The following is a 57,671-nucleotide window of genomic DNA, read 5'->3' as shown; positions in this document are numbered from 1 at the left end:
TTAAAAATTTTTCCCAAATCATTTGGGAGGGGAGCGAGCGAGATTTTTCGCGTTCAATATGCCACATCATACCAAAAATAGGCAAGGAGATATGTTTATAGGCTTCAATGCTTCCATCTCCTGCGGTTGCTAAAGCGATGAGATCATCGCTTAGGTGGGTGATGGCAAATTGATGGTAGGAATTGACTTCATAGGTTGTGTTATTTTGGGTGAGTGTGATAGGGTGGGCGGGGGTGATGTGATGATTTTTTGCCTGAAGTGTTGCACCAAAAAAATGTGCAATCATTTGCGCGCCCCGGCAGACACCGAGCAAAGGCAATTTATTTGTCAGGCAATAGCGGATGATTTTTGTCTCATAACTATCACGTTTTTGATTGAGGGGATGGGGATTGAGTGTGAATAAATCATTTCCCCCGCTAAAAATCACAGCATTGATTTTGTGGGCATATCTTTCAAACGGGACACTATAGCTTAGAGGCAAAAAATCACGATCGCCAAAAAATTCTCCCCATTCGCAACTGAGGGCTTCTCGGATTTCATAATAGCTTGGATTTTCTTCAAGCCTTTGGGTGATACCTATCATAGGACAAAGACCTGTTGATTGAGAGAATCGATCCGTAGTTTTGTGGCTTTTTTGTATTGGGAAAATCTTTCTTCTCCTACGCCAATAACGGCGGGGAGAGACATTTCAGAGCATCGGATTGCCATATGGGAGTTTGCCCCACCATAGCAGGTGATGAGCCCAGCGATATTTTTGGTAAATAAAAAATCATAACCCGGATCAGCTGAATGAATCAGAATAATCTTGTTTTCTAGCTCTTTGTCATTTTCGCTTGCAGTTAGTGCGACAATGGTTTTTGTTGTGATGAAATTGGGTTGGGTTTTAGAGCTTTCAAAATAAAACACATCGTGGGCATTCAAGATCACAGGAGGTAGTTTGATCGCAGAAGTAATTTCATATTCTTTTTTATTTTTTTCGATGTTTTCTAAAAAAGATTCTTTCATATTGATTTCATAGAGGCTTGATTGGAGCGAAAGGATGGAATGGATATCTAAATGGGCTAAATCTTGCTTGGTGATTTGAAGTTTTTCGCCGAGAGTGGCTATCAAGTCTAAGACGATTGAGAGGGTTTTTGTAAATTTAAATTTCACCATTTCCCTGCCCTCAATCACTATCTTTAAAAAAGCAAAAAGCTCTTCTGCATTGAGATAAAGCCCGTTTTGTTTGAGTAAAATATCCAATTCTTTGGATTTTTTCGCATCGAGCTTGAAAGTTGATTTTTGGCTAGGTTTGGGTGCAATGCAATGATGTGAAAAATATTCCTCAAATGCCTCTTGATAGGAGGGGGAGAGGATATTATAAGTCCCTGCTCGCAAATGACCATACTTGGTGATAAATTTTTCTTTGGTGATTTGATTTTGTGAAAGTCGATAAACATCAGCAGCGAGTTCTTTGCTGACTGTGTTTAAAGAAAGTAAAAAATCTTCTTTTTCATTAGCGGTAAAAAAACCGATTTCAACGAGTGAATTGAGGATTTGCATTGCTACAAATGCCGCTCTTGCCACGCCTGCAAATGGTAATGTTCCAAAACGTTTGCAATCTTCTATCAACCAATAAATCTTATCTATAGTGCCTAGAGAAGATTGCATTAGCGCAGTAGTGCGATTTTGAAGCCGATTGACTTTATCCAAATCTCTGAGATAGAGACCGGTTTTGGTGTCAAGGATATTGTTTGTGAGTTCTAAAAGTGAAAATTCGATTCGTTTGAGTTCATTTTGGTTGAAATCGTGTTCTTTGAGTTTGTGGAGCTTTTGGGGTAGATTGAGATCATAGCAGGATAGAACGATTTCAAATTCTACTTTGTCGTGAAGATGAGGGTTTTTGCATAGCGAATCAAGATAATAATTTACAAGTTTATTAGCGATTGTTTCATCGAGATTTTTGGGAATAAAAGAATTGAAAGAAAGTCGCACATCAATATAAGGGGCGCCTAGAAATGAGTGCATTAAAGGATGGGAGCGCAGATTTCTGTATCCGTAATTGTCTCTTTGATATGCCCAAATATTATCAGTAACGAGTTCTTTATAGAGCGAAATCGCAAGCCTTTTGGGTTTGAGCCCAATGATTTCTGCAGGATTCCAATCAGGCATAACCCCAAAGATAGTCTTATCTCCTAGTATATGCGGGTGTTTTTGTTTAAGCGAATCAATCCTATCGGATAGTGCTTGTAGGGATTTTGTATGCAAGGTATCAAAGAGATTTTGCTTGTTTTGCATAATGAGGGGGCGAACTTGCAGGATATAAAGTTCTAAATCTTTGTCATTTTCTGTTTGGGCAAAAGCGAATTCAATATCTAGGAATTTGTTGTCAAAAATATCTTCAAGCTCTAAGATAGCCTCGATGAGTTTGGCGATGAGCGGGTTTTTTGGCTGGTGGTTTCGATGTAGGATGATATGGGTTAGATCGGATTTTGTGCCCGCAGTAACGCTACTGGTATCCCCGCTATCATCATAATCAATACAAAAATATGGTGCGCCATTGTCTTTATCCACACTGAAAGCAACCCCGCACATTTTGGGGTTTTGAAGCATTGGTTGTGCCAGGATAAGGTGATTATTTTGTCCTGTTGCCCCCCCCCCCATTGATTTTTTGACTGATTCTAGGGCATCTAAAACGCTCTTTTCGTTGGAAGTATCCACGTTGGCTATGCTTAGAAATGCTCCAGCTTGGGAGGACTCTAGCGTGTCTTCATTGGACGCAGAACTTCGGATGATGATTTTTTTGCCAAGTTCTTTGAGTTTGGGGAGAATGGTTTTGATATCTTGAAGAGTATCTGTTTGGATCAAGTACAAAGGAAGAATCTTTGCTTTTTTAATGATAGGTGTTAGGGTAGCTAAATTTTCTCCTTTGGTTTTAAAGCGCAATTTTTTCAAACAGATTCCTTTATATTTTTTTAGTGTGTTTTTTTGGCACTCCAGCATCGGGTGGTGTATTTGATGTCAAATTCGCTGGGTAGCTGGTGTCTGATCTGGTAAGCAATTTTTTCAAACAATTCTGCACCTTTGGGCGTATCGAGATCCCAGTAGGGATTTTTTACACTTTTCCACGCAAGGATATAATTTTCTATGTCTTGATGAAAATAAAAATCCTGTTCCAAATAAATAATATTGTCAAAAAGATCGCGGTGTTGTTCAATGATGGGTCTTTGATCCTCTCTTCTTGTGCCGGTTTGATAATCTGGAACTAAGGAGAGAATAATATCTTGGGCGATTTCTTGGATAGGATCGTTCAAGTCTCTATGATTCCACATACAAGAAAAATACCCTTGAGATTTTAGCACGCGATAGGCTTCTTTGAGGGCAAGGGAACGATCCATTACATTGAAACTACTACCAAAGGTTACCCAATCAAAACTCCCTGATTCCAAAGTGCTTTCAACGCCAATAGCACGAACCCATTCGATGTTTTGGTCTTTTGTTCTTTCTATGCCGATTTCTCTCATCGCATCATTTGGCTCTACTGCGACCACTTCACACCCTCTCTCCAATAACATAATGCTCAAATTCCCTGTTCCTGCACCGATGTCTGCAACACGAATTTGTTTATGCCCCCCCCCCCATTCTACTATTTGCTACAAGATTTATGAGCATATCAATACTTTCTGGAGCGTAGTTTGGGCGGTAGCTGTAATATTTTGCGTGTTTGGTGTAATCCCAATGTTGTTCTACGATTTTTTTCATTTGTTATCCTTTTGTGTTGAATTGATTTTTCTTGCGCTCCAAGCGCGGATTTTATAAGGAATCTCAATAATATCGAGATGAGAAATCTTGGACTCTATCATATCAAGGATTTCTTTCCATCGGGCTTCTCCCGCTTGGGCTTGGATATCATTGACAGATTCCCAAGCTCCCATATAACGAGCCTTGCTCATCATTTCTACATAATCACATTCCATAAAGAAACAATCTTGAAAATCTCCTGTGGAGACAAGTATTTCTTCCCATTTTTTAGTATTTTGCTTTCCAGAACTCACACGATTAAGTTCAGGGACTATTCTTTTGATTTCTTCTTCAATGTCATAAAAAATTGAACCCTCTAGGATATTTCGGGGATTCCAAATAGCGGTAAAATAGCCATCATCTTTGAGAATGCGGGCAAATTCCGGGAGAGATTTTGCAGGATCGGTCCAGTGAAATGAGCTTGCCATAATGACCCAATTTACGGATTTATCAGGCATAGATGTATCTTCACCATTGCCTTTTTTCCAGATGATAGGGGTGTTTTTGGTATATTTTTCTCCTTCAGCTCTCATCGCATCATTTGGCTCAATAGCAGTAATTTTTAGATTGAAGTTTGCAAGCATTTTTGTGAGTTTGCCTGTGCCTGCCCCGACTTCTGCAACTTCAAATTCGTTTCTTTTGATCTGTTTGGGATTGATACATAAAAGAAGTTTTTCTAAAAGCATTGCGCTATAGGCAGGTCTGTTATGGTAATGTTTGGCTACTTCGGTAAAATCACCTTGATTCATCTGTGTCCTTTTTAATTGGATTTGAAAATACATCTATACCGCATTGTTGTAAAAATCTCTGCGTATGGATAAATTCATCTAATAACTCTGGTTTTTCTTTTCTGATAAAAGACAGCTCTTGATGGATTTTGTTGGCTAGTTTGAGGGCAAAATCCTTGTTGCTACAAAGATAATCAATAATGTCATCTTCTGTAAAAGCGTATTTTTGATGTTTGGAGATTTGTTCAAAGACATAAATGAGGTATTCTTTTATGTGGTCATCAGCTTTGTCAATAAGGTCTTTTGGTGGGACTTTTGATATTGGAGATACAAGCAACAAGGGATATTGTGGGTAATTTTCTGGAACAATGTTGTCTTTTAGGATCGCATAGGATTTTGGAATTTTTTGGTAAGCCTGTATGCGGGTATTCATATCGATTTCTTTCCTGCTATGGGCTTGAAGTCTTGAGTGCGTGCAGAGGATAAAATCATATTTTTCATCGCCTGCATTGATACTAAAAGTATGCGGGAAACAACGTGGGAATAAAGAACCTTTGATAACGCTTTCATTATTGTCATTATTTTGGACTGCCCCCCCCCCATTGGCTTCATAGCCAAATCGCTTGGCAAAATCTTGCAGGGTGGAGGGCAAGTTTTTTTCATTAATATCATCCATCCTGATATAAGAAACATCAGTTGCGATATGATTGATGAGTGATCTTGTGGAGGCAAAACAAAACATCAAATGCGAAATATTTTCAATAAGGCTTCGCAACAGGTGGGTGGCATCTGTTTTTGAATTGATTTGTGAGATGGAGTGAAACATCGTAACATTGACATTGCTCTTGATGATAGAGATAGGATCGCGAACCATTTGATAAAGAGGAACTTTTTTCTTAAGTGTTTTTAAGACATTTTTCGCATCGGGATTTAGTGGTGCTTTATCTAGCACCAAACCATCAAAATCACGATAAAAAACAAAAGGTCTAATGACTTCGTGCGTCCATATTTCCGTTGGCTTTGCTTTTATTTTGTCGAGATAATATATCAGTGCTGTCATCCCTAATCCGTGCCCACCAATGAGTATGTAGCGGTAATTTTGGGGATGGGGAAAATAGTTGGTTATACTCAAAGATTTTTTTAGCAATGGAATTTTTGTCCATATAACGCCCCATCGCCTCCCTTTGATGAGTTTTAAGAATGAGTTAAACTTCCTAAAGATAATATTCATCGGTCTTTAATCCTTGAATTTGTGTTGTCGTGGGTATTTTTGAGATTTAAAAATTTAGCGTAGTATATCCAATTTTTTAGGATTTGTGGAGCGACTCTCTCGACATTTGAAACTTCATAATCCAATAGTTTGCTGAATTGATAATACATTTCGGGATCTTTTTGAAAATATATTAAAATATCATCCTCGTTTAATTTTAATTCCTCGTATTTAATGAATATTTTCCCTATATATTTTAAATAATTATCAATTTTTTCTATAATAATATTCATATAATCTTTATTTTTAAGCAATTTTTTACGAATATTTGTTTTATTTTTTCCGATCAAGCATATAGAAATTAATTTTTTTTCAAGATGAGGGCTCGAAAATTTTTCTATCAAAAAAGTAAAATTTTTATGTAGGGTGTTTTCATATGGAAGAATTTTGATAAAAATATCATCAGATATGACTTCATTTTTTGGAAACACAAAATCTTTTTCAATATTGAGCGCCAAAGAATCTGCAATTTTTTTGGAAAAAATTTCATTTGAACTTGGCGGGCGCAGACCTATTGTTTGGCATACTTTTTTCATTGTATTGTAAGCATTTTCGCTGGAGAGTTCTTGCATATCAATATAGATGAGTTCTTGTGTGATTGATTCAAATTGTTTGGGGGAGGTGGTGAATATAAAATGATGGGGCATTTGAGCGTAAGATTGCAAATAAGATTTTAAAACCTCTTGAATTGAAACATTGCCCCCCCCCCCAACAGATTAGAGGCTAAAGTCATATTGACACCGCCACGAATGATAGAGATCGGGTCTCTGACTAGGCAAAATACCGGAACTTTGTGATCAAGTTTTGAGATAAATTTTAGTGTCGCAGGTAGATGAGAAATATCTCTATCACAAACAATGCCATATATTTTTCTCCAACTAAAAAATGCCGTTCTGTCCATAATACATACATCAAATTTTCTCATTGGATATGCCCCGCAAGATTGTAGAAAGTGCCAAAAAGCATTTCTGCCTGTCCCGTGTGAGGCGAGCATTACATATTTGTATCGATGGGGCTTGAGGGTATTGGTCCAAAGTGATAGCTTTCTGCCTAGAATAGCAGCAATTATTCTGTCGTATTCACGAAACTCAAGACATTGGAGAAAGGTTTTATATTTCTTCTGAAGCATTTGGATTATGCGCATTCATTTCTTTCTTTTTAGAGTTTTAAAAAATCTTGATAGTATATCCAGTTTTGCACAATATGCGGGGAATCTTGAGCGATGGGAGCTATTTTTGGTTTCAAAAAAGCCTGAAAGTGATTTTTTAATTCAGGGGAATGTTTGAAAACTTTCAGGATTAACTTTTCTAAACCATCATTTTTGATAAATGCTTCAATCAGAGTATATTTTTCTTCAATTATTTTGATTTTTTCATCAATTTTTCCTTGATTGTTTTCCAAGTCTGCCAGATTATCTTTTGGGTAACCAGCATAAATTTTCAAGCCATTTTCCAAGACATACTTGAGTGCTAATTGTTTGTCTGATATATTATCGGGATTGGTATAAAATGAAATAGTAATGGTTGGTGATGTGGTTTGAATGTGTTTTGTTTGAAGGGGGATGGTTGTAGTGTAGGGAAAAAATATTTTGGGGATATTGATACCAGAATAATTCACATCAAAATCATCGACTTGATTTTCAAAAGGAATGCCTAAAATTTTGGCGACCAAAGACATCGTGTGGAATGTTTTGTCTTTGGTTGTGATGTCTTTAGTATCCATATAATGGATTTGAGTTGCAATATTTAAAAATGGTTTGATGGCATCATAAAAACAAAAGAACGGCAACATTTTGCATTCTTTGATGATTTCTTGTGTTGAAAAATCAAGCATAGAAGAGATTTTTTCTTTGGAACTTGCTAATAATTCTTGATTTTCTAAAATAATTTTGATAGCAGAGGTTTGGATTTTATCCTTTGCCCCCCCCCCCATTGATGTTTTTAGAGTTTTTTAGCATATCGCAGACAAGGGGCAGGATAAATGCGTGCGTGAGTGTTCGTAGCGTGCAGATAGGATCACGGACAATGCAGAATATAGGCACGGGATGTTTGAGTTTGGATAGAATCTTTTGGCGATGAGAATCCATATAGATTTTATCCAGACTGATACCATAGAGATTGTGGCGATGTTTTTTGGCATAGCTTTTGATCAACAACGCTGGGTCTGTTGAACGATAAAGATTATCTATTGGCATAGGATTAGCTTTAATGCGTTCAAAAAATGTTAGCAGGGCAACAAAACCAACGCCGTGCGATCCGACAATAATATAAGAATAATCTTGGGGCATTTTTAGGAATTTTGTCCATTGGGGAAATACAAATGTGTTGTATAAAAAACGATATTCAATATGAAATCTGCTGGGGATTTGGGGCAATAATGGCAACAAGATGCGTTTGAAGATATAGCTAAAATTACGCTTTTGAATGTGTTTTTTGAGATTTGTGAGTCTTTGGTTTAAATAATGCAACATAGGTTTGTGGCGTCCCTGAATATTTTTAGAGTTTTAAAAATTCATCGTAGTATATCCAAATTTTTCCTATAAGCCAGGACACTTGAATGATTTGTTTGAGTCTTTAAAATCTTATGAGCTGGTGTTTTTTGATGTAGTCAAGGATTTGATTTGTTTTGCCATCGAGGTCATCTAATGTGTTGTTTTCGATAACCAAATCTGAGGAGGGCTCATCATAGCGAATATCAATGCCTACGACATCTTTGATTTGCCCTTTGAGTGCATTGGAATAGAGGTTTTTTTGATCCCTTTGAATGAGTGCTTCCATATCGCATTGGATATAAATTTCCAAATAGGAAGAGAGGTTTTTGCGGTTGTGGCGATAGACTTCCTCAAAAAGCGATATGGTTGTTGCGATGACGTGGATACCTTGAGAAGCCAAAAAATGACAAAGTGCTGATCGTTTGAATGCAAATTCTATACGTGATTGCTTATCATATGTTTCATAGCCAAAAAGTTCCCTGAAGCCATCGCCATCAAGATACACAAGATGAGGCAAGGTGGGTTTGAGCTTGGTATAGAGATTTTTTCCGATCGTGCTTTTGCCACTTCCAGCAAGCCCATTTATCCAGATGACAAGACCATTTTTCATTATTAGATTGCCTTTTTAAAGATTGTTTTGCAGTTTTTATAACAATATTGTAGCAATTTATTTAAAATGTTATATACATTCACCCGCTCTTTTGCCACTTATCTCGTGATTACAAAGGATATTGCATTCTTGTGCTAGGGATGTGAAAAACGATCGATATTGCCCACATTTAGGATATCGCTGTTCTTTGGCATTCTAGCTTTTTTAAACCGCTCGGTAGTAGGCAAATCTTTTAGCACCATCACCTTTGTAGGGATTTTATAAGATTGCAAGCGAGATCTACAAAACTCACGGATAAGCTTTTTTAGTCCTATTTTGTCTTTGGGATCTAAAATATCTTCATCAACCACGACTTTTAGCGTTACACTTTGCCCTGTGATAGGATTTTTTTCTCCCACCACCACGCAATCTTTGATCCCTTTTATCTCAAAAATCACCTCTTCGATCTCTTGAGGCAAGACCTTTTCCCCACCCACATTGATGATTTCTTTGGTCCGCCCGATGATTTTTATAAATTCTTGGTTGTCTTTTTGGATCACTTCGACCAGGTCGCCTGTGGCAAAATACCCCTCCTCATCAAAAACCGCATTAGAGGCGTTCAGATACCCCATCGCACGAGTAGGGGAGTGGAGATAGAGCTCCCCATCAATGATTTTGTATGCCATCCCCTCGATTTTGATAGCGTTTTGAAATGATTTTGTTTGGGCGATCCCGACTTCACTCGCCCCAAATGTCTGATGAAATTTGACTTTCACAAAAGCTTTTTTGAGCCTTGAGAGCAGGGTGCTTGGCATTTGTTCAGTGCCATAGGTGATGATTTTTAGCGAGCTAAGATCATAGCGTTTTTGCACCCCAGCCAAAAGCATTAGATTCAATAACGACGGGCTTGCCGGTAGCAAAGAAATCTGGTAGTCTTGGATGGTTTTAGCGAGGGAGTCGATATTTTTTCTATCGTGGATACCCACCCCGCAAGCCCCCATTGCAAGGGTGTTAAAAAGCGTATTGAGCCCACCAATATGATCAAACATCAAAAAAAGCAATATAGTGATAGGTTTGTGCTTTTTGTCCAAATACCCATCAAGTAGCCTATTGAGATGATGCACGATGGCTTTTGGTGTCCCCGTGCTCCCACTTGAAAAAAGAACCAACCCACCCGCAGAAGTATCTTGGAGATCTTGTAATAACGGGTGCTTTGGGGTGTTTTGGGCGTGCGGGGTAAGGGTGTTATTTTGATAGACAAATGCCACTTGGGCGAGTGAAAATTTTTCATCATTGTCGTTCGCTTCGCTCAAAGGCACGAGGATCAAATTTTTTTCGATACCCGCTAGCAACATCGCAATGGAGTTAATATCATAATCCCCCACGATTGCCAAACACGCCCCACTTCGCACACAAGAGAGGCGATCTATTTGGGTTTGGACTTTTTGGAGTAACGTAGCATAGGTGTAGGAGTGGTCTTGATAGATAAGGGCTTGGTTTTGTGGGGGGTTAGCGAAAATTTTTTGCAAATAGGGGTGGGCAAAATCAGGCATTCACCCCTCCTAAAAACAGCGTCTGCCCGGTAATAAAATCGCTTTTTTCATTGATAAAAAATTCAATCACATTAACCACATCTTCAAAACTCCCAAATCGCTTCAGCGCTTGGCTTGCAAGTAGGGCGTCCATTTTTTCTTTGGGGACATTTTTGATTAGATCAGTTGGCACGGGCGTGGGGGCAAGGGCATTGATAGTGATACCAAAGGGGGCGAGTTCTTTGGCAGCGATCTCAGTAAGATTGATAATCGCAGCTTTTGAAGCCGCATAGATCGCCTCACCCTCGAGGCGTAATGCCGTGGCAACCGTGGCGAAATTTACAATCCGATAATGCGGGTGTGGGCGGTGCTTTTTGTTTTTGAGATAGGTAGCGCTCATTATCTTGGCACATTCTCGGATAAATAAAAAGCTCCCAAAAACATTGGTCGAAAAGATATTTTGCACGCTTTTAAATGGGGTGAGGAGCAAGTGATTCATCGAGGCAATCCCGGCATTATTGAGGAGCACATCGATTTGTCCAAATTCCTTTTTGACTGCTTTGACCATCGCAATAACGGCATTTTCATCGCTGACATCTAGTGCAAAATGCCTGTAGTTAGGATGGGTAATATCCCCTTGGGCGCGCGAACACCCACAAACAATATGCCCCTCTTGGAGATAATGCCAAGCAAGCTCCTTGCCGATACCTTTTCGGCTACCTGTGATGACAAAGACTTTTTTCATTGGGCAGGGCTTTTTTGAGAGATTAGCTCTTCGATATACGCACATAAACTTTGCACATCTTTAAATGGTGAGTTCCGCTGGCTCATCGCCTTTTCATCAGCGAGGGTGATGTCAATGCCAAGCTCATCACTGATACTTTCTTCAAGATCAGAAATAAAGCTCACTAACGCCAAAGAATCTAAGCTGCCCCCCCCCCCATAGATTTTTGTGCCCTCATTAGGGGATTTTAATGCGTCATCTTCGAGCTCCTCGCTTAGATTTTGCAGGGATTTGTAGATGAGATTTTGGATTTTTGTTTTCATATTTTACTCCTTGGATTGGGTTTTGTAAAAGGTATAGTTAAAAATAGAGCTACTTTCATAGCCATATCTTAGGTGCATATTTTTAACACGAATGTTGTGGCATACATCTACCCAGAGGTGGACGTATGGGATATTTTTGGCTTTTATTTCTTCATAATATTCCTCCATAAGCGCAATGAGGGCGAAAGGCTCAGCACTAATGTTTAGCAGATAGTTAAAGTGGCTGGTTTTGCCATTGATGGTATAGATACAATAAGCTGTGATGATCCCCGCTGTCCTTTTGACTAGGACTTGGTGGTTTTGGATATAGCTTAGGAGGGTTTGTTTGCTAGGGAGATGGTCAAATTTCACATCAAAATTTGCCCGCAAGCTTGCAAAAATAACGTCCAAATCTTCTTTATTGGCGTGCTGGATTTCATTGGTAGCTTTTTTTATCTTGGATTTGAGGTTTTTGGTATGGATGAGGAGTTTTTCATAACGGGTATGGAAAATAAAATGCTTTTGCAAAACATTTTCTAGCTTTGGATCTAAATCTCCTCTTTGGATGATTTCTAAGCAAAGATTATTGCCATCAAAGTTTTTGAGCGCATTATCTAGGTCGTCCATATCAGAAGAGATAAAATAAAGTTTATTAAAATCTTCATAAGGTGTCGCAAAAATCAAGCTTTTTGCGGTTTGTAGCCCGAACGCTTCATTTTCTATGGGCGTGAAATGATTGGTGGTGAGGTGTTGGTTTGCGTGATCTTTTTTGTATTGTTCTATCTGGGATTGCGTGATGATAGAAAATCTGGAGAGATGGTGTGATTTCACGCAACCCCCTTTTTAGACCATAGACAAAAGGGTCTCGAAATGGAATGATTGGCGGGGTTTGTGGTGTTAGGTTGGTAAGTTTGAGATTGACTGATTTGGAGGGCGAAGCTGGCTAAGCCTTTTGCTATGCCCCCCCCCCTAGAAGCATATAAATATTATCTTTGCTTAAAAGCAATGAGCCTTGAAGTGGCTGGTTGATGGAATATTTTATGATGGAATAATCCTCTTGACCCAAGCGTATCTTTGGCTTTGGCATAATGCCCGGGGCGTCCATACTCCGCAAAAATGCGCTGATTTTTTCTTTTTCCCATTCAATTTTTATATAGCCATTGTTGGGAATATCGCTTGATTTGTGCGGTTTTTGGGATGATTTTGGCATTGGGAATGTAGTGAGGGTATCGCCTAATAAATCATCTTTGATTTCTAAAAATGCCTCCAAACCCAGCCCCATCAAACGTTTGATTAAATCAAGGCTGGTGAGGTTTTTGCTGAGCTGGATTTCTTTTTGGATAATAATATCCCCGCTATCAAGCTCGCCACTGACTAAATGCCAGGTTACACCGGTGGTTTTGTCTTGATTGTAGATACTCCAAATGGGTGCATTCACGCCTTTGTGTAACGGGAGCAGGGCGTTATGGAAGTTGATGATTTTAAGATTGGGTTTTGAGAGGATAGAGGCGGGGAAGATGTAGTGATTATTCGCACTAATGATGAGTGTTTTGTCCTCAATAGAGTCAAAAAATTCACGCAAAAGTAAGCCATCTTGATAGCTTGCGTAGGGGATTTGGTGCTTTTGACAAAATGTTTTTAGCACGCATAAATGATGCGGTTTGTAGGCAATAACTTGGAGTAACTCGCGGTAAGCAAGCAAGCTTTTTGAGACATTGTGTGCGATGGTGGCTTGCCCGATGAGGATGATTTTTTTATACTTCATCGGGACATCTTTCGGGCGGGTTGTGATAGGGGTTTTAAAATGCGTGGATTAAAAGAGAAAAATATTACAAAAGCAATCAAAAAATCAATGAATATTCTGGCTATGCCCCCCCCCCCATTGGTATTAGCAAGCTTGATATAAATGTAGTTTTTCAAGCCATCGGGGGAGAAATTTTCCTTTTGATACATATTGAGCGCCTTTTGATTGAGGGTATCGCACCATAGATGGAGGAATCTTACCTCAAGAGCATTTAATTTTTGATAAAAAAGCCTCCAAATTTCAAGTAGGCTTTGTTTGTCGCCGTGATTGGCGATAAAATTGAGATACGCACTCTTGCCAGCGGGTCTAAAAACCACATAGCTATGGATAATGTTTTGCTCGCGAATGCTCAAAATATGCCCATTTTTGTGGTGATGTTGGAGGGTTTTGAGACTGGGGAGATGGTCAAAATCGGGCTTGAAATCGTGAAATAAGATTTTTTGCAATGTCTTTGGGTGAATGGTGGGGAATCTGCAAGGTCGCATTGGGTTTGAGGGCTTTGGCGTGGGGAGCGGGAGTGTTTTTCTTAGGTGGGTGTAGAGGGCTTGGGGTTGGAGGGTTTCAAAGGATATTTTGGGGGATTCGGGCTGTTTTTGCAGGATTTCTATGCAGAGATTTTTGTCGTGTTCAAGCGCTGTGATGAGGCTTTCAAGTTCTGCTAAATCGTTGCTAAAAAAATACGCCCGCACGCAATGCTTTTCTTCTTTGAGAAGCAAAAGCGTGCTTGGGGTGGATTTGACACGATAGGGGATATTGGTGTAGGTAAAAAGATTCGTATAAAACGGGGCTTTGGATTTGATAGCATTGATTTGGGGGTAGAGTGCTGATAGTTTGGTTTGGCTGAGATATTTCAAAGCTCGCTTTTGCCTCCCTGTGGATTTTTGATCTATTTAGAATTTTATCAGGTTTTGATTGGACTGCGTGCTAGAAAAGTTCAAAATCAATAAAACCATACGCTTTCGTGGGCGGATTATCAAAGTCAAATTCAAAGATTCCTTTCTGTCTTTTCTAGGCTATTTTTTAGGCTCACTCTATCGATTTTGCCATTGGCATTGAGCGGGAGTGTTTCAAAGCGGGCAAACACTTGAGGTAGCATATATTTTGCCAATCTATCTTTGAGGTGTTGCAAAAATCTTGTTTTTGGGATTTCTGCTTGGTTTTCATAACAAAGCGTAATTTGAGAATCAACATAGAGGACGCAGTAGTTGGTGATACCCTCAAAATCCCTGAGTGCGATTTCGATTTCACCAAGTTCGATACGATAGCCATTGTGTTTGATCTGATGATCTTTCCTGCCGACTAGCACGATTTCGCCCCTTTGGTTGTAATAACCCAAATCATTGGTTTGATACACACGATCGGCATATTTTTGGTGCAAAGGGTTTTGGACAAAAGTCGCATTGGTTTTTTCCAAATCGTTGTAATAGCCTAGCGAAAGGCAACTCCCACGGATGATAATCTCGCCAATTTCTCCTTGTGTGCAGACATTAGAGTTTTTTTCATTGATGAGGAGCATTTGGGTGTTCCTGCAAGGCTTGCCAATGGGAATGGGATCGGTATCTTTGAGATGGTTTTCTACGATATAGTAGGCGCAAATATCTGTGATTTCGCTAGGTCCATAGAGATTCCCAAAAGTTGCTTGGGGATAAAATTTTTTCCAATAATTCAAGACTTTTGCACTCATCGCCTCCCCGCCAAAAAATATTTTATCGAGTTTTGCTTGCGTATTTTTTAGCAAATCATAATGAGAAATATTGCTTAAAATCGATGGGACCCAATAGATATAATTGATTCTTTTTTCTTCCAAAAATTTTAGGGCTTCTAGCGGGAAGATAAATGTTTCTTCAGGGATCAATACGAGTTTATTCCCGACGCTAAAAGTGGGGTAAATGTCAAACAATGATTTATCAAAATAAAATGGCGATTGATTCCCAATCACATCATTTACAGACGGGCAAATGCGAGGTTCGCCCAAAATCCATTCGATATAATCAATCACACTCCGATGGGATACTACCACCCCTTTTGGCACGCCTGTTGAACCCGATGTGTTGATGATATAAGCCGGATCGGTATCGATTCGGGAAGCAAAGTTTGTCTTGATTTCACTTGTTTTTTCTAAAAGATTTTCTACCAATAAAATCTTTTCTTTTGGAAAAATCCCCTCAAGCTTAGCCTTATGGGTGCTATCGGTGATGATATATTCAGGGATGATATTTTGTAAAATCGCTTGGAGTCTCTGCGATGGGCTTTTAATATCTAGAGGCATATACACATTCCCAGAAAGCAAAATCCCAGCAATGCTTATGAGTGCTTCAATACTTTTGGGTAAAAAGATAGCGATAGTTTGGGAGGGGATAGTCGGGAGAAGTGATGTCAAAACCTTAGCGGGGGGGGGGGGGCAGATTTAGCTAATGATGTTATGAGATGGGTAGATAAATACGTGCTTTTTGTGTAAAAATCTTTAAAACTCAAAGAATCATTGGCATCTTCAAAGCCGATTTTGTTTGGATAGGTTGTAACAGTGCGTATCAAATATTCGATAGCGTTTTTTGCTTTTTTGGGATTTTTCATCTTGTCTCCATTATTCCGTTATAGGGGTGGGGTTTTCTCTCAAGCTTTTTAGGGCGATCCGATCGATTTTGCCATTGGCATTCAGTGGCATATTTTGCACGCAAATGAGGGTTTGAGGATACATATATTTGGGGATTTTTTCTTTCAAATGGCTAAAAATTTCAGCCTTTGAAATTTCTTTTTTTGCTTCATAAAAAAGCTCAATGGCGGAATTTTTTTCATCATAAAGGACGCAAAGCTCATCAATGCCCTCAAAATCTGCCAATGCCTTTTCGATTTCACCAAGTTCGATACGATAGCCATTGTGTTTGATCTGATGATCTTTCCTGCCGACTAGCACGATTTCGCCCCTTTGGTTGAAATAACCCAAATCGCCTGTTTTGTAGATTTTTTCGGGATAGTGAGAATGCAGAGGGTTTTGGATAAAAGCCACATTGGTTTTTTCCAAATCGTTGTAATAGCCTAGCGAGAGACAGCCCCCACGCACACAGATTTCACCGATAGTCTCTGGCAGAATGATAGGGGATAGATTTTCATCCAACAGCATTACTTCAGCATTGCGACACGAAGTCCCAATCGGCAGGGTTTCATCATCTCTAAAATCACGATTGATGATATAAAATGTGCAATCAACGGTGATTTCGGTCGGCCCATAGAGATTGCCAAATGTTGCTTGGGGGTAAAATTTTTGCCAATAATTAAGGGTTCTAGTCGGCATAGTTTCTCCAGCAAACAAAATGGTCTTGAGGTTGGGGAGAAAAGAGGGGAGCAACTTGTTTTTGGCAATGTTTTTTAACACGCTAGGCACCCAAAATATGTAATTGATCTGTTTTGCGGTGAGATATTCGAGCAAGTCTGCAGGGAAGATAAACTTTTCTTCTGGGATAAGAACGAGTTTAGCTCCGGTGAAAAAACAAAGATAAATATCTAGCACGGAGTTATCAAAATAAAATGGCGATTGATTCCCAATCACATCATTTACAGACGGGCAAATGCGAGGTTCGCCCAAAATCCATTCGATATAATCAATCACACTCCGATGGGATACTACCACCCCTTTTGGCACGCCTGTTGAACCCGATGTATTGATGATATACGCCGGATCGGTATCGATTCGGGAAGCAAAGTTTGTCTTGATTGTCGTAGCTGGTTTTAAAAGATTTTCTACCAATAAAATCTTTTCTTTTGGAAAAATCCCCTCAAGCTTAGCTTTGTGGGTGCTATCGGTAATGATACATTCAGGGATGATATTTTGTAAAATCGCTTGGAGTCTCTGCGATGGGCTTTTAATATCTAGAGGCATATACACATTCCCAGAAAGCAAAATCCCAGCAATGCTTATAAGTGCTTCAATACTTTTGGGTAAAAAGATAGCGATAGTTTGGGAGGGGATAGTCGGGAGAAGTGATGTCAAAACCTTAGCGGGGGGGGGGGACCAATATTGGGATAGTGTATCTATCAAATGGGTGGATAAATACGTGCTTTTTGTGTAAAAATCCCTGAAACTAACTGCTTGGTGTTGGTCTTGTATCCCGATTTTATCTGGGGCGGATTGAAGCGTTTCTTGTAGGTATTCGATGAGATTGATTTTCATTTTTTGCCTATTAAATCTTATTTTTGGGGCGTAATTTAAGCCCATTATAACATAATCCTAGCAGTAGTTTTATCTACCCATCACGCTTCTGCCACCATCAAGGACGATATTTTGCCCATTGATATGGCTAGAAGCTTTTGAACACAAAAACGCTACCAATCCCGCCACATCCTCGCAACTTCCTTGTGCGATATGGGGTGTGTTCAAAGGGCTTTGATCTAAGTAAGCATTGGCTTTTGTGGGGATAGGTCCTAAGAGAATAGAATTTATCTTGACGTTGGGGGTTAATTCATCGCATAAACTCCTTGCCAAAGCATCTAGCCCTGCTTTGGCTGCTGCGTAGATACTACTACCTTTGTATCCCCGCAAGCTAGATATGCTCGAAATCAAAATAATATTTTTAAGCGCATTTTGATTGGATTTTTTTAAAAGCGTGGCGATAATCTCACAACAACTCAATAGATTGACATTGAAACTTACTAAGGCATTGGCATAATCAAAATGTTTCATCGCCCCAAAGCCAACATACCCCGCACAATGGATAAAGGTTTCTATCCCCCTTGTTTGCCTGCCCCCCCCCCATTCTACATTTTTAGCCTCTTTTGAAAGCACAAAAGCTTCCAAAGCCGGCTTGATACTTGCAATATCATTGAGATCAAGTGGTAATGCTTGATGGGGCAGATCACGAGGCAGTGAAAGTAAGATTTTTTCGAGCTTTTTTTCATCTCGAGCGCTCAAAAGGAGTGTATGGTCTTTGCCTAGAGTGTGTGCGATGGCTTTACCGATGTCTGAAGTCCCACCACTAAGGAGTGTGTAATTCATAGCGCAACCTTTTTTTCATAGATATAGGTTTTGTCGAGAAAGTCTCTTGCATAGGGGGCTTTGAGCATAAAATCACTATTTTTGTTTATCGCCTCGCAGATATGTGTGTAGGCAGTTTTTTCATCTACTATTTGGATTTGAGAATTTCCGATTTTTGTTTCTGTGGTTGCATTTTTTAGCAATCGGCTCATCCTATCATCGCCAAAAGGCTCAACATTGGCATATCGCACGGGCAAGATAAAGCTATCTTGATAGGTTTTGTCTCCTAAAATGATATTGCCCTCAAAGGATTTGTCATAGCGATAAGGGACTTCAAGCACCCTTTCAATGTAGTGAGAATATGTAAAACAATCATTCACTTTATTGCCAAAAAAGAGGAATTTGACGTCGTTTTTATGGTGCAGTTTGTCAAACAAACTCCCTTTCCCGCAGGAGTGGTGTGAGATTTCTAGCAAGCTATGGTCTTTGCCAATGAGCGCACAAGACATCAATGGGTCGATAGTCCGTTTGGCATTGGGGAGTTTTCTAAAATATTCGCTAAAAATTCCCATCGGCGATTTGGTCTTGCATAAGTCAAAATCTTCTTTGGCACAAAAGCTAAAACTAAAGGTCGGGACGATGAGATTGGGGATGCCTAGATTTGCAAAAACATCAACAATCTCTGCTAAAAGCTCTTTTTTGGCTATTTGCGGGTTGGGCGCGCCAAAGTTTAGCTCCGAATGGATGAAGAGATATTCGCATTCGTGCGCATTGATCTCAAGCAACGCTTCTAAGAAGCTTTGCTTGGTGATATGTTGGTGATGGTGTGTGAAGAGAATGAGATTTTTATTTTCCATTGGATTCCTTTTTGTCATTAAGTTTTACTCGGTTCAGTTTTTTATAAAAAACTGAACCTGAAGACCACTACAGCAGGCAAAGCCCGCTTTAGGCGTATGGTTATGCTCCTTAAAAGTCGCATAAAACCATCGCCGTGCGAGGCTAAAAAACATAAGCAGTTATGTTTTTTAACGCCTCTCCTTACGAAGTCCGCCCAGATGGGCGGGCGGGTGAAAATCCCCTTAACAACCCCTACCCCCTGACCCGCCCCCTTAGCAGATAGGGTGAAAGAGCGTAGATTGCTTTTTTGGGTAACAATTCCAGACCGCAAATCCTTAGAAAACGGGTTGATGACCTGCGAATGCAGGGAATAACTCGGGCGGGTGGGTCAAATAACTTTAGGAGCGAAAGCGGGCTTTGCCTGCTGTAGTGGTCTTCAGGTTTGCCAAAAAGGCAAACCGAGTAAAAAAATGTCTTTTGTCGTTGCTTGTGTGCTGTGAAAAATCGGAAATAAGGTTGTTGAAGTGCAACCGCCGATTTTTCGCAAGGAGACACAAGCAAACGACTTCCCCTCCCTTGATTGCCGAAAAGAAAAGCGGCGCTTATTCTTTTCGTGGGTTAAGGGAGGGGTTAGGGGTGGGATAATACCCCTTTTCTTTTGCGATAAGAAAGCTTTAAAGCACTAGAAAAGCCAGCAGGCGAAAGCCTCTATCATTTTTGCTCGATTCACTGCGTGAACCTGAAGACCACTTCGGGGAGTGAAACAAGGTTTGGGCGTATTGCTATGCTCCTTTTGTCGCACATTGCAATCGCCGTGTGAGCCTAAAAGAGATAAGCAGTTCTCTCTTTTTAAAACGGCTCTCCTCCTAAAGTAACCATCTTGTCAGCCAAGCTTTGCTTGTCATCAACCCGGTTTTATAGGTTAAAGCCCCCTTAGGCGCAAAATCCCCCATCGATGATGAGTTGCTGGCCCGTTACCCATCTGTTTTGGAGCAAAAACATCACGCCAGAAGCGATGTCTTCAGGTCTCCCCTCACCGAGGGGGTATTTTTTTAGCACATCTTGTTTTTGCTCTTCAGTGTAGATTTTTGTGGTTGTATCCGTGCCAAAAATTGTGCCGGGTAATATCGAATTGACCTGTATATCCGGGGCAACTTCCTTGCATAAAACTTTCATATAAGCATCTATTCCCCCTTTGGTGCAAGCATATAGTCCATCGCCACAAGCACCCTTGATAGCAGAAATGCTAGAAATAAAAATGATATTTTTGAGATATGGTTTTTGGGCTTTTTTAAGCAAAAATTTAACAATACTCATCGCTGAATATATATTGACATTCGCACACTCTAGCATTGATGGGTAATCAAAATGTTTGGCATAAGAGACATAATTGATACCTGCTGAATGAATGAAAGCAAATATTTTTAATTCATTGTTGATGGTTACCATCGTGTTTTCTACATTTTTTATATCACTCAAATCGCATTCAAAAATCTTGTGTTCATTGGGATTGGGAAATGTCTGCAACAATGCCCCCATTTTCCCAACATTACGCACGATAAAAGCGATTTGATAGGATTTTGCCAACGCTTTGGCAATTCCCAAACCAATGCCCGAACTCCCGCCGGTAAGCAAAACAACAGGTTTCATTTGCGTTTGCTCTCAATAAGGGCTATCAGATCGCCCACAGATTTTGCCCCCTTGATGTCTTGGGTGTAGAGATTGACACCATATTCCTTGTCCAAAAATGTGATAAGGGTGATGATACTTAGGCTATCCCAGTCTTCAAAATCGTCTAAAATATCGCTATCACAGAGGCTTTCAACCTCCAAAAGATCTTGTAATTTTTCATAAACTTTTTCCATATGTTCTCCTTTTAATTGAATTGGAATATTTCATTTTCGCCGATGACTTCAGCAGGATTGCCAAAAGCCAAAACATTATCCTTGAGGCGTCTAAAAACAATACTCCCTGCTGAAATCTTGTTGTTATTGCCTACTTTTGCTTTGGGTAATAATGTGATGCGAGTGCCTAAATAGTTGCCATCACCAAGCGAGCTAAAGCCCCCAAAGCCACTAAAAGAACCAATGACGTTGTAATTGCCAATCACGCTATCGTGTCCGATGGCACAACCTGAATTAATGAGATTAGCATTACCAAGTCTGGCATTGTAGGCGAGCGAACTAAAAGGTCCTATCACATTGGCTTCCCCAATATGATCGAGATGAGTAATAAACGCTTTGGGAGAAATCAGATTATAAAACTTCACCCCTCTAGCTTTAAGCAAATGATAAATCTTATATCTTGCTATTACATTCCCAATCGCAATCACAACATAATCATCTTGCTTAAAATCATAATCATCATAATGACCTAAAAATAAATGCTCTAACCCATAAGGATATAAATCATTACTCGTAGATAAAAATCCTTTAAAACCAATGTTTTTATCGATTGCCATTACATCGAGTAAATACTGGTAACACTCACTCCCAAATCCACCCGCACCGATGAAGAGTATGTTTTTCATATCGCCACTCCATTGATGAGATCAGAGGGATAAGAAGCTGGAATTGAGGGTTTGGGATTGCAAAAATAAGCAGGAGAATTTATAGGGGTGAGGCAGACAAAGACTTTATTTGCTATGCCCCCCCCCCATTCGTGAATCTAAAGGCAATATATTTGTCAAGGTGGTTGATTTTTTCTTGCATTTCTTGTTGTGAAGCAAATTCCAAAAACACAATACCGGCTTTATAAAGCCTCGTATCTGCGATTTCATCGCCCTTTTTGTGCCACATCAAGCTATCTATCAAATTTTCTTGGATCGCATTTTCAAAAACGATTGCTTCTAAAATACCCGTTTGCTTGCTCATCACGCATTGGCGTGCAAAAAACTTTCTATGATTTGGCTTAAGTGGCGTGATGGGCGCACCACTGATGGCTTCGATGACAAGCCTAGCATAATCGAGATTGCACGCTATTGAGACAAACTGCATATACAAATCCCCGCCCCCGCGCCTGCACGCCTCGATAATGATGGGCTGAAACTTTCCATTTCCAAGCGGTTTGATGATGGTTTGGGTATGGAATATCCCATCAGCAAGATGGAGTAGACAAGCGATTTTTTCGATGTCTTTGATGAGTTTTTGGATCATCTGAGGGGTGAAAAAGCTTGAAGTCGTCGTGCCTGATACCGCATAGGGGTTGTAGTGATATTGTTCGTTATCATAAAAATAAAATATAACTTTTTGATCTTTTAAAATCGTGCTAAAGCCGTGCTTGCTCCCGGTGATAAACTCTTCCACCACGATTCGTTTTGCCAAAGAAGCTTCAAATGCCTTTTGCACCACATCTTTTATCTGCTCATCATTAGCGTGGGGTTCTAGGGTGGAGATCCCTTTGCCCGCAGCATTATCGACGGGCTTGATGATGATTTTTTGATCCTTAAAATGCGCCTTGATCCCCGCACTTGCTGATTGCAAATCCTCAAAGCCGAGTGCAAAAGGCGTGTCGATTTGGTGTTGTTTGGCAAATTCTCTATAGCGATCTTTGTGATGAAGGATCTCAGCCGTGGCAAAGCTATCAAAATGCCCCACAGCCAGATGTTGGGCTATATACGCACAGGTGAGGGCTGAGACATCATCACACGAGGGGATAAGCAAGTCAATATCTAAGCTTTTGGCAAGTTTTAGCATTGCTTCTTTGTCGGCATAATCTTCCAAAGCAACTTCATCGGCGTGTAGATGACCGAGATCGCTCGGATTATTGCCACTGGTGATGACGTGATAGCCGAGCTTTTGGGCGGATTTGATGGTGGGAATGTCTGAAAACTTCCCTCCAGCAATCAGGAGTTTTTTCATTGGTATCCTTTGTGTTTTGGTTTGGGGACAAAAAACATCACGCTTTCATCGAGCGTTTCAGAGTAATGCCGAAAAAAGATGGTGTAATCATCACGGATTCCCAAAATCAACTCGGGGATTTTGTGAAAATCATCAAAGCGGTGATACACACAGATCGCCAAAGTCGGGTGATAGGAAGTGATGGTTTGTTTCATTCCCAATAATGCGTCCCTCTCTGCACCTTCAATATCCATTTTTATCATTGCCCCCCCCCCATTGAGCACTTTTTGCGAAATCTTCGATTCAGCGATGAGGGCGTCAATGGAGTCGATTGGGAGTGCTTGGGTGCCCTCTTTTGCATAATGGGTGATATGATTGGAAGTGTCTTGTTGCTTGGTTTGGTTTTTGTAAAAGAGGGTTTGCTTTTCTTTGCCTACACCGATAGCGAAAAAATCAATATTTTTATAGGCGTGCAGATATTCTTTGGCGAGATTGATATTTTTTTCACTGGGTTCAAAAATATAGATATGTTCATAATCAGGGGTGCGTTTGATAAACTCTAGTGAGGTCTCGCCTTGATAACCCCCGATGTCAAAAAATACTTTTGGATTAGGCAAAAAATCCTCAAAATACTGCTCGTGCATTCTAAAATCAAAATCTTGCAAAAAGTCCATATCTTGGGTCAGGCGAAAATTGATAATACTGCTAAATTCATTTTTGGATCTTTCATCGGCGAATCGTTCAAAAATATCTTGGTAGTTTTGGCGGTGCTGTTTGAAATCCTCTCTAAAATCGGCAAATGTCTTGCGGATAGGGTCTTGGGTCTCATCGGGGAATTGCACCTCAAGCAAGGGGAGGGCGCTGTGTTTTTGGAAACTAAAATAATCTAAGACATCGAGTTTTTCATTCAAGGCTTTGATGGTTTGGATTACGCTTTTGGTTTTGTTTGTCGTGGCTGCAACGATGACACTGCCACCACAGAGCGACTGGAGATGGTGGCGGGTGATGATTTTAATGCCCTCAAAGGAGGTTTCTTTTGTAAAATCATCTACAAATGCTTCAATGACTAGTCCTTGATTTTTGAGCGCATCAAAAATGCTTTTGGCATAGGCGTTTGTGCCGAGGATATAGCGCTTGGTGCTTGGTTGCAAAAATTTTTTGATAAATGCCAGTGTGGTTTGTTTTGGTTTTTTGTCTGTGATGATATTATTCAAAAGAAGCTCCTTGTTTGATTTTTTCTAAGACATTATCATGATTTGACCGCCCATCATCAAAGGATTCTTCGTTGCACGTAGCACAAGGCGACATTTTTTCAGAAAAGTCAAATAAATGTTGCCTAAATTTGGCAAGTTTTTTGGAGGCAAAAATCTCAAATAATGAATGCTCATTCAGATTGCCCAAGGGCTTATTTTTGGGATCATCAGGGAAAATATTGCAACATAAAAACACATTGCCTAAATAATCGATATTCATCTCCCTAAAAACCTTCGGACAAGGTTGCGTGCGTCCTTGGATACTCAATTCTTTAATCCCCCCCCCCCTGTCATTTCCAAAAGCCCCCCAGTTGGATGTATTGACCAACATCAATAGATTGCCAATCTGTAGGCTTGAGGTGATATTTTTATTTTCATTTATCTGCAATTCTGGGAGCGGGAGGGCTAGCCTGTGATAGAAACGCTCGATTTTGGTTTGGGATTTTTTATCGTTATAGACTTCATTTTTTAGTGTGTGTAAGGTGATATTGATAGAATCAAGCCCGGAATCTGCGAGCCTTTCTAAGGTGGGTTTATCAAGCAAATCGCCGTTGGAATTAAATCGCAAAAACACATCTGGGAGTTTGGATTTGATTTCTGCAATCCTCTTGAAGAGATGAATATCTGAAAGAGGCTCGTTGTAGAGATTGAGCGATATGGTCGAGGCGTAATGGATTTGGGCGAGTTCATCGATGATTTTTGAAAACAATCCATCGGTAATGCTAATTTCTTTGAAATGTTTAGGATTTTTGCTTTTTCTATCAAAAAAGCTTAGCGGGCAGTAACCGCAGGTCCGATTGCAGTAGGCATTGGTTTCAAGATTGATAATACAAACAAATTTTTTGAAGATATGTTGCTTGTCTTCTGGGCTGGGATTGTTATAGCCAAAAAGGGCGCTAAAATATTTATCATCTTTGTGAAATGTGTGGATAAATTTTTCAAAATAAAATCGCCCAGCGGTTTTGTTGAGCGGGATATTTTTGTCTCGTGAAAGCAACTCATAAGGGCGGGATATTTTCATAATATGATTCCTTTTATTAGGCGTTTTTCATCAAAGCCTAGTTGTAAAAATTCTTGATAGATTCTTGGTGTGCCTTGAACGGCGGAAATAAGGATGGGGCAATTGTCTTCGAGGAAGTCTTTGGGGGCCTTGATGGTTTTATTCATTAGTGTTTTGCCAATCATCTCGCTATTAGAATCGATGATTGCAACCGAGGGGATTTTTGAAAAAAAGATGGATTTTTTGAGTAGTATTTGGGTTTGGATGCCACTTCCCCAGATGCAGACTTTTTGGTAGTTTGATGGGGATTCTAGCACGGAATCAAGACCCATTTTTTGGAGGTATTTTTTGATGGTTTCTAGCTCTTCAGGGGAGTTGATAGCGATACGCATCCGCAAAAGTTCATCAAAAAATAGGACTTTTGCCCCGATATTTTGGATCAAGGCGTATAAAATAATGGCGGATTTGATAATGTCTTCTTGCACGCTTGCTTCGTTGAAATTGCAACTGATATGGAAGTTGCATTGCTGGAGGCTGTAGCTTTTTATCTGGCTTACAAAATCTTCTAGCTCCGCTTTGGAGTGATTGTTTGGCATTAAAATGTATTTGATGGTGATATTGCTGGGGTTATTTTTTGCATAGAGTGCAAGATTTTTAAAAACTTTTTGCAAACCATTCGCACCTCTGATCTGCTTGAAATTAGCCTCATTGCCTGCGTCAATGCTTGTGGTGATGGTGGCTTGGTTATTATCGATAAGATTTTGGAGAGTAGGGGAATGTTTGAGGGCGTTGGTGATAACCATTTGTTTGAAAGGGATTTGTGTGGCAACTTTTGTGATGATAGGATCAAAAGATTTTTCAATCGTGGGTTCGCCACCACCCCAAACAATGCTTTTGCAGGAGCTGAATGCGCCATTTTCGATACTTAAATCTATCAAGCCTGCCACATCATAAAGCGGGGCTTTCCCGCCATAGTATTTTTCACTGCAATACACACATCTCATATTGCAAATACTATGGTATTCAAACGAAATTCTTTCAAATTTTAGGCGATCAAGCTTTTCCCATTTTTTAAACTCCAGATGGGGGCAACCATTGCATTCAGAGGCATTGCCGGCATTGATACGGCTAAATAGCTTTTGTTTGGAGGTTAGGATTTGGTTATAAATGGCTTCTTTTGGGGTGTTGGGTGCGATTTTGTGCAAAATCACATCGCCTTTTTTGACCCCACCAACAAAAAACCGCTTGCAACACGCACGAATCTCATCGGGTGCTAAAAAAATCGAATGGTGCAAATCATAGCAACTCCAAGATTTTTCTAGGAGATCTTGCAGGGCGTTTTGGAATGTTTCTTTTTGATTATTTTTGAAGCTATTGACAAAGAGATTGAAAATTTTAAAATACTTTGTCTCAATAGGGAATTTTTGAGGGAATTTTTGCGATGGGATTTGTTGCTTATAGATGGCAACTTTTTTATAGAGGTATTCATAAAGTGCCATTTTGTCTTTGGCAAACGCGTTGATGTCTCTAATCTTGATGGCAAAAACCCCTACAATGCCTTTGACATAGGATTCTAAAAGTTCTTTTTTGTGGTAAATATCTTGATAAATCCTATCATAAGCATTGAAAAATCCATCGATATGTCGGGTGTCAATGGAATTGACAATGGAATGTTTGCGATTGGATTTGGTATAGAGTTTTTTCTCAATGACAAGCCTATGGTTTGCGTGATAATAGGCTTGAAACATAAAATACACATCTTCGTGAAAAAACTGCGTGAATAAAATATTATTTTGGAGTAAAAAATTTTTCCTAAATGCGGTAAAAATCGCTGAGCCATCCATTTGCAAGGAAATATAATCTTTTATCAGGGATAATCGAGGTTTTTTTAGGCTAAGCATATCTTTTCTCATATCTTCTCTCATATATTTGCCCCCCCCCCCAGCAGTATTTTGTGCATAATCAAAATCATAACTAATGAGGTCTGTGAGAGGATTTTCTTGGATTTGTTTTTGGACCTCTATGAATAGGTTGTTTTTGAGGCTATCATCAGAATCCAAAAAGATTATCCAATCTTTTGAAGCGTTTTTTATCCCAAGATTTCTAGCGATCCCGGGTCCAAGATTTTGCGGGTTGCTATAGAGATGGATTTTTTCGGGGTGATTTTGCTTGAGCTTTGTGGCAAGACGATAGCTTGTATCACTAGAGCCATCATCAACCAAGATGATTTCATAATCAAACTTTCCAAGCTGATTTAAAACGCTCTGAACGCTTTGGGGTAAAAAATCTTGTGCATTATAAAAAGGGATAATGACAGAAAAACTCATTTTTGCCCCCTTTTTCTCATTGGCACAGGGTCGATGGCTTCAAATTTTTGGCTTTGAGAAGACTTGGCGACAGCTTCGAGAAAGGCAAGCTCTTTTATCGCACTAGTGATCCCAAATACATAGTCTGAAGTCCATTTTTTTTCGTGATAAAACTGCTCTAAAGCATTGGCGATGTCGTTGTAATAATTGCCAAACGCTTCGATGAATCCGGCAGGATGACCGGCTTTGAAGCGGTTGTATCGGGGGAGTTTTGCGGTGTTGGTATCTAGGGGGGAGGCTCTGTCTTTGATGATTTTTTCACCATTTTGGGTGTTGATAAGGAGTTCTTCTGGATGGTTTTGTATCCAAGTTGCACTCATTTTTTGCCCATATACGCTGACTTTTAGCCCATTTCGGTGTCCGAGTGCGGATTTTGAATACCACATATTAACGATGAGATTTTCTTGGAAACAAGCCAATATATTCACATCATCGATGATATGGCTAAAATGCCCGTTGCTTTTTGAGGTCGCCACCACTTGGGTAGGGGATTGATGGGTCAAAAAACTGACAATATTTTGGCAATGAACACCCAAATCGAGCGAAATGATAGGTAACGTGCCATCTTGCATTCTCCATTTTTGTGGATGAGGTTTTTTGTCTTGCTCTAAGCGCAAAAAACCTTCTTGGGGCATTTCGATCTGGATATTGTGGATAATGCCAAAATCCCCTTTTGTAATCATCGCGCGGAGTTCTCGTAACATCGCATAACCGGTGTAGTTGTAAGTGATGGCTAAAAATCCTTGCGTTTGCTTGAGGATTTCTTGGATTTCTAACGCTTCTTGTAGGTCCATACAGAGTGTTTTTTCACAAATGACATTATGACCTAATTGGAGCGCTTTGGAGACAATTTGTTTGTGTGAGGGCGTGGGTGTGAGGATACAAACCGCATCGATTTTGTTTTTTTCCATTTCGAGCAAGGTTTGCCAATCTTGGTGCAGTCGGAGGTCGTTTTCACCCCAAAGCTCGGCGGTTTGTGCGTTGATGGATGGGTCTTTGCTGAAGCAAGCGCTTTTGAGTTTGAAGCGGTGATCCATTTGAGAGGCTATAAAATGCGTATAACCGATCGCTGAGTTTAGCCCCCCACCAATAAAGGCTAGTTCAAAAACTTTCTTACTCACGCGACATTCTTTGTGATGGGGGTGGCAATCAATGGGGATTGCACTGAATTTGTGGGGTAGAGAGATAAGAGATATGGAGGATAAAAATGCCACAAAGATGTGTGGCTAATCGTTAGCCTGCCCCCCCCCCCAGCACTTTCTTTGATGAGCATACAAATATCTTGGATTGTCTGGCAAGTCATAAGTTGGTTGATAGTGATAGAGGCGTGATAATATTTTTGTGCAAATGCGATCAGGGCGACCATACAAAGGCTATCCCATTCTTGAAAGTCATCTAATTTTGATTGGGGGGTTACATTTTCACTATCAAGAAGATCTTGGATTTTATCTAGCAGGGCTTGCATTTTGTTCCTTTAGGGTGATGATTTGGAGGTGAGGGATTTTTTCTAAATCCATCACAATACCTGCAAGTGTCAATCCCACACCAAAGCCCCCAAAGCAGACTTTTAGGGATTTTTCGGTGTTGGTAGCGAGATTGAAGCAAATAGTAAGGGGGATGGTGATCCCGCTCCCATTGCCAAAATTTTGCACGATATTGTTAGGCATTTTTTCACGAGGGACTTGCAGTTTGTCTGCGAGCTTTTCAAGCATAAATTTATTAGGCTGGTGGAAGAGAAAAAAATCAATGGCTTCTTTGGCGATTTTGCTCTCTTTGAGGAGAGAATCCACCATTATGGGGACATATTCTTGCACGAAGCTAAAGACTGAAGCCCCTTGCATTACAAGATTGTTGAGATTTCTGATATTGCCATCTTCATCTTCAAAATCTTTTGCTGTTTCATCGGTGCTAGGGAACTTGAATCCTCCAGCAGGGATATGGATAGCGAGGGCATTTTCTCCAAAGGTTTGGTTGAAACAAAAGATTTCACTTTTGATATGGGAGCGTTCCACGATGGTAATACTCCCGCCATCACCGACGAGCGGGTAGCTATTGCGGTCTTTTGGATTGACTTTATGGCTCAAGACATCGGTATTGGCGATGGCTACTTTTTGGATACGGGGGTTTTCTAGCATAAAAAATGCTTGAAAAAGCCCGTGGATAAAGCCCGCACAGCCTTGATTAAGATCGAAGCATAATATATCTTTTTTCAGCCCGACTTCCTGTTGGATAATCGTCGAGGTTTGTGGGACAAGATAATCAGGGGATTGCGTGATATAAATCAAAACATCAATCGTGTCTTTTTCTACGATATTTTGCGAAAAAAGATGTTGGAATCCTGCAATGATAAAATCAGATGCCAAAGTGTTTGGGGAGGCAATCCTATGCTTTTCATACCCCATCAGTTCTTTGAGGATTTTTGATTTTTTTGGCGGGAAATTGTAGTTATTGATTTCATCATCAAAAAAACTTTCATTTTCTGGCAGGATGGTGATGATGGAGGAGATTTTTTTTCCAAAAAAATTGAAATTCATCGCTTGCTTTCCTCTATGAGCGTTTGGATATCTGTGAGGGTGTTGAAATACCTCGGGGTGATTTTGCTCCCATCTATGGAAATGCCAAATGCTTTATCAAGTGCAGCGACGAGCGAAATGATGTCAAAAGAATCAAATATCCCATCATTGATAAATTCGATCTGTGGCTCTAGCTCAATATCAGGTCGCAACTCAGAAATGATTTGCTTGATTTTTTCTTCGATATTTTCAACTTTACTTTCGGTGGGGTGTGTCATTTATGCTCCTTGTTGGGAATGATGGAATGGCTGGAATGGCTGGATTTTCGCCGATGATTTCAGCAGGGTTGCCAAGGGCGATGGTGTTTGCTTTGAGTTTTTTGCTTACTACGGAGTTTGCCGATATGGTGCAGTTGTCTGCGATGATGGTTTTGGGAGTGAGCGTGGCTTTGTGGGCTAAAAAATTGCAATCCCCAATGCTTGCACCCCCGCCAAATGAGGCATAGGAGCTGATAAAATTATAATTTCCCACTTGGCAGTCGTGTCCAACGAGGGCATAAGGACCGATGATGTTTGCATTGCCGATAATGGTATTTAACCCTAGCGAACTAAAAGGTCCTATCACATTGGCTTCCCCAATATGATCGAGATGAGTAATAAACGCTTTGGGAGAAATCAGATTATAAAACTTCACCCCTCTAGCTTTAAGCAAATGATAAATCTTATATCTTGCTATTACATTCCCAATCGCAATCACAACATAATCATCTTGCTTAAAATCATAATCATCATAATGACCTAAAAATAAATGCTCTAACCCATAAGGATATAAATCATTACTCGTAGATAAAAATCCTTTAAAACCAATGTTTTTATCGATTGCCATTACATCGAGTAAATACTGGTAACACTCACTCCCAAATCCACCCGCACCGATGAAGAGTATGTTTTTCATATGGCAAGCCTAAGGTCGATAGGGTGTGTGAAGTGTGAGGCAAGAGAGGGATTGAGGCAGGGGCTATCTAATGCCCCCCCCCCCATTGAATTATTAGCGATTAGTTGCAAAGAGACATAGATTTTATTTTGGTTTTCATCGATAAAATAAGCATTATGATAAGGCGGGTGGCTCAAGGCTTTGAGATAATCAATCGCTTGTGCGAATGTGAGCGTTTTAGTAAGGTCAATTTTACAAAGATTTTCAAAATCTTTTTTGGAGTTATAGTTGCCTTTGGCGGGGGTTTTTGTGCTGAAATTTTTCTCTAGTATGTTGGGGAGATTTTTTTCCAACAGAGCGATTTCGCCTTCTTGGATCTTTTGATACAAACTCAAGGATGTATCGCTGGTTTGCGGGATGATTTGGATCTGATCGATGATATTGCCATTATCGATTTGATGATCCATAATATGGAGTGTTGCGCCTGTGGGTAGTTTGTTGATCAGAGAAAAAATATGCGGGAAAATGCCTTTATTGTAGGGATTGAAACCGGGGTGGAGATTGATACATTGCACATTTTTTACAAGCATTTCAGGGAAAATTTGCCTGCTATGGAGAGAAAATCCCAAATCAAAATCAAGCAAATCTTCATAAGAATTTTTGAGTTCTTTTGCATAAATAGAGGGGAAATTTTCGAGAATAGCACTTGATTTGGGCGAGCAAAAATATTTGACATCTAAATCATAGCGATCAAAAATCTTTGTGGCATTTTGGAGGATAAAAAGATTATCACTAAAAACAAATAGTTTTATTTTGTGTGTTGGCGATGGGTTTTTGGATCTTGGAGAAAAGTGCGCAGTTTTCATCAGGCGACTTTCTCCAAAAAACCAACATCGCAAACCGGGGCAATTTGCGTGAGGCTATCAAAGGGTTTTGTTAAGCCCCCCCCCCCATCTACAGGCGCTTTTTCGGAGTTTGTGAAAGTTGTTTGGAAAGCTTTTTTTAGCTCTAAAAGTTCCTTGCTCCGTTCAGCGATTCTTCTGGCTGGAATACCAAAGTATATTCCCCACGGGCGGGTTTTTCGATTTACTAGGCTCATCGCCCCCACGCTCACGCCTGTAGCAAGACCTCCTCCGGGCAAGATGACTGAATTGCAACCTAAAAGCGAATGTTGTGCTAAAACAATGGGTTTGGAGGTGATTTGGCGGTATTGCATAGGCACACAAGGTCCTACCAAAGCCTCGCCAGTAAAATCATCGCTTGAGCCCAAAATCTTGCACTGGATACTCACACAAGAAAAATCCTCCAAAATAATACCCGCTTCCTTGCTCATTAACACACTGCCTGTGCTGATATGGACAAAATTGCCAATATTGATATGCCCCGATAAGATCACAAAATCATCAATACGCACATTGCTTGCTATGGAAATATTTTTAGCATCATAAATGCTGGCTTTTTTGCTCAAGAGGACATTTTTTCCTAGGGATTTTAAGCCTAGATTTTGGAGTTCTTCTTGGGTATAAAAACTATTGCGTGCCAAAGACAATGCCTTATTTTTGGATTGGAATTAGAGCATTTTACCTTAAAATATCTAAAATTATCGCACGATTCTATGGCTTGAATGGGAATATTTTTTTGATGAGTTTTATAATTTTTAGCTTCTTTAGAATCCTGATAAGCAGGGTTTTAGCAAATCTTTCTCTGGTTTGTAGCAAAGAAGTCATTAACTTGTAATCAAAATCGTAGTTTTTAAAAAAATATTCATTTTTTCTGCGATTGGCTTGCTTGGGTGTTTGTGAAAAAATATTATCAAGAAATGCGAGCATTTCTGCTTGTTTTTTTGGCACAAACGTAGGGTCTGCAAAGACAGGTTGGGAAAGCATTTGTTTAAATAAATTTTCATCTTTATCAATAGCAATGACTTGCTCGAGGAGATCATTCAAGGTTTTGAAGTTATGGGCATTGATAAACGCTTTTTGATTCAGCCCCCCCCCCCGTAGCAATTGTCTCATCTCCCCAGTAAATCGGGATCGTTCCTGCTCCAAAAGCTTGAATAATTTTTTCGGTTGTGTAGCCGTGTGTAGAGGAGTTTTCAAAGGCAATGGAGAATTTGTAATCCTTACAAAATGTATATTTGGAAGTTGCAAAATCACCCCCAACAATCGGCAATGCCCCGCCGATATTGTTGCGATAGCTACCCGCGCTATCGACTTTTTTGTATTGAGAAAGCAAGTCAAAAAATTCCTCACGTAATTTCGAGCCATTAGAATGTGAATAGATATAGTTGCAAAATTTCGTTTTGTTTTCTTTGGCGGGTGTTTCGTGCTTGTGCAATGCCCTTTCGAGGTCCTTTTCATACAGAAAATAAAGCGGGTAGCGTAAATATCTGTCTTCAAAGTCAATATGATAAAAACCGATCGCATAATCGCAGGCATTGAAATCCGGGCAGATATTTTCACCCGTATAAAAAATCTTGACACAATCATATTGGGCGTGTTTGCAGCCAAAGACCGAATAAAGGAGATAATCGGGGTTTTCATCTTCAATGACATTGTATTTTTTGCGTAGCATTCTGACAAAATAATTTTGATCAAAGTCTTCGTTGCTCCACCAGTCGGTGATTTTTAGCTTGATGGTGGGTTTTGTTATGGAGGGTTTCATTTGAGTATCCTAATGATTTTATCTTGTGTTGTTTGATCTAGCCCTACATATATTGGCAAGCATAAAATCCTGCTACAAATATCCTCTGAAATCGGGCAGGTTACATTGGTGTGATGGTGTTTGAGGGTATTGAGGCTGGGGTAAAAATATCGCCGTGGAAAAATATCGGCTTCATTGAGCTTAAGCAGGGCTTTTTGCAACGCAGATTCTTCCTCAAAGAGGATAGGGAAATAATGGTGATTGTTGTTGTCTGCTTGGAGACTTTGGAGTGCAAAATCATCTTTGAGGTGCTGGTGATAATACTCCCAGATTTTTTGCCTTTCTTGGGTTATGAAATCCAAATCTTCAAGCACGCACAATCCCATAGCTGCGTGAAATTCACTATTTTTGGCATTGATACCTAAGGCACTAGGCAAAGAGTTTTCAAGCCCAAAATTGATCATTTTTTTTGCCTCAGCGATCATTGCCTCATCTTTTGCTATCACAAGCCCGCCTTCAATGGTATGAAAGAGTTTGGTTGCGTGGAAACTTAGCGTAGAAAAATCGCCATATTCAAAAATACTTTTGCCCTCGTATTTCACCCCAAAAGCGTGCGCACCATCATAAATGACTTTAAGGTTGTGTTTTTTGGCAATGGTTTGCAATGCTTTGACATCGCAAGCATTCCCAAAAACGTGAACAGGCAAGATCGCTTTGGTTTCGGTGGTGAGTAGGGGGAGGATTTTGTTGGTATCGATACAAAAACTTTTTGGGTCAATGTCGCAAAATACAGGGTTTAATCCCTCCCATAAGAGCGTGTTTGTCGTAGCGACAAATGAAAATGGTGTCGTGATGATCTTATCGTCTTTTTTTAGTCCTGCGAGCTTGTAAGCGATTTGGAGTGCAATCGTGCCGTTGCTTACAAACAATAGATTGGGGACTCCTAGAAATTCTTGCAATTTTTCTTCCAAAGCACAAGCGAGCGGACCAAAATTTGTGAGGTGATTGTTTTGCCAAATCTGATCTAAATATTTGTGATATTTTTTGATGTCAGGGAGATAGGGTTTATTCACATTGATGGGCATTGTAGACCTTTTATAAAAATTCGCTATTGGTAATATCAAGGCTCAAGCGATCAAGCGTGCGATTGAAGCTATCATTTCGGCACAAAATGGGGCATTCAGCGCAATTGATGGATTCATAAACTTCACGGATTCTTGAACCCCGCCAGATTTCCTCCATTGTTTGTTCGCGCAAATCGCCCAAAAAGTGCTTCTCACTTTGCCTAAAATGCAAGCAAGCCCAGACTTTGAAATCAGCTGAAACCACCGTGGAGAAAAACATCCCGTGGCATTTGCTATAACCCCTATCGCTCACATCGCTCATTTCTTTGTATTTTTGATAACTCGCAACGATTTTGAAATGCTCATCTTCGTATTTTTCACGCAGATCTTTCAAGATTGGCAAAATATCGAGGGTGTTGCCCGTGAAAGGTCTGAATTGTGCGAAATCTGCCCCTCCACCCTTGACTAATTGCACAAAAGGTTCCATATCGCATTGGGTGAGTTCTGAGGTGAGGAAGCCCACGCCAAAGCTGGTTTTGGAATTTAGCTCTTTTTTGATGCGGGCAAACAATGCGATATTTTCAAGTGTTTTTTCAAAATGGTGGGGCTTCATCCCGTGTATTTTTTGATACATTTCAGGACTGCCAGCGTCTAAGGATATGCGGAAATATTCCAAATTGTTTGCAATCGTGATGGCTTTGGATTCATCTAAGCTCATCCCGTGCGAGTTTAGCCCGATATTGATACCGGCTTTTTTCAATAGGGAAATAGCGTATTGAAAATGCGGGCTAATGGTCGGCTCGCCACCACCTGAGAGGATCACGCCTTTGCAATCAAGGCTTTTGAGACCAGCTACGACGGCTTCGACTTGTTCTTTGGAGAGCTCGGCATTATTTTCATTATGCCCGCAACAGCCCGGACAGCGATGGTTGCATTTGTTGGTAAGATCAAGCTCAGCGACAACTAAGGTTTTGTGAAAATTGAGAAAATGATCGATTTTTTCGGGGTAGCGCAATATTTTTTCATCAGAATTAAAATTATTAATTTTCATAAAAATCTCCTAAGTTTAAAAATCATTTTTAGTGGATTGTTTGGGTTTCTAAAAGCATTTTGAGATAGCCTCCATAGCTACTTTTTTGCAATTGTTCCGATCTCTGGGCGATTTCATCCGCACCGATCCATCGATTGTTGTAAGCGATTTCTTCTAGGCAGGCGATTTTGTAGCCTTGGCGGTGTTCGAGTGTTTGCACAAAACTGCTCGCTTCGATCAAGCTATCGTGTGTGCCAGTATCTAGCCAGGCAAATCCCCTGCCTAGAAGCTGGACTTTGAGCCTTTTTTCTTGCATATAGGCGATATTCACATCGGTGATTTCTAGCTCGCCTCGCCCGCTGGGCCGGAGGCTTTTGGCAAAGCTAATCGCTGTATTATCATAAAAATAAAGCCCCGTAACTGCGAATTTGCTTTTAGGCTTTGTGGGTTTTTCTTCTAGGCTTAGCACTTCGCCTTGTTGGTTGAATGAGACAACACCAAATCGCTCAGGGTCTTTGACAGGGTAGGCAAAAATCGTAGCTTGGGCGTTTTTGGCATTATTTTGGGCTTCTATTAACATCGGATAAAAGCCCTGCCCATAAAAAATATTATCCCCAAGGATGAGGGCAATATCATCATTGCCGATAAAATTTTCTGCCAAGATAAGCCCTTGAGCAAGCCCATCAGGAGATTGTTGGACGCAGTATTGGATACCCATACCCAGCCAACTGCCATCACCAAAAATTTCTTTAAAAAATGGCAGATCTTTGGGCGTGGAGATGATGAGAACTTCTCGGATTTTGGCAAGCATTAGCACCGAGAGGGGGTAATAAATCATCGGTTTGTCATAGATGGGGAGGAGCTGCTTGGATAGGGCGAGGGTAGTCGGATAGAGTCTCGTGCCACTCCCACCTGCTAAAATGATACCTTTCAAGCGATTCTCCAGAATGTAGTTTCTCGTATTTTAACGGAAAATCTTTGATATTCATCTTAATAGGTTTTTTAGCTTGCGGTATAACTTTTGGTAAAAATCACGTGTGAAGATGAAGTGAGGATTTTTACATACATAGGATTTGAGCCGATAGGGCAAGCGACTTTTGATGTAGAGATCAATGATGGTTTTTGGGAGTTGTTCAAAAAATTCTTGTGCAAAAGCTGTGTGGCATAGGTAGGTAAACCATAGGCTAGATTTTGGCTCACCAGGGTAGCGCCAGGGCTTTTTGTCCCCGATATAATGGAGCTGTATGGGGTGAAGTCTCGCTTGTGTGATTTCTTCTTGTGAGTAAAATTTTGGCGTGAATTTTTCCCAATTTTGCCCATAATGTTTCCAATACCCGTGCCCGATCATATGGCGGAGGCTGAGGGCTTGGATACGGGGGTAGCAGATGATATTAAGCACATCTTGTTCGGCTAGGACAAGTTTTTTGGCGTTATTATGGAGATAGTCAAGGAATTTTTGTTCGATATTATCTTGGCGCATTTGTTTGAGATTGGCAATGAAATACCCCCCGCCTATGCCACGCTTGATAGCTTCAAATTCTGCTGGAGAAAAGTTTTTATACCCTGTTTTCCAGCCCACAAGAGGGAAAATATTATCGGGGTCATTGGATTTTATCCCTGCAAGATAGGCATTTGTATCTGGCTCAAATGCCAAAAAACTTTCGCTCACATCGTCTAAAAACACCACATCCACATCGCTAACGATGATTTTGTCGTATTGGGGGAAAACGCTTGGAATGATGAGTTTGTAGAAAAATTCTTTTGAAAAATGGGATTTTAAGGGGAGTGCCTCCCAAATATCATTAAAACGATTTTGTGTAGGGATAAATTCTAGTTTTGCGTGCGGGAATGGGGCGATAGTTTGGTGGAGTTTTTCGATTTGATCGGCAGTGAGGTCATTGTGGAGGACATAGAGTTTGTATTGGATCTGCCCCCCCCCCCATAGAGATAGGTTTGGTGTTTTTTAGCAATGAATAAAATGCCACACTCGCCGGGATGGCATAATTTTTGTCAAAGCAAAACATTAGCGGGATGATTTGTATTTCTGGATTGTTTGTTTCTTGTGCCAAAGGAAACCTTTGTGTGAAAATTTTGGGGTGATTATATAAAAATTCCTAGCAAAATCAAGCAAGAAAGAGACTGTATATTTGATTTGATTTTGCAAAGGCAAAAGTGAATCTCTTGAGCGCTCTGCAAGATGGTAAAGTCTTGCTTCGCTTCTAAATACTAGAGATTTTTAATTTCACAACTCGCCCGATTTTTTTTGAGGGCGGGGCGGGTGAAATTTTGAGCGGGTTTTTGTTGCTAGGCTTATGCGAATTGAAATTTTTAAGCACTTAGGAGAGCTTAGCCCCGCTTTTACTCTCCTGCCTAACTAGCCAGTGGCGCAACCTATTGCTAACAGGGATTTGTGCGTGTGGATAATTATCACTCCACTTCCGCATCGATGACATCATCATCTTTTTTATTACTTGCCCCGGGATTTGGATTTTGGGCATTGTTTTCTTTGGCATACATCGCTTCAGCAAGCTTGTGGCTTGCCTCTGTGAGGGCTTTGGTCTTCGACTCAATCGCCTCTTTTGAGGCATTTTCATCCTTGAGGGTTGTTTTGAGCTCATCAAGGGCATTTTGGATTTTTTCCACCTCGCTGGCTTCAAGCTTGTCTTTGAGTTCGCCGAGGCTTTTTTCGGTTTGATACACCAATGAATCAGCTTGATTCCTCACTTCGATGATTTCTTTTCGCTTGGAATCCTCTTCTTTGTGGAGTTCTGCATCTTTTACCATTTTTTCTATTTCTGAATCACTCAAACCGCTCGAGCCTGAAATCTTGATTTCTTGCGACTTCCCGCTGGCTTTGTCTTTGGCTGATACGGTCAAGATCCCGTTAGCGTCAATATCAAATGTTACTTCGATCTGTGGCACGCCTCTAGGGGCAGCTGGGATGCCTGTGAGATCAAATCTACCCAAAGATTTGTTGTCTTTGGCAAGCTCTCTTTCGCCCTGCAATACGTGGATAGACACGGCGGGCTGGTTGTCTTCAGCAGTGGAGAAAACCTGTGCTTTTTTGGCAGGAATGGTTGTGCCTCGCTCGATGACTTTAGTCATCACGCCCCCAAGTGTCTCAATCCCCAAGCTTAGCGGGGTAACATCTAGGAGCAAGACATCTTTAACATCGCCTTTAAGCACGCCCCCTTGAATCGCTGCACCAATCGCAACGACTTCATCAGGATTGACAGATTTATTGAGTTCTTTGCCGATAAATTCCTTGACCCTTTCTTGGGCTTTGGGGATTCGTGTCGAGCCTCCTACCATCACGACTTCAGAAATATCGCTTTTGCTTAGCCCGGCATCTTTGATGACAAAATCGATTTTTTTGATGGTCTCATCGATGAGATCATCAATGAGGCTTTCAAATTTGGCACGGCTGAGCTTTTTGACTAAGTGTTTCGGGCCACTCGCATCCGCGGTGATAAAGGGGAGATTGATTTCGCTCTCTTGTGCAGAACTCAATTCTTTTTTGGCATTTTCAGCAGCATCTTTGAGGCGCTGGAGTGCCATCACATCGGATTTGATGTCGATGCCGGTTTCGTCTTTGAACTCTTTGGTTGCCCAATCAATAATGCGATTGTCAAAGTCATCCCCGCCCAAAAACGCATCCCCACCGGTTGCTAGGACTTCCACGACATTATCACCTGTTTCAAGCACGGTAACATCAAATGTCCCCCCGCCAAGGTCATAAACCATAATTTTTTCGGATTCTTTTTTATCAAGCCCATAGGCAAGTGCCGCAGATGTTGGCTCATTGATGATACGCAAAACATTAAGCCCAGCGATGGTGCCAGCTTCTTTGGTCGCTTTTCTCTGGCTGTCGTTAAAATACGCTGGAACGGTGATAACGGCTTCTGTTACTTCCTCGCCCAGGTAGGCTTCGGCATCTTCTTTGAGTTTCATCAGGATTTTTGCTGAGATTTCCTGGGGGGTATAGAGCTTATCAGCAATCTCGATCGCACACGCCCCATTGCGATCTACGATCTTGTAAGGCAGGCGTTTTTCTGCCTCTTTTGCCTTGTCTTCATTAAACATCAATCCCATAATTCTTTTGATCGAATAGATGGTTTTTTGGGGGTTGGTGATGGCTTGTCGCTTCGCACTTTCCCCGACTAAAATCTCGCCTTTATCTGTGAAAGCCACGATAGAAGGTGTGGTATTTTTGCCCTCTTTGTTGGCGATGATTCTTGCTTCGTTGCCCTCATAGACTGCCATTGCAGAGTTTGTTGTTCCTAAGTCAATTCCAATTACTTTTGCCATTGTTTATCCTTTGTGTTGAGATTAATTATTTTTTGCGATGCTAACCATTGCGGGTCTTAGCATTCTTTCTTTATACTTGTAGCCTTTTTGCAAGATTTGCACGATCTCCCCATCTTGCTTTGTTTCGCAGGGGACTTGCATAATCGCATCGTGAAAATTGGGATCAAAATCGTTCGCACAATCAATACATTCAATGCCGTGCTTAGATAAAACCTTGTGTAGGTTTTCGATGGTGAGTTCCAAGCCTTTGATAACCGCTTCATTTGAATGCGTATCTTTCGCACTTTCCAATGCTTTTTCAAGGGTATCGATAATGGGTAATAAATCCTTGGCTATCTTTTCATAAGCGTATTCAAGCGCTTGGTATTTGTCGCGTTCCAAGCGTTTTTTGGTATTTTCAAAATCCGCATAAACACGCACATAATTTTCGTGAAGCTCGTGATATTTTTTTTCATAATTTTCCCCGCCATTTTCTTGATGGTTTTCTTGAATTTCTTGCGATGGATTTTCGTCTTTGGCGACGTTGGGTGAATCATTAGCCGGAATTTCTTCTTGAGTGGCGTTTTCTTTTTCGTTTTCCATTGGTGCTCCTTTGTGTAATTTATGAGGCGATTTTTTCATAAAAACTGATGTAATCCCTATCCAATGCCCCCATACAAAACATTTTGCAAGGCATTTTGGTATCCTTTTTTTCTAGCTCAATATCTTGGATGATGGCGATATTGCCTTTTGGGATGGTTGTATCAAAATAGATCCCTTTATCGAGCCTATCAAAAATCCTGCCACTAATGATTTCAAAAAATAATTTTTGAAATTCTTTGTGTTGCAATAAAAAGCCTAAAAACTCAATGCCAAAATAAGATAATTGTGCATTTTCTGTGATAGCCTCGAGTTTTTTTACAAGGGTTGTCGCACAGACTTGTTGGGCGATTTTCTTGATATCGCCTATGCCCAAGCCAACGAGTTCGTTTGCAAATCTTTGCATAGCCTGATTGAAAGGCAAAATGATTTGATCGGTTGTAAAATCCAAAATCAAAAACCTATCGTTGTGGTTGATGACTTCTTGGAGTGCTTGCGGGGCATTTTCTTTGATAATGCCAAAAATACTATTTTCCTCGCAAGCTTTTTGAAACTTTTGGATATTGATTTCTAAGATCGTATCTTTGGCATTGAGTTTATTGCGCCAATAATTTTTGAGCGCTAGGTGGGTGGGAACTCTCCCGCTACTGATATGGGGCTGCATTAAAACGCCTTCTTCAGAAAGGAGTTTGAAATAATTGCGAATTGTTGCGGATGAAATCTTGATACTCAAGGACATTTTTAGGGCTTCTGAACCAATGGGTTCTTGAGAATGGATGTATTTTTGAATGATTTTGTCTAAAAGCAAATCTTTTTTGCGATGTATCATCTGGAAATACCTTATTTGATTTCTAAAAAACTGCTGTCATTATACCAAAAAAAGTAAATACAATTAGCATTCATATAAAAATATTGCTAAAAAATACAAATCTTTAGTCTTATGATATAAGATATTATAAATCAATACACTAAATAAACTTTATATAATTGCTGATATTAGGGCATTGTTTGTATATGTTTTTGCTTGGTTGTCATTATGTTTTACTTGATTCAGTTTTTAAAAATCGAATCTGAAGACCACTTCGGGTGAGTGAATCGCCTTGCACACCCCCTTAACAGGTCAGATGATGGGGCGTAGATTACTGGGTTTGAGAGCAGTTTGAGACTTGAAAACCTTAGAAAATGGGTTGATGACCAGCAAAGCTGGGAATAACCCAATAACTTTAGGAGCGAAGCGAGGCTTTGCCTTGCGTAGCGGTTTTCAGATTCACGCAAGTGAATCGAGTAAAAAATAATGATTCTTTTCCATAGCTGTATCGCTAATGGTTATTTCTTATACTCGCTAGAAAGGGATCAGGGGGGCTAGCCGTCTGCTATGCCCTTGCGGGCATATACGCATCGGCGTGCGAGGCTAGCGAAGCCAAGCAGTTGGCTTCACTTTTACGCCTCTCCTTTCGAAGACCGCCCTTAATGGGTGGGCGGGTCAAAAAGACCCCTTAAAAACAATGGGCGGGCGGGTAAAACCCCCTGACACGCCCCCAATGCAATGCAGGATTAAAAAGCGTAGCGGGCTGGGTTTGGAAGTGGTTTAAAATTGAAAACCTTAGAAACTTATCTCGAACGCACAGCCTAAGGCTTGGGTGTGAGATGGTTGCTTTAGGAACGTAGCAGATTTTTACTCTGCGGAATGATCTTCAGATTCGCCTTAAAAGGCGAATCGAGTAAAACATAATAAACTAAAACCTATTTCCTTGTTTTCCCAGCGATGATGAAACGCAAAGCATTGAGCTTGATAAATCCTGCGGCATCTTTTTGGTCATAAACGCTGTCTTCTTCAAAGGTGCTATAAGCTTGGTTAAATAACGAGTTTTTCGACTCTCTGCCAGTGATGATGGTATTGCCTTTATAAAGCTTGAGATAAACCTTGCCCGTAACGTTTTCTTGTGTTTTGTCGATGAGGGCTTGGAGAGCTTTTCTCTCGGGCGAAAACCAATAGCCATTATAAATCAATGTAGCGTATTTTGGCATTAATTCATCTTTGAGATGGGCTTCCTCGCGGTCTAGGCAAAGCGATTCGATCGCACGATGGGCTTTGAGCAAAATCGTCCCGCCGGGGGTTTCATAGCACCCCCGTGATTTCATACCGACGTAGCGGTTTTCGACCAAATCCAGCCTGCCAATGCCGTGTTTGCCACCAAGTCGGTTGAGCTCAGCGAGGAGATTTGCGGGGCTGAGTGGTTTTTCGTTGATACTTACTGGATCGCCATTTTTGAACTCAATGCTGATGTCTTCAGGGGTATCAGGGGCATTCATCGGCGAAACGCTCCATCGCCACATATCTTCTTGGGGAGCGATGGCAGGGTCTTCGAGGATTTGCCCCTCATAAGAGATATGCAATAAGTTCGCATCCATTGAGTAAGGGGATTTTTTGCCGTTTTTTTCGATAGGAATGCCTGCATTTTCGGCGTAATCAAGGAGTTTTTCTCTCGAATTAAGCTCCCATTCTCGCCAAGGGGCGATGATTTTGATGTCGGGATTGAGTGCGTAAGCTCCGAGTTCAAATCGCACCTGATCATTGCCCTTGCCTGTAGCGCCGTGAGAGATGGCGTCTGCACCCATTTTTTGGGCGATTTCGACCAATCTTTTGGCGATGAGTGGGCGGGCGATACTTGTGCCTAAGAGGTATTCGCCTTCATAGATGGTATTTGCTCGAAACATTGGGAATACGTAGTCAGAGACAAATTCTTCACGCAAGTCTTCAATGAAAATATTTTCGGGCTTGATACCGAGTTTTTGGGCTTTTTCTCTAGCGGGTGCGACCTCCTCGCCTTGCCCGATATCAGCGGTAAAGGTGATGACCTCGCAACCATAATAATCCTGAAGCCACTTGAGGATCACGCTTGTATCCAACCCGCCCGAATAAGCCAAAACTACTTTTTTGATATTTTTGTTTGCCATTTTTGCCTCGCTATGAGAGATATTGTGAAATGGTGGCATTCTATCGAAACTTTTATAAATTTATCCCTATAGGGCTTGATGGGAGGGGTTGAGTGAGTTGCGGTAGCTGGGAATAAAACGGGTGGGTGGGCGAAAAAATTCCCTTCAAACTCATTGGGCGGGCGGGTGAAACCCCTGACCCGCTCCCCGAGTAATTCCAGATGAAAAAGCGTGGCGGGCTGGGTTTGAAAGTGGATAGGATTTAAAACCTTAGAAACTTTACCCACCCGCCCCAAGTTGATGATATGCGAAGCACGGAATAACCCTATCCTTTAGGATGAGAAGCGTTAAGTCAAAGCCAACTGCTTGGCTTTGATAGCTTCGCGTGAGCGATTGCCATATGCACCGCTAGGTGTATGGGAATACGGGACTAGGGAATGTGCGGTGTGAGTGGTCTTCAAATTCAGTTTAAAAACTGAATCGAGTCCGCATAATGAAAACCTTAGAAATCTATCTCGAACGCACAAGCGTAGCTTGGCTGACGAGATGATTACTTTAGGAACAGGAGGAGCGTTAAGGTTAAGCCAACTGCTTGGCTTAACTAGCTCCGCACGGCGATTCGTTGTGCGACTACAAGGAGCACAGCAGTCCGCCCAAACCTTAAATTATTCCCCGTGAGTGGTCTTCAGGTTTAATTTTTTCTCTGAAAAATTAAACCGAGTAAAACATAGATAAACGGGTCTTCAGATTCGCCTTAAAAGGCGAATCGAGTTTAAAATAATGTTTTTTCTAAAACTCTTTTCTAGGATCGCCTGAACCATACATAATCTGTGTTTTTGGATCGATGAGTATCGCATTGACATCGCCCATCACAGGTTTTGTAACGATTTGATAACCCATTTTTTTGAGATTATCTTTGACATCTGCTGTCATCCCGTATTTTTCGATTCTGATTTCATCTGGCAACCATTGCATATGGAATCTTGGGGCTTCTACAGCTTCAGAAATATCCATTTGGTGGTCGATAACATTGCTGATGACTTGCAAAACCGTCGTAATAATCCTCGCTCCTCCCGGACTGCCTACTACCATAAAGAGCTTGCCATCTTTGAGGACAATCGTAGGCGACATCGAGCTGAGCGGTCTTTTGTTGGGTTCGATAGCATTCGCATCGCCTCCGATGAGACCATAGAGATTGGGTGTGCCGGGTTTGATGGAAAAGTCATCCATTTCGTTGTTGAGCAAAAAGCCCGCACCATCGATAGCTGCTGTGCTTCCATAAGAAGCGTTGATGGTATAGGTTACGCTCACAGCATTTCCCCATTTGTCCGCAACAGAATAATGTGTCGTATTGTCTCCCTCGTGGATTTGCCCTAGTCCAGGTTTGATTTTGGAGCTTGGGGTTGCTTTGTTTGGGAGTATATTTTTATAAATCTTTTTGGCATAAGCTTTGTCGATAAGCTGGGAAACAGGAACTTTTGTAAAATCAGGATCGCCCATAAAAACCGATCTATCCGCATAAGCTTGTCTCATCGCCTCTGCCATAATGTGAATGGTCTTGCTAGAGCCAAAGCCAAGTGCCTTGATGTCAGCATTTTCCATTACATTGAGGATTTCGATGATATGGGTGCCTCCCGAGCTTGGTGGTGCCATTGAGACGATTTCAAAGCCACGATAGTTGCCAATCACGGGCTTTCTCCAGATGACATTGTAGTTGGCTAAATCTTCTTTGGTGATAATACCGCCGTTTTTTGCCATATCTTTGGCGATAAGATCAGCAATTTTGCCGTGATAGAAAGCTTTTGGTCCTTCTTTTTGGATGAGTTCTAGTGTCTTAGCCAAATCTTTTTGGACAAACAAATCGCCCTCGCTATAAGTTTCGCCGTCTTTTTTGAGGAAATATTTTCTACTGGAGGCGAATTTTTCGAAGTCTTTTTTGGCTTCTGCCATTGTTTCGCCTTGTCTTTGCGAGATAACAAAACCTTTTTTGGCAAGTTCGATAGCTGGGGCGATGAGCTCAGAAAGTTTTTTTGTGCCATATTTTTCAAGCATCGCACTCATCCCAGCGACAGTGCCAGGAACACCAGCGGCAAGATAGCCAATCGTGCTTGCTTCTGGGATAACATTACCTTTTTTGTCAAGATACATATCTCTAGTGGCTTTGAGTGGGGCTTTTTCTCTAAAATCAAGCGTGATGTTTTCGCCATTTGCGAGATGGATCACAGCAAACCCACCCCCGCCAATATTGCCTGCTGCTGGATGGACAACCGCAAGGGCATATCCCACAGCAACGGCTGCATCGATGGCATTACCGCCTTTGTTAAGAACATCTTTACCGATTTTGTTTGCCAGCTCATTGCTCGAGAGGGCAAGCCCGGTGGTCGTGTCTTTTATCGGCGGGTAGCTCGCAGCCCCCAAACCTTGAAATCCCAATAAAAACGTAAATACCAATAATAAAACCAAATTTTTTTTCATTTTTTCTCCTTAAAAACAAAATGTGTGAAAGCCTAGATTGTAACAGCAAGCGATGATTTTATGCAAGAAAACGATGAAAATTTTTTCTTGTTGTTTCTATTTCGGACTTTTGGGCAAAAACCAATTATGTCTCAAATATTTTCAAATCTCTAGGTGTTTTTACTCAAGATAAAGCCACATTCAAGGTGATGGGTGTAGGGAAACTGGTCAAAAACGGCACAACGCTTGATCTGATGGGTTTTTAGCAAGGTAGCAAGATCGCTTTTTAGGCTTTGGGGATTGCAAGAAATATAAATAATATGCTCAAATCTCTGGATAAATTCGAGCATTTCCGCATCACCTATCCCGCTCCTTGGGGGATCCAAAAGGATATGCGAGAAGTTAAAATCTTTGAGATTGATTTCTTTTAGGCGGAAGAAAGGGCGCGCAAAATTCAAAGCTTCAATGGTTTCTTTTCCGCTAAGCCTTGCTGGTGTGATGTTGTCTATAGCGTTATTTTTGGCATTTTCTTTGAGTGTAGTGATGGCAGATTTTACGATTTCTGTGGCAAAAACCTTATGGAAGCGTTTGGCTAGCGGGATAGTGAAATTCCCACTCCCACAATACATCTCAAGCAAATCGCCTTGTGGGCGCAAGGGGAGATTTGAAAGCACAAATTCTATCATCTGGGTATTAGCATAGGGATTTGGCTGGGAAAATCTCCCCTCATCTTGGATATAGAAAATATCTTGATTGTGGATTTTCAAAACCTCAGTGATATGGCTTTGGGTGAGGATAATTTTTTCTTTTTTGCTCCTGCCAATGATATGGCATTGGAGTTTTTGGGACAAATCTAGTGCTTTTTGTTGCCATTTTTCATCGAGTTTTTTGTGATAAATCAGCGTGATGAGGCTCTCTTTCGCCAAGCTCCCTAAAATTTTGATACCATAGAGTTTGTGTTCTAAAATTTCCTCTTTGCTAGCGATTTGCAGGCATTTTAAAAGCTTTTCTTCTAGCCCATCTAAAAGAATCGGGCAAGAAGATATTTTGACACGCACATTTTGCCCATAGGGATTCATTGATAGATAAAGCTTCCCATCTTCCCTGTGGATACGAAACTCAGCCCTGGCTCTAAAATGCTCGCTTGGCGAGGGGAAAACCTCAAAATCATTTCGATCAAAAAGCTTTTTGAATGCTTCGATTTTGGTTTCTAGCTGGCTAGCATACCCCAAATCCAGCTGGCAACCCCCACAAAGTGCGAAATTTTCACAAATCATTGCTCCCTTTCGTTGTTTGATTTTTGTATTTTATCACGCCTATTTTAGCACGCTAGAACGGAAGCAAAATTTATGGCGGTTTTGATTTGTGTTATGGTTAAAAATAATATAAAATATCATATTACAACAATTTTTTAAAAAGGCGTATTGATGGCTCTTGCTTTGGCATTGAAATATCGTCCGACGCAGTTTAGCGACCTCATCGGGCAAGAGAGTGTTTCTCAAACCCTATCGATGGCACTCGATCATTCTCGGATTTCGCACGCTTATCTTTTTAGCGGGCTTCGTGGGAGTGGCAAGACGAGTTCAGCACGGATTTTCTCCCGTGCGCTTCAATGCGAAAAAGGTCCTACAAGCACGCCGTGCGGGGAATGTGATAACTGCAAATCCGCACTACAGGGGCGACATCTTGACATCATTGAGATGGATGCGGCTTCTAGCAGGAAGATCGATGATATTAGGGATTTGATCGAACAAACCAAATACTATCCGAGCTATGGGCGTTATAAGATTTTTATCATTGATGAAGTCCATATGCTGACGAAAGAGGCTTTTAACGCCCTTTTGAAGACGCTTGAAGAACCGCCTAGCTATGTAAAATTTATCTTAGCGACCACCGACCCGCTCAAACTCCCCGCGACCATATTGAGTAGGACACAGCATTTTAGGTTCAAAAAAATCCCCCACAGGGCGGTTGTAACGCATATTGCCAATATTTTGGACAAAGAAAATGTAAAATATGAACCGGAGGCACTTGAGATTATCGCAAGGAGTGGTTCAGGGAGCTTGCGAGATACGCTCACGATTGCTGATCAAGCGATTAGTTTTTGTAACCAACACATCACGACTGCCAAGGTTACTGAAATGCTTGGCGTGGTTGATCCTCAAACGCTTCGAGAGTTTTTTAATGCGATTTTCCAGCACCAACACGCCCATAATGAGGCTTCAGGGCATAATGATAAGCTTGAAGAAATCCTAGCAATGCTCCAAGATTACGAATGCGAGATGATTGTTGATGAAATGACGCTTTTTTTAAAAGATGCTCTGCATTCTAGGGACAAGGATTTTCCCATCGTGCTTGTGGATAGATTTTTGCGGATTTTATCTGAGAGTAAAAATTTGCTACATATGAATGCTGAGGGAGGGTTTGTTTTATTGCTTTTGAGTCTCAAAATGCAAGAAGCGATGAAGGTCAGAGATATTGATTCGATGATTGCCACGCTTGAATCCAGTCTTGCTATTTCTCAAAATGCACTGCCCAAGACCCCAATGCCTAGCCCCCAAACACAGCTTCAAACACATTCTAGTAATGAACCCCAAAAAGACACGCCAAACGAGCAAATATCGCCAACAAGATTGCCAAAAATAGACAGGACCGATTTGTTTGCTGTGTTGCTTGATAAAATCTATGATCGTAGCCAAAATCTTGGGGAAATTTTTGAAAAAAATATTACTTTTGTGTCTTTTGAGGATTCTGTTTTGTGCTGGAAATCTCGTGCAGATGGGGAAGAACGCACGATATTAGCCCAAAACTATGCCCATATCAAGATGATGGTCCAAGAAATCTATGGGGTAAGCACCAAAATCAAATCTATCCAAGATGAAACCCCTCCCCCAAAACCATCAAATAGTGAGCCATTAAATCCCTCACCATCAAATAGTGCGCCATCAATTCCGCCTTTGCCACAAACACCACCAAATCCAGAAATCTTGCCTAAAGAGCTAGCCTCACAGCCCCAGAATGCCCCATCAAAAGCCCCACAGAGCGAGCAAGCTCAAGACACGCAGCCCGGACCTGAATCCACCCCTGAACCTGCTCTTGAGCCTACAAAACCGCCCCAAGAAAGATTTTTGGAAGAAAATAAAGAACTCATCAACAATATCAAAATCCATCTAGGAGCGACGGAAATGATTGTTTTGGAGAAAAAAAATCTGTGAAAACAACGCCCATCAAACAAAAATCTGTGAAAGAAATTTGTGCCAATCTTGACAATATCTCGCTGGTAACAACTCATCTCAAGGCAATCGCTGAGGGGTCGGGCAATAAGAAGTCCCATAATATTTTTTTATTGCGAGGGGATCTAGCAAGTGGCAAAACAACGCTGGTGCGTGCTTATCACGAGTTGGTGCGTTCATCAAATGATGGTGCAAATAACACCAGCGAGGCGGTAACTTCCCCGACATTTAGCCTAATGCACCAATATGGCGATATTTATCATTATGATCTTTATAACAAAAACTTGCAGGATTTGCTTGCTTTAGGGCTTATCGAATGGCTAGAAAATCCAGGCACGCATTTTGTAGAATGGGGAGATGAGCGCTTGGAAGCCTTGCTTGATGATCTTGGGTGCGCTGTTTGTGTTGTTACAATCGAGAAATACAAAGACGAACGAATTTATAGGATTTTAAATGGATAAACTAAAAGCGCAAAATCTCAGCAAACAAATCAAAAAAACAAAAATTGTCCACGATGTTTCTATCGAGGTTTCAAGTGGCGAGGTAGTGGGGCTTTTGGGGCCAAATGGTGCGGGGAAAACTACAACATTTTATATGATTTGTGGGTTGCTCCAGCCCAGCGGGGGAAAGGTATTTCTCAATGAAATCGATCTTTCGGGTTACCCATTGCATAAGCGTTCCAATATGGGGATTGGGTATTTGCCCCAAGAATCAAGCATTTTTAAGGATCTTAGCGTTGAGGACAATCTCGCTTTGGCAGCCCAAACGTCTTTTAGAAACGCCAAAGAAGCCCAAAACAAAATCGAGCAAATGCTTGAAGCCTTTAATATCGCTCCCATTAGACATCGCAAGGGAATATCACTTAGCGGTGGGGAGAGGCGACGTGTAGAGATTGCGCGCGCACTCATCAAAGATCCCAAATTTATCTTGCTTGATGAGCCCTTTGCTGGGGTCGATCCCATCGCTGTGATTGATATTCAAAAGATTATTTCCCAGCTGGTGTCGCTAAATATTGGCGTGCTGATTACTGATCATAATGTCAGAGAGACGCTTTCAGTTTGCGATCGTGCCTATGTCATCAAAAATGGGGCGTTATTAGCAAGTGGGAATAGCGAGCAGATTTATGCCAATCCTTTGGTGCGCAAATATTATCTAGGTGAAAATTTCAAGGTATGAAGCAAAGCCCAATGCAAGGTATAATAAAGGTCTCATAATGGCACAAGGGGCAAAACTACGGCAAAATCTGGGTGTTAAAAATAAGCTTTCTACGACACTCAAAGGCTGGTTGCCGATCTTGCAAAGCAATGTTTTTGAGATGGAAGAAACCATCAATGAATACGCCAAAGAAAACCCCTATATCAGTGTTACAAGCTCGATAGCACAGGATTTTAGTTCCAAACTCAAAAAACCTTACCCAAATTCTCCTGTAAAAAATTCCATCAGTGACAAAATAGAATCGCTAAGTATCTATGAAAAAAGCCTGTATGAAACCCTTACTGACCAGCTTGTCCCCCCGCTTTTCCCCACGCCAATCTCTGTGCGGGTTGCATTAGATATTATCGATAATATCAACGAGGAGGGGTATTTTGAAGCTGATGAAAATGAGCGTGCCGAAAGTTTGGGTATAGGGGTTGAAGAATACCGCAAAATCAGGCAACGATTTGCCTATCTTGAGCCCAAAGGTGTCGGTGCGATCGATATTACTGAATCATTTTTGTTCCAGCTAGAAGATTGTTCCGAGATTTCTGATGGGCTTTATTCGCTGTGTGTCAAGATTATCAATGATTTGTCCCATCATAACGATTATAGCGCCCTAGAAGACTATACTGGGGCGATGAAAGTCATCAAAACGTTTAAAAACCCTCCTGCACTGGCATTTTCCCAAAAAGAAGCATCTGTGATTCCTGATATTTTGGTGATCGATGAAGATGGGGAGATCCAAGTTCGCCTCAATGATGCGTATTATCCGAGCGTGGTTATTGAAGATATTAAGGTCAAAAGTTCTGATCAATATCTCAAAACCAAGCTCAAAGAGGCACGCGATCTCATCGATGCGCTTGATATGCGCAAACAAACGATTCAAAAAATCGGGCTGATGATCGTAGAATATCAATATGATTTTTTTAAAGGCGGGGAGATTAAGCCGATGAAACTCAAAGACATCGCCGATGAATTTGGGCATTCCCCCAGCACGATTTCACGGGCGATCTCAAATAAATATCTCGAATGCTCACGTGGGACTTTATCTATCAAGAGTTTTTTTACCACCGCTATTGATGGGGATACTTCCAATGCGTCTATCAAGGATTTTATCGGCGAACTCATCAAGGGGGAAAATCAAAAAAAACCTTTGAGTGATATCAAGATTTTAGAGCTTATTGAAGAAAAATTCCAACTCAAAATGGTTCGCCGGACCATCACAAAATACCGGAAACAGCTCAATATCGCCAGCTCGAGTGAGAGAAAACGGCTCTATGAAATTAGTGTGAAAACAGACTAAATATGTGTTACTCGATTCGGGTTAAAGCCCGAATCTGAAGACCATTCCGCAAGATGTGAAATCTTGCAACGTTGCTAAAGTAAGGGCGCGTCTGCTATGCTCCTATCGGAGCATAAACGCATCGCCGTGCGAAGCTAAAAAAGATAAGCAGTTATCTTTTTTTACGCTTCTCCTCTCATACCCAAGCGGAGCTTGTGTATTGGAGATAAATTTCTAAGGTTTTTATTATGTGTTACTCGATTCGGGTTAAAGCCCGAATCTGAAGACCATTCCGCAAGATGTGAAATCTTGCTCCATTCCTAAAGTTATTGGGTTATTCCCAGCTACCGCTGGTCATCAACCCGTTTTTATAGGTTTCGCAGGTTTGGAATCACTAACAAAAAAGCTATCTACGCCATTTAATCCTGCATTGCATTGGGGGCGTGACGGGGGTAGGGGTTTAAGGGGCTTAGGGGGGCGGTCTTCGCAATTCTAAGCCCCCCTAGTCCCTTACTAGCGAGTATAAGAAAAAATCACTAGCGATAGCACTATGGAAAAGAATCATTATTTTTTACTCGGTTTGTTTGATAACAAACCTGAAGACCGCTACGCAAGATGTGAAATCTTGCTTTTGGTCGGACTGCTATGCTCCTCTTAGTCGCACATCGCAATCGCCGTGCGGAGCTAGTTAAGCCAGGCAGTTGGCTTAACCTTAACGCTCCTCATCCTAAAGTAACCATCTCATATTTAAGCTTGCCTTGAATATTGGAGATAGTTTTCTAAGGTTTTTAATCTTATCCATCTAAACCAAAGCCCGCTACGCACTTTCAGCCTGCAGGCTAAGGGGGCGTGCAGCGGGTTTTTAACCCGCCCACCCAAAGAGGTTTTAGGAAGGGGGGAGAGGCGTAAAGGCAAAGCCAACTGCTTGGCTTTGCTAGCCTCGCACGCCGATTGCCTTATGCTTCACAAGTTGTATGGCAATACGGCTAAGACGCTTGCTAAGTAGAACCCCGCCCCCTCCTAATGGGCGTAAGCCTCACAAAAATATTATGTTTTACTCGGTTTGGTTTGAAAAACTGAATCCGAAGACTACTGCGGGCGAGTAGTTAAGGTTTGGGCGTCCGGTTATGCTCTGAAAGTCGCATATTCAAGCTACTTGCCTTTATCGCCCATTGTTATAGTCAAATGCGATGTTGGCTGTGGTGAGCTATCTATTGCAAATCCCCATCGTCTTCAATGTAATATTTAGCAACTCATCATTTGCGTTGCTCCAAATTGCTTATTATATATGGTTTCATAGTGCTTTTTGATTTCTAAAATCTCTTGTGTGCTTTTGGATAGATCATCATTCGTGATGGTGTGGCTGTATTTTGGAATCCTATAAACCTTGTCGTAATACTGGCTGATAAGAATTTCTGCAATTTTGCTCAAATCTTTATTTTCCCATAATGCTTGCACGTGGCAAAAAATATTTTTTGATACATAGGGCTTGATTTTTTCCATCGCAGTAAAAAAATCATTTTCAGAAATATTTTGATACATTCTAGTAATCCTTTGAATACGTGCGTTCAAATCTGATTTTACAAGGATAATAATATGGTTTTGATAGGATCTAAAAAGCGAACTCGGGACGCTGACTTTACCTAATTTTCTTGATTCTGCTTCGATAAGTAAAAATTTTTGACCCGCTTTTTTGCAAAATTCTTCAAAAAGCATATTTTCAAACATTTTTTGTGTGGGTTGCCCTCTTTTTGCAGTAGCCACATTACCAAAGCTTGAGCCATAATGATTGGCAAGTGCTTCAAGATCAATGCTCCAGTTTTCTTGATTTTGGATGATTTCGGTTTTGCCACATCCTGTATGCCCACAAAGGGTCAAAAACACGTGCTTCATTGGGGTAGAAAAATATTCTATGACCTTTTGGCGATACCCTTTGTAGCCATTTTCAAGCTTTTTGACCCGAAAACCGATATGGCTCAAGATGACATAGAGTGCCTCGCTCCTTTGCCCGCCTCTCGCACAATAAATCAAAAGTTTATTTTTGTGATTCAATACAGCTTGGAGTTTTTTATCTTCTGGGAGAGAATCTAAGATATGTGAAATATTTTTGCACGCAATGCTTGCCCCAAGGATTTTTGCTTTTAGCGGGGATTCTTGCTTGTAGATCGTGCCGATTTTGGAATGTTCATCATCGTTTAAAACAGGGAGATTGATAGCATTTGGGATATGCGAATATGCGTATTCAGCCGGGCTTCTCACATCGATGATACCATCAAAATCCTCCCAACCCGCTTTCATTTGATGGTATTGCCTTGGATAAATAACCACCAGCTGAGCGCTTTGGCTTCTTGGAGTTTTTGATAGAGGGCTTGGGCTTTTGCTTCATCTGTTGGGGTCTTACTCGCATTATCAAAATATTCTACTCCCCGCTCCGGCGTATAGATAAAACGATGGGTCGCAACAGCATAATAGCCTAGCGCATAGCGATCGCTTTGGTATTTGAGGTTAGGATTGTTGCTAAAAAGTGGCTCACCAAAGCTCGCATACGTAAAACCTTTTGGGGCAACAAGCTCGATGATTGTCGAGGCAATATCGATATGAGAGCCGATATCGCTAAGTTGCTTGGGGCTAAGCACTGGGGAATAGAGGATGAGCGGGATGGATTTGATGATACGATTATCCCGTTTGGCTAAAGGATACATCCGATCAAAATGATCGCCGGTGATGACAAACAAAGATTCTGGGAAGCGCTTGGAGGCTTCTTGGATAAAACGTGTGATTTGTTTGTCATACCACCAGATATGCCCGAGAACATTTTCGTTGCTCTCTTGAAATCTCTTTTTGTCCCCAAAGTGGGTTTCTAAAAATTTTTTGATGGCTTCAAGCGGGACGCCAAAAGATTTGAGATCGACATCATAAGGGGGGTGATTGGATGTTGTCATCACCATATTAAAAGTCGGGCGCTCCGCATTGGTGGTATTTTGAACCATATAATCAAACAAAATATCATCATAAACACCCCATAGATTTTCCAGAGGGGGTGGATAGTCTTTATTTTTGGCGTATTCGAGCATATCGGCATTATAGAAATTTTTGTCAAAACCCTCTGCAAGCGTATATCGGTCGAGCTTTTGCCACGTGCCAGAACCCCCGTAATAAAATCTAGTCTCATAGCCTAGTTTTTTCATTATTCCCCCAATAGCTGTGGGGAATAATGGGAGATTCCCGACCATTGTGTTTATGGGTATTTCCGTTTGAAAAAGCCCGGTGATTTGCACATCAAGGCTTTTGATCGTGCTAGGGGCATTTTCTAAAAAATGCTTGACTTTAAAGCCGTGTTTGCCATCAAGGAGCGATTTTAGCCCTGCGGTGAGTCCGATGGTGTCAAATTCAGGGTCAAATTGCCATTCACTGAGGCTTTCAGAGACGATATAAAAAATATGCTTGATTTTGACACTAGAGGTGTTTTCACTCGTGCGAGTAAGCAGGGCAGGGAGATCAAAGGGAGGCTTGGCATCAATAGGTAGATTGAAAAAATCTTTTGCAACACTAGCGGGGCTTTGGTCTGAAAAATCTGAAAATTTTGCATTTGTGATTTTTTTGTAATCCCGATAAACCAGATAAAGATCTCGGAACGCTCCGGGTGTGATTTGTCGTAAAAAAGGGTTTTTGGATGGGTGGATATGCTGGTCGAGGGAGAGCGCTTTGAATCCCAAATGGGAGTTGATAAAAACGAGCATTATCCCTGCAAATACTACCAATGAGCCAAAAATAAAGGCTTTGGACGATTTTTGCGATAGGTTTTTGGCACATCTTTCTATTAGCGTGGCTGATTTGGCATAGAGATACACCGCCAAAACGCTAGCCATTAGCCAGAAAATTACTTTGGTAATGATGTGATAATCCCCTCTTAAGCCTGTTTGGAAAATGGCTTTTTGGTCATCAAAGACAATGCCTAAAAGATTCCCATCAAATGTGTCGCCATAAATATTATAAAAGCCCATATTGGCGATACCCAAAAATATGCAGATAAAAAATATCATCCCAGCATAGACCAAAAGGATGCGCTTTTGAAAACGGCTCGAAATCACGGCAAAAGCCAACAAAAAAAACAAACCCAGCGCAATGGCAACTGCCCTGTTGTCGTATTTTGCCCCATCGATGAGGGTCTGAAAAATATCCTGGAGATTTGCCCCCCCCCCTATCGCTCCAAGACCTATGCCGACATAAAGAATAAAAGCTAAACGAATCGCAATAAAAAGCAGACTGAGAAATATCCCAAAAAGAATGGATTGGAGAATGGTATTGAGGATTTTCATCGCCGTTTTACCAATCTTTTGATACCAAAACCCACGATACCCATCATCGAAAATACCCATGTAGGCACATCAATGAGGTAGTCAAAGATATTTTTTGAGCTAAGGACACCAAGCCCATAAGCAAACAAACTGATAAGGTAGATAAAGCCTAGAGGCTTGTGGATAAAATACGCCAAAATCGTGATAGCACAGCCGATGATAATCGTGATTTCTCGGGGTTGGTAATACAAATCAAAGGGAAGGATATTTAAAACGCTGAGATATAAAATGAGCCCAAAAATAAAAATAAAAATAAAAGCTTTCAAATTCATCAACGTGCGACTTGAAACCCTCAGGCTCTCAAAGATACTCATTAGGCTCAAGGTGAATAAAAACACGCTCATTTCCCCTACAAAGCTATAAGTAAGCATAGTGATAGAAAGCCCATTGAAAGGGATATTTACAACGATACCAGAAAGGATTATCAAGGCAATGTTGGTAGATATTTTTATCTTTGCCATATGCCCAAAATACCCAAAAATCGCCATATAGAGAATCGAAAACACATAATAATTCATTGTCTTTTCCCTGATTGTTGTTTTTGCAGATAGGATTGATTGAATCGGATATGCCTTATGTTGGCTCTATCGTGGGTATAAACGATGTCGATATTATCACCATCTGTGATGGTTGTCGGGTAGCTGACCTCGCCGTTTGGAGCGGTTGTCTCATCGAGGATAAAAACCTTTTTAAATTCGGTTGGAGAAAGCATTTTTGAAAATGTGAGCGTGCCTCGGGCAAGTTTTGGGTTGCGCTCAAAGGTATTGTGGATGAGGTAGATGTTTTTGTTGAAATTAATCAGATTCGCAGAGTTATTGTGATTTTTTACATTTGTCATTTGCGGTTTTTGCCAATCCATCCTGCCCCCCCCCCCATTGTTATTTTGAGTGCATACTTGTGAAAACATCACATCATCATAACGATCGTGATTGCGAAACACAGCTAAGCAAGTTATATCTGAAAGCGGGGCTAGGCTTGGTTGGAGCTGGCGGTGGAGGTGATTGGGCTTTGTGATGGTGTCAAGCTTGCCTTCTGCATTAAATTTTAGAATCAAAGCGTATTTATCGGCAAGTTCGTGATAAATGGGTAAATAAAATCCGCCATCGTTTGTTTTGATAGGCACAGAGCGCACGAGGTTGCTGATGTTGAGAAATGGGCTGAGCTGGAGTGTGCCTTGATAAACAAAATGCTTGCTGGGTGAAAAATTTTCCATAGTGAGTTGGTAGATCTTGCTGGTTGCCCACCCGCCAATGCTTGTCCCCACGACAAAAAGATAGATTTTTTTCCCATCGCGATAAAGCACAGGATTGCCGAGTTTTTTGATGTATTGGTGGGATTTTTTGGCTAACTCTTCTCGGGTGAGCAGGACAAATGCGGGATTCCATTGGTGATTTTTGGCATTGTAAATGCTCCCATAAATCTTGACATCCTTTGCTCCCTCCCTGCTCCCAGCAAAAAAGGCAGCAAGCAAATCGCCATTTTCGAGATAGGTCAGCGTTGCTGCGTGTGCGGAGCGGACACCTTTTGGCATTGGGATGTCTATTTTTGAAGCATACGGGGGTTTGTAGGGCGTGGGTGTGAGCGTGATTTGAAAATCAATAGAATTTTGCTCTTTTGGCTCGAAATATAAAAAAGCCCCGCCAAGCAATATCACGC

At 40.9% G+C, this 57,671-nt stretch carries 55 protein-coding genes and 1 pseudogene (2 of these 56 running past the window's edge); 4 read left to right on the top strand and 52 right to left on the bottom strand.

What is annotated here, in order from left to right; genetic code table 11:
- The 48 genes and pseudogenes from BJI48_RS01085 to trmA form a co-directional block, all read right to left on the bottom strand.
- Positions 1–583: the 5' portion of a gamma-glutamyl-CDP-amidate hydrolase gene (locus tag BJI48_RS01085; protein WP_095330946.1), read on the bottom strand. The gene continues 17 nt to the left of window position 1, outside the view; only the first 583 of its 600 coding nucleotides appear in the window; its start codon is at positions 581–583; the stop codon falls past the left edge of the window.
- The gene (locus BJI48_RS01080; RefSeq protein ID WP_095330944.1) at positions 580–2,934 is read right to left on the bottom strand and encodes a PEP-utilizing enzyme; all 2,355 of its coding nucleotides are present in this window, start codon (positions 2,932–2,934) and stop codon (positions 580–582) included. The genes BJI48_RS01085 and BJI48_RS01080 overlap by 4 nt, the downstream gene beginning before the upstream one ends.
- Positions 2,935–2,954: 20 nt before the next feature.
- Positions 2,955–3,741, bottom strand: a pseudogene (locus BJI48_RS01075) (class I SAM-dependent methyltransferase).
- A complete protein-coding gene (locus BJI48_RS01070; RefSeq protein WP_095330941.1) occupies positions 3,738–4,529 on the bottom strand; it encodes a class I SAM-dependent methyltransferase in 792 nt (263 codons plus the stop codon). The pseudogene BJI48_RS01075 and the gene BJI48_RS01070 overlap by 4 nt, the downstream one beginning before the upstream one ends.
- A complete protein-coding gene (locus BJI48_RS01065; protein ID WP_095330939.1) occupies positions 4,516–5,739 on the bottom strand; it encodes a DUF2972 domain-containing protein in 1,224 nt (407 codons plus the stop codon). Before BJI48_RS01065 ends, BJI48_RS01070 begins: the two co-directional genes overlap by 14 nt.
- Complete coding sequence (locus tag BJI48_RS01060) at positions 5,736–6,443, bottom strand: DUF2972 domain-containing protein (protein ID WP_143428745.1); 708 nt, start codon at positions 6,441–6,443, stop codon at positions 5,736–5,738. The genes BJI48_RS01065 and BJI48_RS01060 overlap by 4 nt, the downstream gene beginning before the upstream one ends.
- An 8-nt stretch (positions 6,444–6,451) precedes the next feature.
- Complete coding sequence (locus tag BJI48_RS01055) at positions 6,452–6,922, bottom strand: hypothetical protein (RefSeq protein ID WP_095330935.1); 471 nt, start codon at positions 6,920–6,922, stop codon at positions 6,452–6,454.
- A gap of 14 nt (positions 6,923–6,936) precedes the next feature.
- Complete coding sequence (locus BJI48_RS01050; RefSeq protein WP_095330932.1) at positions 6,937–7,710, bottom strand: DUF2972 domain-containing protein; 774 nt, start codon at positions 7,708–7,710, stop codon at positions 6,937–6,939.
- Positions 7,688–8,248: a hypothetical protein gene (locus BJI48_RS01045; RefSeq protein WP_095330930.1), complete on the bottom strand. Its 561-nt coding sequence runs from the start codon at positions 8,246–8,248 to the stop codon at positions 7,688–7,690. Before BJI48_RS01045 ends, BJI48_RS01050 begins: the two co-directional genes overlap by 23 nt.
- 103 nt (positions 8,249–8,351) lie before the next feature.
- Positions 8,352–8,879, bottom strand: coding sequence for an adenylyl-sulfate kinase (locus tag BJI48_RS01040; RefSeq protein ID WP_095330928.1), 528 nt, complete (start codon positions 8,877–8,879; stop codon positions 8,352–8,354).
- Positions 8,880–9,013: 134 nt separating this feature from the next.
- Entirely contained in the window at positions 9,014–10,411 is a 1,398-nt protein-coding gene (locus tag BJI48_RS01035) for a fatty acid--CoA ligase family protein (RefSeq protein ID WP_095330926.1), read from the bottom strand.
- Positions 10,404–11,135, bottom strand: a complete 732-nt coding sequence (locus BJI48_RS01030) for an SDR family oxidoreductase (protein ID WP_095330924.1) — start codon at positions 11,133–11,135, stop codon at positions 10,404–10,406. The genes BJI48_RS01035 and BJI48_RS01030 overlap by 8 nt, the downstream gene beginning before the upstream one ends.
- Positions 11,132–11,437 carry an acyl carrier protein gene (locus BJI48_RS01025; RefSeq protein WP_095330922.1) on the bottom strand — a complete coding sequence of 102 codons (306 nt, stop codon included), beginning with the start codon at positions 11,435–11,437 and terminating at the stop codon, positions 11,132–11,134. Before BJI48_RS01025 ends, BJI48_RS01030 begins: the two co-directional genes overlap by 4 nt.
- A 3-nt stretch (positions 11,438–11,440) precedes the next feature.
- The gene (locus BJI48_RS01020; RefSeq protein ID WP_095330920.1) at positions 11,441–12,247 is read right to left on the bottom strand and encodes a hypothetical protein; all 807 of its coding nucleotides are present in this window, start codon (positions 12,245–12,247) and stop codon (positions 11,441–11,443) included.
- Between the two features lie 124 nt (positions 12,248–12,371).
- Positions 12,372–13,181 (bottom strand): formyltransferase family protein, encoded by an 810-nt coding sequence (locus BJI48_RS01015; protein WP_095330918.1) that lies wholly within the window; start codon positions 13,179–13,181, stop codon positions 12,372–12,374.
- Positions 13,178–14,074 (bottom strand): hypothetical protein, encoded by an 897-nt coding sequence (locus BJI48_RS01010; RefSeq protein ID WP_095330916.1) that lies wholly within the window; start codon positions 14,072–14,074, stop codon positions 13,178–13,180. The genes BJI48_RS01015 and BJI48_RS01010 overlap by 4 nt, the downstream gene beginning before the upstream one ends.
- Before the next feature lie 131 nt (positions 14,075–14,205).
- Complete coding sequence (locus tag BJI48_RS01005) at positions 14,206–15,600, bottom strand: amino acid adenylation domain-containing protein (protein WP_180763002.1); 1,395 nt, start codon at positions 15,598–15,600, stop codon at positions 14,206–14,208.
- Entirely contained in the window at positions 15,597–15,794 is a 198-nt protein-coding gene (locus BJI48_RS01000) for a hypothetical protein (protein WP_095330912.1), read from the bottom strand. The genes BJI48_RS01005 and BJI48_RS01000 overlap by 4 nt, the downstream gene beginning before the upstream one ends.
- 10 nt (positions 15,795–15,804) lie before the next feature.
- Positions 15,805–17,388 (bottom strand): amino acid adenylation domain-containing protein, encoded by a 1,584-nt coding sequence (locus BJI48_RS00995; RefSeq protein WP_180763001.1) that lies wholly within the window; start codon positions 17,386–17,388, stop codon positions 15,805–15,807.
- Positions 17,389–17,457: 69 nt separating this feature from the next.
- Positions 17,458–18,210 (bottom strand): SDR family oxidoreductase, encoded by a 753-nt coding sequence (locus BJI48_RS00990; protein WP_095330908.1) that lies wholly within the window; start codon positions 18,208–18,210, stop codon positions 17,458–17,460.
- Positions 18,207–19,046 carry an AAC(3) family N-acetyltransferase gene (locus BJI48_RS00985; RefSeq protein ID WP_180763000.1) on the bottom strand — a complete coding sequence of 280 codons (840 nt, stop codon included), beginning with the start codon at positions 19,044–19,046 and terminating at the stop codon, positions 18,207–18,209. Before BJI48_RS00985 ends, BJI48_RS00990 begins: the two co-directional genes overlap by 4 nt.
- 913 nt (positions 19,047–19,959) lie before the next feature.
- Positions 19,960–20,676, bottom strand: a complete 717-nt coding sequence (locus BJI48_RS00980; protein ID WP_095330904.1) for an SDR family oxidoreductase — start codon at positions 20,674–20,676, stop codon at positions 19,960–19,962.
- Positions 20,673–20,891 (bottom strand): acyl carrier protein, encoded by a 219-nt coding sequence (locus BJI48_RS00975; RefSeq protein WP_095330902.1) that lies wholly within the window; start codon positions 20,889–20,891, stop codon positions 20,673–20,675. The genes BJI48_RS00980 and BJI48_RS00975 overlap by 4 nt, the downstream gene beginning before the upstream one ends.
- 11 nt (positions 20,892–20,902) lie before the next feature.
- Positions 20,903–21,556: a hypothetical protein gene (locus tag BJI48_RS00970; protein WP_095330899.1), complete on the bottom strand. Its 654-nt coding sequence runs from the start codon at positions 21,554–21,556 to the stop codon at positions 20,903–20,905.
- 112 nt (positions 21,557–21,668) lie between these two features.
- Positions 21,669–22,886, bottom strand: coding sequence for an ATP-grasp domain-containing protein (locus tag BJI48_RS00965; RefSeq protein WP_095330897.1), 1,218 nt, complete (start codon positions 22,884–22,886; stop codon positions 21,669–21,671).
- Positions 22,883–24,079, bottom strand: coding sequence for an FkbM family methyltransferase (locus tag BJI48_RS00960; protein ID WP_095330895.1), 1,197 nt, complete (start codon positions 24,077–24,079; stop codon positions 22,883–22,885). The genes BJI48_RS00965 and BJI48_RS00960 overlap by 4 nt, the downstream gene beginning before the upstream one ends.
- Positions 24,072–25,139 (bottom strand): radical SAM protein, encoded by a 1,068-nt coding sequence (locus tag BJI48_RS00955; protein WP_095330893.1) that lies wholly within the window; start codon positions 25,137–25,139, stop codon positions 24,072–24,074. Before BJI48_RS00955 ends, BJI48_RS00960 begins: the two co-directional genes overlap by 8 nt.
- Positions 25,136–27,445 carry a glycosyltransferase gene (locus BJI48_RS00950; RefSeq protein WP_095330891.1) on the bottom strand — a complete coding sequence of 770 codons (2,310 nt, stop codon included), beginning with the start codon at positions 27,443–27,445 and terminating at the stop codon, positions 25,136–25,138. Before BJI48_RS00950 ends, BJI48_RS00955 begins: the two co-directional genes overlap by 4 nt.
- The gene (locus tag BJI48_RS00945; RefSeq protein ID WP_180762999.1) at positions 27,442–28,605 is read right to left on the bottom strand and encodes a Gfo/Idh/MocA family oxidoreductase; all 1,164 of its coding nucleotides are present in this window, start codon (positions 28,603–28,605) and stop codon (positions 27,442–27,444) included. Before BJI48_RS00945 ends, BJI48_RS00950 begins: the two co-directional genes overlap by 4 nt.
- Positions 28,602–28,949 (bottom strand): acyl carrier protein, encoded by a 348-nt coding sequence (locus tag BJI48_RS09305; protein ID WP_143428744.1) that lies wholly within the window; start codon positions 28,947–28,949, stop codon positions 28,602–28,604. The genes BJI48_RS00945 and BJI48_RS09305 overlap by 4 nt, the downstream gene beginning before the upstream one ends.
- Positions 28,930–30,018: a ketoacyl-ACP synthase III gene (locus BJI48_RS00940; RefSeq protein WP_095330887.1), complete on the bottom strand. Its 1,089-nt coding sequence runs from the start codon at positions 30,016–30,018 to the stop codon at positions 28,930–28,932. Before BJI48_RS00940 ends, BJI48_RS09305 begins: the two co-directional genes overlap by 20 nt.
- Complete coding sequence (locus BJI48_RS00935; protein WP_095330885.1) at positions 30,015–30,275, bottom strand: acyl carrier protein; 261 nt, start codon at positions 30,273–30,275, stop codon at positions 30,015–30,017. Before BJI48_RS00935 ends, BJI48_RS00940 begins: the two co-directional genes overlap by 4 nt.
- Positions 30,253–30,951 carry an acetyltransferase gene (locus BJI48_RS00930; protein WP_095330883.1) on the bottom strand — a complete coding sequence of 233 codons (699 nt, stop codon included), beginning with the start codon at positions 30,949–30,951 and terminating at the stop codon, positions 30,253–30,255. Before BJI48_RS00930 ends, BJI48_RS00935 begins: the two co-directional genes overlap by 23 nt.
- Positions 30,948–31,796: a dTDP-4-amino-4,6-dideoxyglucose formyltransferase gene (locus BJI48_RS00925; protein WP_095330881.1), complete on the bottom strand. Its 849-nt coding sequence runs from the start codon at positions 31,794–31,796 to the stop codon at positions 30,948–30,950. The genes BJI48_RS00930 and BJI48_RS00925 overlap by 4 nt, the downstream gene beginning before the upstream one ends.
- The gene (locus tag BJI48_RS00920; protein WP_180762998.1) at positions 31,796–32,473 is read right to left on the bottom strand and encodes an acyltransferase; all 678 of its coding nucleotides are present in this window, start codon (positions 32,471–32,473) and stop codon (positions 31,796–31,798) included. The genes BJI48_RS00925 and BJI48_RS00920 overlap by 1 nt, the downstream gene beginning before the upstream one ends.
- A gap of 70 nt (positions 32,474–32,543) precedes the next feature.
- Entirely contained in the window at positions 32,544–32,945 is a 402-nt protein-coding gene (locus BJI48_RS00915) for a hypothetical protein (RefSeq protein WP_095330879.1), read from the bottom strand.
- On the bottom strand, positions 32,887–33,594 hold the full coding sequence (locus BJI48_RS00910) for a glycosyltransferase family 10 (RefSeq protein WP_095330877.1): 708 nt from the start codon (positions 33,592–33,594) through the stop codon (positions 32,887–32,889). The genes BJI48_RS00915 and BJI48_RS00910 overlap by 59 nt, the downstream gene beginning before the upstream one ends.
- Positions 33,591–34,658, bottom strand: a complete 1,068-nt coding sequence (locus BJI48_RS00905; RefSeq protein WP_095330875.1) for a DegT/DnrJ/EryC1/StrS family aminotransferase — start codon at positions 34,656–34,658, stop codon at positions 33,591–33,593. The genes BJI48_RS00910 and BJI48_RS00905 overlap by 4 nt, the downstream gene beginning before the upstream one ends.
- A 10-nt stretch (positions 34,659–34,668) precedes the next feature.
- Complete coding sequence (locus BJI48_RS00900) at positions 34,669–35,688, bottom strand: radical SAM protein (protein WP_095330872.1); 1,020 nt, start codon at positions 35,686–35,688, stop codon at positions 34,669–34,671.
- 28 nt (positions 35,689–35,716) lie between these two features.
- Complete coding sequence (rfbA, locus tag BJI48_RS00895; protein WP_095330870.1) at positions 35,717–36,601, bottom strand: glucose-1-phosphate thymidylyltransferase RfbA; 885 nt, start codon at positions 36,599–36,601, stop codon at positions 35,717–35,719.
- A 51-nt stretch (positions 36,602–36,652) separates the two neighbouring features.
- Positions 36,653–37,546: a glycosyltransferase gene (locus BJI48_RS00890; protein WP_257874339.1), complete on the bottom strand. Its 894-nt coding sequence runs from the start codon at positions 37,544–37,546 to the stop codon at positions 36,653–36,655.
- Positions 37,547–37,562: 16 nt separating this feature from the next.
- The gene (locus BJI48_RS09300; RefSeq protein WP_143428743.1) at positions 37,563–37,736 is read right to left on the bottom strand and encodes a glycosyltransferase family 8 protein; all 174 of its coding nucleotides are present in this window, start codon (positions 37,734–37,736) and stop codon (positions 37,563–37,565) included.
- A 358-nt stretch (positions 37,737–38,094) separates the two neighbouring features.
- Positions 38,095–39,975, bottom strand: a complete 1,881-nt coding sequence (dnaK, locus tag BJI48_RS00885; protein WP_095330866.1) for a molecular chaperone DnaK — start codon at positions 39,973–39,975, stop codon at positions 38,095–38,097.
- A gap of 21 nt (positions 39,976–39,996) precedes the next feature.
- Positions 39,997–40,557, bottom strand: coding sequence for a nucleotide exchange factor GrpE (grpE, locus tag BJI48_RS00880; protein WP_095330864.1), 561 nt, complete (start codon positions 40,555–40,557; stop codon positions 39,997–39,999).
- Between the two features lie 19 nt (positions 40,558–40,576).
- Positions 40,577–41,383 carry an HrcA family transcriptional regulator gene (locus tag BJI48_RS00875; protein WP_095330862.1) on the bottom strand — a complete coding sequence of 269 codons (807 nt, stop codon included), beginning with the start codon at positions 41,381–41,383 and terminating at the stop codon, positions 40,577–40,579.
- Between the two features lie 914 nt (positions 41,384–42,297).
- Positions 42,298–43,512 (bottom strand): argininosuccinate synthase, encoded by a 1,215-nt coding sequence (locus BJI48_RS00870; RefSeq protein WP_095330860.1) that lies wholly within the window; start codon positions 43,510–43,512, stop codon positions 42,298–42,300.
- Positions 43,513–44,280: 768 nt separating this feature from the next.
- Positions 44,281–45,966, bottom strand: a complete 1,686-nt coding sequence (ggt, locus tag BJI48_RS00860; protein WP_095330856.1) for a gamma-glutamyltransferase — start codon at positions 45,964–45,966, stop codon at positions 44,281–44,283.
- Positions 45,967–46,115: 149 nt separating this feature from the next.
- A complete protein-coding gene (trmA, locus tag BJI48_RS00855) occupies positions 46,116–47,222 on the bottom strand; it encodes a tRNA (uridine(54)-C5)-methyltransferase TrmA (RefSeq protein ID WP_095330853.1) in 1,107 nt (368 codons plus the stop codon).
- A 150-nt stretch (positions 47,223–47,372) separates the two neighbouring features.
- On the opposite strand from trmA, the gene BJI48_RS00850 reads away from it, so the two are divergent.
- Genes BJI48_RS00850 through BJI48_RS00835 form a run of 4 tightly spaced genes read left to right on the top strand, consistent with a single transcriptional unit; the run spans position 47,373 to position 51,678 of the window.
- The gene (locus BJI48_RS00850) at positions 47,373–49,160 is read left to right on the top strand and encodes a DNA polymerase III subunit gamma/tau (protein WP_180762997.1); all 1,788 of its coding nucleotides are present in this window, start codon (positions 47,373–47,375) and stop codon (positions 49,158–49,160) included.
- A complete protein-coding gene (gene tsaE, locus BJI48_RS00845; protein ID WP_257874334.1) occupies positions 49,157–49,639 on the top strand; it encodes a tRNA (adenosine(37)-N6)-threonylcarbamoyltransferase complex ATPase subunit type 1 TsaE in 483 nt (160 codons plus the stop codon). The genes BJI48_RS00850 and tsaE overlap by 4 nt, the downstream gene beginning before the upstream one ends.
- On the top strand, positions 49,632–50,354 hold the full coding sequence (lptB, locus tag BJI48_RS00840) for an LPS export ABC transporter ATP-binding protein (protein WP_095330849.1): 723 nt from the start codon (positions 49,632–49,634) through the stop codon (positions 50,352–50,354). Before tsaE ends, lptB begins: the two co-directional genes overlap by 8 nt.
- Before the next feature lie 37 nt (positions 50,355–50,391).
- Positions 50,392–51,678: an RNA polymerase factor sigma-54 gene (locus BJI48_RS00835; RefSeq protein WP_095330847.1), complete on the top strand. Its 1,287-nt coding sequence runs from the start codon at positions 50,392–50,394 to the stop codon at positions 51,676–51,678.
- A 1,224-nt stretch (positions 51,679–52,902) separates the two neighbouring features.
- Here BJI48_RS00835 and mnmH read toward each other — a convergent pair.
- The 4 genes in view from mnmH to BJI48_RS00815 are tightly spaced (each overlapping or abutting the next) and all read right to left on the bottom strand, a layout consistent with a single transcriptional unit that may run on beyond the window.
- Positions 52,903–53,955, bottom strand: coding sequence for a tRNA 2-selenouridine(34) synthase MnmH (gene mnmH, locus BJI48_RS00830; protein WP_095330845.1), 1,053 nt, complete (start codon positions 53,953–53,955; stop codon positions 52,903–52,905).
- Positions 53,952–56,036, bottom strand: a complete 2,085-nt coding sequence (locus tag BJI48_RS00825) for an alkaline phosphatase family protein (RefSeq protein ID WP_257874333.1) — start codon at positions 56,034–56,036, stop codon at positions 53,952–53,954. Before BJI48_RS00825 ends, mnmH begins: the two co-directional genes overlap by 4 nt.
- Positions 55,973–56,533, bottom strand: coding sequence for a hypothetical protein (locus BJI48_RS00820; RefSeq protein ID WP_095330841.1), 561 nt, complete (start codon positions 56,531–56,533; stop codon positions 55,973–55,975). The genes BJI48_RS00825 and BJI48_RS00820 overlap by 64 nt, the downstream gene beginning before the upstream one ends.
- On the bottom strand, positions 56,530–57,671 hold the 3' portion of the coding sequence (locus BJI48_RS00815) for a sialidase family protein (RefSeq protein WP_257874332.1). The gene runs 28 nt beyond the window's last position; only the last 1,142 of its 1,170 coding nucleotides appear in the window; the start codon falls outside the window, past its right edge; the stop codon is at positions 56,530–56,532. Before BJI48_RS00815 ends, BJI48_RS00820 begins: the two co-directional genes overlap by 4 nt.

The organism is Helicobacter sp. 11S02596-1, assembly GCF_002272825.1.
GTDB lineage: Bacteria > Campylobacterota > Campylobacteria > Campylobacterales > Helicobacteraceae > Helicobacter_J.
Note: the sequence above shows the minus strand (reverse complement) of the source record. Positions and strands in the feature narration are given on the sequence as shown.

Bases quoted from the DNA above. Each gene is read 5' to 3' on its own strand.
- BJI48_RS01070 (WP_095330941.1), bottom strand. From the start codon at position 4,529: ATGAATCAAGGTGATTTTACCGAAGTAGCCAAACATTACCATAACAGA.
- BJI48_RS01065 (WP_095330939.1), bottom strand. From the start codon at position 5,739: ATGAATATTATCTTTAGGAAGTTTAACTCATTCTTAAAACTCATCAAA.
- BJI48_RS01055 (WP_095330935.1), bottom strand. From the start codon at position 6,922: ATGCGCATAATCCAAATGCTTCAGAAGAAATATAAAACCTTTCTCCAA.
- BJI48_RS01050 (WP_095330932.1), bottom strand. From the start codon at position 7,710: ATGGGGGGGGGGGCAAAGGATAAAATCCAAACCTCTGCTATCAAAATT.
- BJI48_RS01045 (WP_095330930.1), bottom strand. From the start codon at position 8,248: ATGTTGCATTATTTAAACCAAAGACTCACAAATCTCAAAAAACACATT.
- BJI48_RS01040 (WP_095330928.1), bottom strand. From the start codon at position 8,879: ATGAAAAATGGTCTTGTCATCTGGATAAATGGGCTTGCTGGAAGTGGC.
- BJI48_RS01035 (WP_095330926.1), bottom strand. From the start codon at position 10,411: ATGCCTGATTTTGCCCACCCCTATTTGCAAAAAATTTTCGCTAACCCC.
- BJI48_RS01030 (WP_095330924.1), bottom strand. From the start codon at position 11,135: ATGAAAAAAGTCTTTGTCATCACAGGTAGCCGAAAAGGTATCGGCAAG.
- BJI48_RS01025 (WP_095330922.1), bottom strand. From the start codon at position 11,437: ATGAAAACAAAAATCCAAAATCTCATCTACAAATCCCTGCAAAATCTA.
- BJI48_RS01015 (WP_095330918.1), bottom strand. From the start codon at position 13,181: ATGAAGTATAAAAAAATCATCCTCATCGGGCAAGCCACCATCGCACAC.
- BJI48_RS01000 (WP_095330912.1), bottom strand. From the start codon at position 15,794: ATGAAAAATCCCAAAAAAGCAAAAAACGCTATCGAATATTTGATACGC.
- BJI48_RS00995 (WP_180763001.1), bottom strand. From the start codon at position 17,388: ATGAAAATCAATCTCATCGAATACCTACAAGAAACGCTTCAATCCGCC.
- BJI48_RS00990 (WP_095330908.1), bottom strand. From the start codon at position 18,210: ATGAATTACACACTCCTTAGTGGTGGGACTTCAGACATCGGTAAAGCC.
- BJI48_RS00985 (WP_180763000.1), bottom strand. From the start codon at position 19,046: ATGGAAAATAAAAATCTCATTCTCTTCACACACCATCACCAACATATC.
- BJI48_RS00980 (WP_095330904.1), bottom strand. From the start codon at position 20,676: ATGAAACCTGTTGTTTTGCTTACCGGCGGGAGTTCGGGCATTGGTTTG.
- BJI48_RS00975 (WP_095330902.1), bottom strand. From the start codon at position 20,891: ATGGAAAAAGTTTATGAAAAATTACAAGATCTTTTGGAGGTTGAAAGC.
- BJI48_RS00970 (WP_095330899.1), bottom strand. From the start codon at position 21,556: ATGAAAAACATACTCTTCATCGGTGCGGGTGGATTTGGGAGTGAGTGT.
- BJI48_RS00965 (WP_095330897.1), bottom strand. From the start codon at position 22,886: ATGAAAAAACTCCTGATTGCTGGAGGGAAGTTTTCAGACATTCCCACC.
- BJI48_RS00955 (WP_095330893.1), bottom strand. From the start codon at position 25,139: ATGAAAATATCCCGCCCTTATGAGTTGCTTTCACGAGACAAAAATATC.
- BJI48_RS00950 (WP_095330891.1), bottom strand. From the start codon at position 27,445: ATGAGTTTTTCTGTCATTATCCCTTTTTATAATGCACAAGATTTTTTA.
- BJI48_RS09305 (WP_143428744.1), bottom strand. From the start codon at position 28,949: ATGCAAGCCCTGCTAGATAAAATCCAAGATCTTCTTGATAGTGAAAAT.
- BJI48_RS00940 (WP_095330887.1), bottom strand. From the start codon at position 30,018: ATGAATTTCAATTTTTTTGGAAAAAAAATCTCCTCCATCATCACCATC.
- BJI48_RS00935 (WP_095330885.1), bottom strand. From the start codon at position 30,275: ATGACACACCCCACCGAAAGTAAAGTTGAAAATATCGAAGAAAAAATC.
- BJI48_RS00930 (WP_095330883.1), bottom strand. From the start codon at position 30,951: ATGAAAAACATACTCTTCATCGGTGCGGGTGGATTTGGGAGTGAGTGT.
- BJI48_RS00925 (WP_095330881.1), bottom strand. From the start codon at position 31,796: ATGAAAACTGCGCACTTTTCTCCAAGATCCAAAAACCCATCGCCAACA.
- BJI48_RS00915 (WP_095330879.1), bottom strand. From the start codon at position 32,945: ATGAGACAATTGCTACGGGGGGGGGGGCTGAATCAAAAAGCGTTTATC.
- BJI48_RS00910 (WP_095330877.1), bottom strand. From the start codon at position 33,594: ATGAAACCCTCCATAACAAAACCCACCATCAAGCTAAAAATCACCGAC.
- BJI48_RS00905 (WP_095330875.1), bottom strand. From the start codon at position 34,658: ATGCCCATCAATGTGAATAAACCCTATCTCCCTGACATCAAAAAATAT.
- BJI48_RS00900 (WP_095330872.1), bottom strand. From the start codon at position 35,688: ATGAAAATTAATAATTTTAATTCTGATGAAAAAATATTGCGCTACCCC.
- dnaK (WP_095330866.1), bottom strand. From the start codon at position 39,975: ATGGCAAAAGTAATTGGAATTGACTTAGGAACAACAAACTCTGCAATG.
- grpE (WP_095330864.1), bottom strand. From the start codon at position 40,557: ATGGAAAACGAAAAAGAAAACGCCACTCAAGAAGAAATTCCGGCTAAT.
- BJI48_RS00875 (WP_095330862.1), bottom strand. From the start codon at position 41,383: ATGATACATCGCAAAAAAGATTTGCTTTTAGACAAAATCATTCAAAAA.
- BJI48_RS00870 (WP_095330860.1), bottom strand. From the start codon at position 43,512: ATGGCAAACAAAAATATCAAAAAAGTAGTTTTGGCTTATTCGGGCGGG.
- ggt (WP_095330856.1), bottom strand. From the start codon at position 45,966: ATGAAAAAAAATTTGGTTTTATTATTGGTATTTACGTTTTTATTGGGA.
- trmA (WP_095330853.1), bottom strand. From the start codon at position 47,222: ATGATTTGTGAAAATTTCGCACTTTGTGGGGGTTGCCAGCTGGATTTG.
- BJI48_RS00850 (WP_180762997.1), top strand. From the start codon at position 47,373: ATGGCTCTTGCTTTGGCATTGAAATATCGTCCGACGCAGTTTAGCGAC.
- lptB (WP_095330849.1), top strand. From the start codon at position 49,632: ATGGATAAACTAAAAGCGCAAAATCTCAGCAAACAAATCAAAAAAACA.
- BJI48_RS00835 (WP_095330847.1), top strand. From the start codon at position 50,392: ATGGCACAAGGGGCAAAACTACGGCAAAATCTGGGTGTTAAAAATAAG.
- mnmH (WP_095330845.1), bottom strand. From the start codon at position 53,955: ATGAAAGCGGGTTGGGAGGATTTTGATGGTATCATCGATGTGAGAAGC.
- BJI48_RS00825 (WP_257874333.1), bottom strand. From the start codon at position 56,036: ATGGGTATTTTCGATGATGGGTATCGTGGGTTTTGGTATCAAAAGATT.
- BJI48_RS00820 (WP_095330841.1), bottom strand. From the start codon at position 56,533: ATGAATTATTATGTGTTTTCGATTCTCTATATGGCGATTTTTGGGTAT.